This window comes from Streptosporangium sp. NPDC049078 (assembly GCF_040648855.1).
Classification (GTDB): Bacteria; Actinomycetota; Actinomycetes; order Streptosporangiales; family Streptosporangiaceae; genus Streptosporangium.
The window spans coordinates 57,672-107,024 of record NZ_JBEZEL010000027.1 but is presented as its reverse complement, the minus strand read 5'-3'; the positions used below and the strand labels follow the sequence as shown (position 1 = coordinate 107,024).

At 69.8% G+C, this 49,353-nt stretch carries 44 protein-coding genes; 6 read left to right on the top strand and 38 right to left on the bottom strand.

Annotated elements, in window-relative coordinates:
* Positions 1–618: 618 nt before the first annotated feature.
* The 10 genes from tyrS to argC form a co-directional block, all read right to left on the bottom strand.
* Positions 619–1,887: a tyrosine--tRNA ligase gene (gene tyrS, locus AB0B90_RS35990; protein WP_350949190.1), complete on the bottom strand. Its 1,269-nt coding sequence runs from the start codon at positions 1,885–1,887 to the stop codon at positions 619–621.
* A gap of 140 nt (positions 1,888–2,027) precedes the next feature.
* On the bottom strand, positions 2,028–2,660 hold the full coding sequence (locus tag AB0B90_RS35985) for a DNA-3-methyladenine glycosylase (protein ID WP_362926487.1): 633 nt from the start codon (positions 2,658–2,660) through the stop codon (positions 2,028–2,030).
* Positions 2,660–4,057 (bottom strand): argininosuccinate lyase, encoded by a 1,398-nt coding sequence (gene argH / locus AB0B90_RS35980; protein ID WP_350949196.1) that lies wholly within the window; start codon positions 4,055–4,057, stop codon positions 2,660–2,662. Before argH ends, AB0B90_RS35985 begins: the two co-directional genes overlap by 1 nt.
* A gap of 53 nt (positions 4,058–4,110) precedes the next feature.
* Complete coding sequence (locus AB0B90_RS35975) at positions 4,111–5,319, bottom strand: argininosuccinate synthase (RefSeq protein ID WP_350949188.1); 1,209 nt, start codon at positions 5,317–5,319, stop codon at positions 4,111–4,113.
* Between the two features lie 67 nt (positions 5,320–5,386).
* On the bottom strand, positions 5,387–5,893 hold the full coding sequence (locus tag AB0B90_RS35970; protein WP_350949187.1) for an arginine repressor: 507 nt from the start codon (positions 5,891–5,893) through the stop codon (positions 5,387–5,389).
* 5 nt (positions 5,894–5,898) lie between these two features.
* Positions 5,899–6,900, bottom strand: a complete 1,002-nt coding sequence (argF, locus tag AB0B90_RS35965; protein ID WP_362926486.1) for an ornithine carbamoyltransferase — start codon at positions 6,898–6,900, stop codon at positions 5,899–5,901.
* Positions 6,890–8,041 carry an acetylornithine transaminase gene (locus AB0B90_RS35960; RefSeq protein WP_362926488.1) on the bottom strand — a complete coding sequence of 384 codons (1,152 nt, stop codon included), beginning with the start codon at positions 8,039–8,041 and terminating at the stop codon, positions 6,890–6,892. The genes argF and AB0B90_RS35960 overlap by 11 nt, the downstream gene beginning before the upstream one ends.
* A gap of 56 nt (positions 8,042–8,097) precedes the next feature.
* Positions 8,098–9,060, bottom strand: coding sequence for an acetylglutamate kinase (gene argB / locus AB0B90_RS35955; RefSeq protein WP_350949185.1), 963 nt, complete (start codon positions 9,058–9,060; stop codon positions 8,098–8,100).
* Positions 9,057–10,211: a bifunctional glutamate N-acetyltransferase/amino-acid acetyltransferase ArgJ gene (argJ, locus tag AB0B90_RS35950; protein WP_350949184.1), complete on the bottom strand. Its 1,155-nt coding sequence runs from the start codon at positions 10,209–10,211 to the stop codon at positions 9,057–9,059. The genes argB and argJ overlap by 4 nt, the downstream gene beginning before the upstream one ends.
* Entirely contained in the window at positions 10,208–11,230 is a 1,023-nt protein-coding gene (argC, locus tag AB0B90_RS35945; protein WP_350949183.1) for an N-acetyl-gamma-glutamyl-phosphate reductase, read from the bottom strand. The genes argJ and argC overlap by 4 nt, the downstream gene beginning before the upstream one ends.
* Positions 11,231–11,503: 273 nt before the next feature.
* Between argC and AB0B90_RS35940 the strand changes: the two genes are divergently transcribed.
* From AB0B90_RS35940 to AB0B90_RS35930, 3 genes are all read left to right on the top strand, one after another.
* Entirely contained in the window at positions 11,504–13,165 is a 1,662-nt protein-coding gene (locus AB0B90_RS35940; protein ID WP_350949182.1) for a class I adenylate-forming enzyme family protein, read from the top strand.
* A gap of 231 nt (positions 13,166–13,396) precedes the next feature.
* On the top strand, positions 13,397–14,650 hold the full coding sequence (locus tag AB0B90_RS35935) for an MFS transporter (RefSeq protein WP_362926485.1): 1,254 nt from the start codon (positions 13,397–13,399) through the stop codon (positions 14,648–14,650).
* Complete coding sequence (locus AB0B90_RS35930; RefSeq protein WP_362926484.1) at positions 14,583–15,311, top strand: Uma2 family endonuclease; 729 nt, start codon at positions 14,583–14,585, stop codon at positions 15,309–15,311. Before AB0B90_RS35935 ends, AB0B90_RS35930 begins: the two co-directional genes overlap by 68 nt.
* 121 nt (positions 15,312–15,432) lie before the next feature.
* On the opposite strand, the gene AB0B90_RS35925 is transcribed toward AB0B90_RS35930, so the two are convergent.
* The 17 genes from AB0B90_RS35925 to AB0B90_RS35845 all read right to left on the bottom strand — a co-directional run bounded on the left by AB0B90_RS35925 (position 15,433) and on the right by AB0B90_RS35845 (position 32,400).
* Positions 15,433–15,678: a hypothetical protein gene (locus AB0B90_RS35925; protein WP_362926483.1), complete on the bottom strand. Its 246-nt coding sequence runs from the start codon at positions 15,676–15,678 to the stop codon at positions 15,433–15,435.
* A gap of 152 nt (positions 15,679–15,830) precedes the next feature.
* Positions 15,831–18,401 carry a phenylalanine--tRNA ligase subunit beta gene (locus AB0B90_RS35920; RefSeq protein ID WP_362926482.1) on the bottom strand — a complete coding sequence of 857 codons (2,571 nt, stop codon included), beginning with the start codon at positions 18,399–18,401 and terminating at the stop codon, positions 15,831–15,833.
* On the bottom strand, positions 18,401–19,450 hold the full coding sequence (pheS, locus tag AB0B90_RS35915) for a phenylalanine--tRNA ligase subunit alpha (protein WP_350949194.1): 1,050 nt from the start codon (positions 19,448–19,450) through the stop codon (positions 18,401–18,403). The genes AB0B90_RS35920 and pheS overlap by 1 nt, the downstream gene beginning before the upstream one ends.
* Before the next feature lie 121 nt (positions 19,451–19,571).
* Positions 19,572–20,654 carry an ATP-binding protein gene (locus tag AB0B90_RS35910; RefSeq protein ID WP_350949177.1) on the bottom strand — a complete coding sequence of 361 codons (1,083 nt, stop codon included), beginning with the start codon at positions 20,652–20,654 and terminating at the stop codon, positions 19,572–19,574.
* 79 nt (positions 20,655–20,733) lie between these two features.
* Positions 20,734–21,549, bottom strand: coding sequence for an RNA methyltransferase (locus AB0B90_RS35905; RefSeq protein WP_362926481.1), 816 nt, complete (start codon positions 21,547–21,549; stop codon positions 20,734–20,736).
* Positions 21,550–21,621: 72 nt separating this feature from the next.
* Positions 21,622–22,005 (bottom strand): 50S ribosomal protein L20, encoded by a 384-nt coding sequence (gene rplT, locus AB0B90_RS35900; protein WP_012892552.1) that lies wholly within the window; start codon positions 22,003–22,005, stop codon positions 21,622–21,624.
* Between the two features lie 24 nt (positions 22,006–22,029).
* Positions 22,030–22,224, bottom strand: coding sequence for a 50S ribosomal protein L35 (rpmI, locus tag AB0B90_RS35895; RefSeq protein ID WP_350949175.1), 195 nt, complete (start codon positions 22,222–22,224; stop codon positions 22,030–22,032).
* A gap of 130 nt (positions 22,225–22,354) precedes the next feature.
* The gene (gene infC, locus AB0B90_RS35890) at positions 22,355–23,008 is read right to left on the bottom strand and encodes a translation initiation factor IF-3 (protein WP_350949193.1); all 654 of its coding nucleotides are present in this window, start codon (positions 23,006–23,008) and stop codon (positions 22,355–22,357) included.
* Between the two features lie 334 nt (positions 23,009–23,342).
* Positions 23,343–24,167, bottom strand: a complete 825-nt coding sequence (locus AB0B90_RS35885; RefSeq protein ID WP_350949192.1) for a shikimate dehydrogenase — start codon at positions 24,165–24,167, stop codon at positions 23,343–23,345.
* On the bottom strand, positions 24,164–25,336 hold the full coding sequence (gene mltG / locus AB0B90_RS35880; RefSeq protein WP_350949174.1) for an endolytic transglycosylase MltG: 1,173 nt from the start codon (positions 25,334–25,336) through the stop codon (positions 24,164–24,166). Before mltG (AB0B90_RS35880) ends, AB0B90_RS35885 begins: the two co-directional genes overlap by 4 nt.
* 163 nt (positions 25,337–25,499) lie before the next feature.
* Complete coding sequence (mltG, locus tag AB0B90_RS35875; protein ID WP_362926480.1) at positions 25,500–26,537, bottom strand: endolytic transglycosylase MltG; 1,038 nt, start codon at positions 26,535–26,537, stop codon at positions 25,500–25,502.
* A complete protein-coding gene (gene ruvX / locus AB0B90_RS35870) occupies positions 26,534–27,034 on the bottom strand; it encodes a Holliday junction resolvase RuvX (RefSeq protein WP_350949172.1) in 501 nt (166 codons plus the stop codon). Before ruvX ends, mltG (AB0B90_RS35875) begins: the two co-directional genes overlap by 4 nt.
* A gap of 52 nt (positions 27,035–27,086) precedes the next feature.
* Entirely contained in the window at positions 27,087–29,756 is a 2,670-nt protein-coding gene (gene alaS, locus AB0B90_RS35865) for an alanine--tRNA ligase (protein ID WP_350949171.1), read from the bottom strand.
* A gap of 1 nt (position 29,757) precedes the next feature.
* Entirely contained in the window at positions 29,758–30,012 is a 255-nt protein-coding gene (locus AB0B90_RS35860) for a hypothetical protein (protein ID WP_350949170.1), read from the bottom strand.
* Complete coding sequence (locus tag AB0B90_RS35855) at positions 30,009–30,401, bottom strand: DUF948 domain-containing protein (protein ID WP_350949169.1); 393 nt, start codon at positions 30,399–30,401, stop codon at positions 30,009–30,011. Before AB0B90_RS35855 ends, AB0B90_RS35860 begins: the two co-directional genes overlap by 4 nt.
* Before the next feature lie 131 nt (positions 30,402–30,532).
* Entirely contained in the window at positions 30,533–31,843 is a 1,311-nt protein-coding gene (locus tag AB0B90_RS35850; protein WP_350949168.1) for a replication-associated recombination protein A, read from the bottom strand.
* 98 nt (positions 31,844–31,941) lie between these two features.
* Positions 31,942–32,400, bottom strand: a complete 459-nt coding sequence (locus AB0B90_RS35845; RefSeq protein ID WP_350949167.1) for a DUF2231 domain-containing protein — start codon at positions 32,398–32,400, stop codon at positions 31,942–31,944.
* Positions 32,401–32,600: 200 nt separating this feature from the next.
* Here AB0B90_RS35845 and AB0B90_RS35840 point away from each other — a divergent pair, with 200 nt between their 5' ends.
* Positions 32,601–33,497, top strand: a complete 897-nt coding sequence (locus AB0B90_RS35840; RefSeq protein WP_350949166.1) for a peptidylprolyl isomerase — start codon at positions 32,601–32,603, stop codon at positions 33,495–33,497.
* 449 nt (positions 33,498–33,946) lie between these two features.
* On the opposite strand, the gene aspS is transcribed toward AB0B90_RS35840, so the two are convergent.
* From aspS to AB0B90_RS35825, 3 genes are read right to left on the bottom strand one after another with little or no spacing between them, the layout of a single operon-like run.
* Positions 33,947–35,683, bottom strand: a complete 1,737-nt coding sequence (aspS, locus tag AB0B90_RS35835) for an aspartate--tRNA ligase (RefSeq protein WP_350949165.1) — start codon at positions 35,681–35,683, stop codon at positions 33,947–33,949.
* Positions 35,680–36,945: a histidine--tRNA ligase gene (gene hisS, locus AB0B90_RS35830; protein ID WP_362517785.1), complete on the bottom strand. Its 1,266-nt coding sequence runs from the start codon at positions 36,943–36,945 to the stop codon at positions 35,680–35,682. Before hisS ends, aspS begins: the two co-directional genes overlap by 4 nt.
* Positions 36,946–36,948: 3 nt before the next feature.
* Entirely contained in the window at positions 36,949–37,677 is a 729-nt protein-coding gene (locus AB0B90_RS35825) for an MBL fold metallo-hydrolase (RefSeq protein ID WP_350949163.1), read from the bottom strand.
* Positions 37,678–37,824: 147 nt separating this feature from the next.
* On the opposite strand from AB0B90_RS35825, the gene AB0B90_RS35820 reads away from it, so the two are divergent.
* Together AB0B90_RS35820 and AB0B90_RS35815 are read left to right on the top strand one after the other, a co-directional pair.
* Complete coding sequence (locus AB0B90_RS35820; RefSeq protein ID WP_350949162.1) at positions 37,825–38,682, top strand: peptidylprolyl isomerase; 858 nt, start codon at positions 37,825–37,827, stop codon at positions 38,680–38,682.
* Positions 38,683–38,747: 65 nt separating this feature from the next.
* A complete protein-coding gene (locus AB0B90_RS35815; protein ID WP_350949160.1) occupies positions 38,748–39,977 on the top strand; it encodes a DUF349 domain-containing protein in 1,230 nt (409 codons plus the stop codon).
* 368 nt (positions 39,978–40,345) lie between these two features.
* Here the strand turns inward: AB0B90_RS35815 and AB0B90_RS35810 are convergent, their stop codons facing one another.
* The 8 genes from AB0B90_RS35810 to ruvC all read right to left on the bottom strand — a co-directional run bounded on the left by AB0B90_RS35810 (position 40,346) and on the right by ruvC (position 49,310).
* Positions 40,346–42,541, bottom strand: coding sequence for a bifunctional (p)ppGpp synthetase/guanosine-3',5'-bis(diphosphate) 3'-pyrophosphohydrolase (locus AB0B90_RS35810; protein ID WP_350949159.1), 2,196 nt, complete (start codon positions 42,539–42,541; stop codon positions 40,346–40,348).
* 238 nt (positions 42,542–42,779) lie between these two features.
* Positions 42,780–43,298 carry an adenine phosphoribosyltransferase gene (locus AB0B90_RS35805; RefSeq protein ID WP_350949158.1) on the bottom strand — a complete coding sequence of 173 codons (519 nt, stop codon included), beginning with the start codon at positions 43,296–43,298 and terminating at the stop codon, positions 42,780–42,782.
* Between the two features lie 204 nt (positions 43,299–43,502).
* Entirely contained in the window at positions 43,503–44,561 is a 1,059-nt protein-coding gene (secF, locus tag AB0B90_RS35800) for a protein translocase subunit SecF (RefSeq protein ID WP_350949157.1), read from the bottom strand.
* On the bottom strand, positions 44,561–46,324 hold the full coding sequence (secD, locus tag AB0B90_RS35795; RefSeq protein WP_350949156.1) for a protein translocase subunit SecD: 1,764 nt from the start codon (positions 46,322–46,324) through the stop codon (positions 44,561–44,563). The genes secF and secD overlap by 1 nt, the downstream gene beginning before the upstream one ends.
* Positions 46,325–46,408: 84 nt before the next feature.
* On the bottom strand, positions 46,409–46,774 hold the full coding sequence (gene yajC, locus AB0B90_RS35790) for a preprotein translocase subunit YajC (RefSeq protein ID WP_350949155.1): 366 nt from the start codon (positions 46,772–46,774) through the stop codon (positions 46,409–46,411).
* 226 nt (positions 46,775–47,000) lie between these two features.
* Entirely contained in the window at positions 47,001–48,059 is a 1,059-nt protein-coding gene (gene ruvB, locus AB0B90_RS35785; protein ID WP_350949154.1) for a Holliday junction branch migration DNA helicase RuvB, read from the bottom strand.
* A 46-nt stretch (positions 48,060–48,105) separates the two neighbouring features.
* Positions 48,106–48,726 (bottom strand): Holliday junction branch migration protein RuvA, encoded by a 621-nt coding sequence (gene ruvA / locus AB0B90_RS35780; RefSeq protein ID WP_350949153.1) that lies wholly within the window; start codon positions 48,724–48,726, stop codon positions 48,106–48,108.
* Positions 48,723–49,310 (bottom strand): crossover junction endodeoxyribonuclease RuvC, encoded by a 588-nt coding sequence (gene ruvC, locus AB0B90_RS35775; RefSeq protein WP_362905710.1) that lies wholly within the window; start codon positions 49,308–49,310, stop codon positions 48,723–48,725. The genes ruvA and ruvC overlap by 4 nt, the downstream gene beginning before the upstream one ends.
* Positions 49,311–49,353: the final 43 nt, after the last annotated feature.

The window sequence follows — 49,353 nt, the reverse complement described above, 5'->3', positions numbered from 1 at the left end:
ACTGGCTTTTAACACACTGTTGAGTTCTCAAGAAACGGACGCGTACACCATCACCCTGACCCGACCAACCGGTCCGGCAGAACTCCGGGGCGTTCCATTTCGTATTTCAACCGTACAAGCCTATCAAGATTGTGTCAAATTGCTGACCGGCAGCCGTATTGTCACAAAACCTGTAAACTCGCTAGGATTCTCTCCGCCTCGCTCTCGAGGCAACCCACCGAACCAACCCTGCCATCCAGGACACAGCGAACTCAACCGGTTTTCCGGTGACCTACGCGGAGTCCGAACGCTCAGGTTCGTTCAGGTGGAGTGGCCCTGGGCCCGTCCGCCGATCGGCGTCCGGCTCGCTCCGGGGCATTGAAAAGATTATGCGCCCTTCGAAGCATCGTCAAATCAGCTGCTTCCAACAAAACCGCAGGTCAGCGCGGTTGCTTAGGAAAACCAGGAGCGTTCGCTACCGGAACGTTACTCAACAAGACGGCCGGTATCCCGGCCGGAGCCGGACGCCGACCGCTCGAGATCTTCCGCGTTGACCTGACCAAAGGCCAAAAACCAACAAAGACCGGGACAACGCGGAAGATCCACATCACACCAGTGCGCGGATGTGCGGAGGAAAAGTCAGGGCGCGAGGATCTCGACGCCGCCGACGGAACGCTTGCCACGGCGCAGCACCAGGAAGCGTCCGTGGAGCAGATCATCGGCGGACGGCACGTACGCCTCGTCGGTGACCTTGACGTTGTTGAGGTAGGCGCCCCCCTCCTTCACCGCTCGGCGCGCCTCCGACTTCGACTTGACCAGGCCACTCTCGGCGAGCAGGTCGACGAAGGACGCCCCCAGGGTGGGGACCTCCGCACGCGGCACCTCGGCGAGGGCCTCCCCCAGCGTGCGCGCCGGCAGCTCCTGCAGGGAGCCCTGGCCGAACAGGGCCGCCGAGGCGGCGATCACCGCGGCGCACTCGTCGGCACCGTGCAGCAGCGTGGTGAACTCCTCGGCGAGCGCCCGCTGCGCCTCGCGCCCGGCGGGCCGCTCGGCGGCGGCCTTCTCCAGCCCTTCGATCTCCTCACGGGACCGGAAGCTGTAGATCTTGAGGAATTTCACCACGTCACGGTCGTCCGCGTTCAGCCAGAACTGGTAGAACGCGTACGGGGAGGTCATCTCCGGGTTGAGCCAGACCGCGCCGCCTGCCGTCTTGCCGAACTTGGTCCCGTCGGCCTTGGTGATCAACGGCACGGTGAGGGCGTGCACGTGGCTGCCTGTCACCCGGCGGATGAGGTCGGTTCCCGCCGTGATGTTGCCCCACTGGTCGCTGCCACCGATCTGGAGCGTGCAGCCGTGGCGTCTGTTCAGCTCCAGGTAGTCGTTGGCCTGCAGGATCTGGTAGCTGAACTCGGTGTAGCTGAGCCCTTCTCCGCCCAGTCGGGCCGAGACCGACTCTCGGGCGAGCATCCGGTTGACCGGGAAGTGCTTGCCGACGTCGCGCAGGAAGTCGATCGCGGACATGCCCTCGGTCCAGTCGAGGTTGCTGACGAGGATCCCGGTCTTCTCGTCCGAGAAGTCAAGGAACTTCTCCACCTGGACGCGGATCCGCGCCACCCATTCGGCCACGACGTCGGAGGAGTTGAGCGAGCGCTCGGTGCTCCGTCCGCTGGGGTCGCCGATCAGGCCCGTCGCGCCGCCGACCAGGCCGATGGCCCGGTGGCCCGCCCGCTGGAGGCGGGTGAGGGTGAGCAGCGGGACCAGATTGCCGACGTGCAGGGAGGGTGCGGTCGGGTCGAAGCCGCAATAGACCGTGATCGGACCCTCGGCCATCGCCGCGCGCAGGGCGTCGATGTCGGTGGACTGCGCGATCAGGCCGCGCCAGGCGAGGTCATCCAGAATGTCGGTCACGATCCTTGCTTTCCAATGCTCGAAGGGACATTTAGCGCTCTCGTACACCCTGCCCGATCACGGCACCACCGCGCCACTCGAAACCCTTCTCGCGCCCAGGACAGCCGGGAGAAAGATCGGCAGGGGAGAGCATGCGCGGCCTACCGGCGGCGCGGGACATGCGGGCGGTGGGGTGAGACCGTGGGCTCACCGTCGATCCAGAAGCGCCACGGCGTCTCCTTTCCTGACGATACGCCGGTGCGTGGCCCCGACAGGATGGATGGCGCCTTGGCAGGTTCGCCCTCGATCACGGACAGTGATCCCGGGGCGCAGGCGTCGAGCCCGTTGTGCTCGCGGGTGAATCCGAGCGCCACCGCCAGTCGCGCCGGCCCCCTGGCGAGATCGACCTCCCTGACGGGCTTGGTGCTTCCCGCGCTCCGGCGGGCCAGGGCGGTCTCCACGCCGGAGATCACCTCTCCGGCCCGCAGCAGCACACCGGAGCCGATCATCTCGGGGAGGCACGTGAGGTTGGCGCAGAAGTGCATACCGTATGTGAAATAGACGTACAGGTGACCCGGTGGGCCGAACATCACCGCGTTACGTGGCGTCCGGCCCCGGTAGGTGTGCGACGCGGGATCCTCACCCGGCAGCCCGTAGGCCTCTACCTCGGTGAGACGCAACGCGACCTGTCCGTGTACGAGCACCCGTCCCAGCAGGTCGGGGGCGACCTCGTGGGCGGGCCGGTCGAAGAAGCCGCGGGCCAGCGGCGTGTCGGACCGGTCCTCGCCCCGCATCAGCTTCCGCTCGCCCAGGCGGCCTGAGCGTCGACGATCTCCCGCAGCGCGATGAGCTGGTCGCGGACCCGGTCGGGTGCCGTACCGCCGTGCGCCTTGCGGGCCGCCAGGGCGCCGGGCACCGAGAGGACCTCACGCGAGTCGGGCGTGAAGTGCGGCGAGACCTTGGCCAGCTCCTCGTCGGTGAGCTCGCCGAAGTCCTTGTCGTTGACCTGGCACCAGACGACCAGGTGCCCGACCGCCTCGTGAGCCTCGCGGAAGGCGACCCCCCTGCGGACCAGCAGCTCGGCCAGGTCGGTGGCGAGCGCGAACCCGTCGGGGGCCGAGGCCTCCAGCTTGGCGGTGTTGACGCGCATGGTCGCGACGAGTCCGGCCATCGCAGGAAGGACCAGCAGCAGGCTGTCGACGGAGTCGAACACCGGCTCCTTGTCCTCCTGCAGGTCGCGGTTGTAGGTCAGCGGCAGGCCCTTGAGGGTCGTCAGCAGCGCCATGAGGTTGCCGATGAGACGGCCGCTCTTGCCTCGGGCCAGCTCGGCCACGTCGGGGTTCTTCTTCTGCGGCATGATCGACGAGCCGGTGGAGTAGGCGTCGTCCATCTCGATCCAGCGGAACTCCTGCGAGGCCCACAGGACGATCTCCTCGCCCAGCCGCGACAGGTGCACGCCGATCATCGCCGCGTCGAACAGGAACTCGGCGGCGAAGTCGCGGTCGGCGACCGCGTCCATCGAGTTGGGCGCGGCGGAGTCGAAACCGAGCTCTCCGGCCACGGCCCGGGGGTCGAGCGGCAGGGAGGACCCGGCCAGCGCCCCCGCTCCCAGCGGGGAGACGGCTGCGCGCCTGTCCCAGTCGCGCAGGCGATCGATGTCGCGGGCGAAGGCGTGCACGTGCGCCAGGAGCTGGTGGCCGAAGGAGACCGGCTGCGCGTGCTGCAGGTGGGTCATACCGGGGGCCGCGGTCTCCGCGTGCTCCTCGGCCTGGCTCATCAGCGCGGTCTCCAGCTCCACCAGCCTGGACACGATGTGCCTGACGTGGTCGCGGAGGTAGAGCCGTAGGTCGGTGGCGACCTGGTCGTTGCGACTGCGACCGGCCCGGAGCTTGCCTCCGAGTGTGCCGAGGCGTTCCAGCAGGCCGCGCTCCAGTGCGGTGTGGACGTCCTCGTCGGCGACGGTCGGCCGGAACTCGCCCGCCTTGCAGGCGCGCTCCAGGTCGTCCAGGGCGCCGATCATGCGCGCCAGCTCGTCGTCGCTCAGCAGGTTCGCGCGGTGCAGCACCCTGGCGTGCGCGCGCGAGGCCATCAGGTCGTACGGCACCAACCGCCAGTCGAAGTGCACGCTCACCGAGAGCCTGGTCAGCGCGTCGGCCGGACCTCCTTCGAACCGGCCGCCCCAGAGCCGCATGGGCTTGCCACCATCAGTCACCGTTGTTCTCCCTCCCAGTTCAATCCGCGACCTTAGCCCAATCGGACCGGTCGGGCGTCACGGGCGGAGGCAATCTTGGAGGGCAGGCTCCACAGCTCGACGAATCCCCTGGCGAGGGACTGGTCGAAGGTGTCGCCGGTGTCGTAGGTGGCGAGGTTGAAGTCGTACAGCGATGCCTCGGAGCGGCGCCCGGTCACGGTGGCCCGGCCGCCGTGCAGGGTCATCCTGATCTCGCCGGTGACGTGCTCCTGTGCCTCGGCGATGAAGGTGTCGAGGGCCTTCTTGAGCGGGGAGAACCAGAGGCCGTCGTAGACGAGTTCGCCCCAGCGCTGGTCCACCGACCGCTTGAAGCGGGCGAGGTCGCGTTCGACGGTGACGTTCTCCAGCTCCATGTGGGCGGTGATCAGGGCGATGGCGCCCGGCGCCTCGTAGACCTCTCGGGACTTGATGCCGACGAGCCGGTCCTCGACCATGTCGAGGCGGCCGACGCCCTGGGCGCCCGCGCGGCGGTTGAGCTCCTCGATGATCCGGAACGGGGTGAGGTGACGCCCGTCCAGCGCCACGGGGACGCCCTTGACGAAGCTGATGATGACCTCGTCCGCGTCGCGCGGCTGTGCCGGGTCGGCGGTGTAGGCGTAGATGTCCTCGATCGGGCCGTTCCAGATGTCCTCGAGGAAGCCGGTCTCGATGGCCCTGCCCCAGATGTTCTGGTCGATGGAGTACGGGTTCTTGCTGGACGTCTCGATCGGCAGGTTCTTCTTCTCGGCGTAGGCGATCGCCTTGTCCCGGGTCCACGCGTAGTCGCGGGCGGGGGCGATGACCTTGAGCTCGGGGTACAGGGCGGCCAGGCCGGCCTCGAAGCGGACCTGGTCGTTACCCTTGCCGGTGCAGCCGTGCGAGACGTGCGTGCCGCCGAACTCCTTCGCCGCCGCGGCCAGGTGCTTGACGATCAGCGGCCGCGACAGGGCGGAGACCAGGGGGTAGCGGTCCATGTAGAGGGCGTTGGCCTGCAGGGCGGGCACGCAGAAGTCGGTGGCGAACTCCTCGCGGGCGTCCACGACGACGGACTCCACGGCGCCGCAGTCGATGGCGCGCTTGCGGATGACCTCCATGTCCTCGCCGCCCTGACCGACGTCCACGGCGACCGCGACGACCTCGGCACCGGTCTTCTCGGCGAGGAAGGGAATGGCGACGGAGGTGTCGAGTCCTCCGGAGAACGCGAGTACGACCCGGTCGGTCATGATGGATATCTCCAAGATCTTGTTGGCACAGGAGTCAGATGTTGCCAGGGATGACCGCCTGAGCAGGCTAAATACGTCGGTCGGCGTGCCGCAGCAATCCCTCGGCGACAGCTGCCCCGCCCATCGGGTCGCGGCTGATGACGAGAATCGTGTCGTCTCCCGCGACGGTGCCCAGGATGGACTCCCAGTCGGCGTGGTCGATGGCGGAGGCGAGGAACTGCGCGGCGCCCGGCGGCGTACGGACGATGACCAGGTTGGCGGAGGCCTCGGCGGAGACGAGGAGTTCCTCCGCGAACCTGCTGAGCCTGGCGGCGGGTGACTCTCCGGTGCCGAGCCTGGCGAGCCCTATCCGGCCGCCGCCCTCCCCTGGCAGGGCGTAGACCAGGGAGCCGTCCTCGGCGCGCAGCTTGAGCGCGCCGAGTTCGTCCAGGTCGCGGGAGAGGGTGGCCTGGGTGACCTCGACACCGCTCTCCAGCAGGAGTTTGGCCAGTTCGGGCTGGGATCTGACCGGTTGCCGCTGCAGGAGGTCGGCGATCCGTGCCTGGCGGGCGACCTTGGTCATCGGGATCGTCACGCGGATCACCCGCCTCCGCGCGTGTCATCCGCGGGGTCGGCGTTCCGGGACCCGTCGCGGCCCGCCATCGAGACCAGCCAGTACAGCAGGGCCTTCTGGGCGTGCAGCCGGTTTTCCGCCTGGTCCCACACCAGGCTCCGCGGGCCGTCGAGGACCTCGGCGGAGATCTCCAGGTCGCGGTAGGCGGGCAGGCAGTGCAGGACGACGGCGCCGGGGGCGGCCCGGCTCATCAGCGCGGCGTTGACCTGGTACGGCATGAGGTCGGCGATCCGCTGTTCCTTGCCGTCCTGGCCCATGGAGACCCAGGTGTCGGTGGCGATCACGTCCGCGCCCGCGGCGGCCTCGGCCGGGTCGGCGAGGACGGCGACGGATCCGCCGGTCTCGGCGGCGACCTCGTCGGCCCGCCGGAGGATCTCGGCGTCCGGCAGGTATCCGGCGGGGGTGGCGATCCGCACGTGCATGCCGGCGACGGCCCCGCCGAGCAGGTAGGAGTGGGCCATGTTGTTGGCCCCGTCTCCGAAGTAGGCCAGGGTGAGCCCCGCCGTCCTGCCGAAGTGCTCCCGCACGGTCTGCAGGTCGGCGAGGATCTGGCAGGGGTGGAACTCGTCGGTGAGTGCGTTGACCACCGGCACCGAGGACGCCGAGGCCATGGCCTCGATCCTCTCCTGGCCCGAGGTGCGCCACACGATCGCGCCCACCTGGCGTTCCAGGACTCGGGCGGTGTCCTCGATCGACTCGCCCCGGCCCATCTGGGAGGATCCGGCGTCGAGGATGAGGGGGAGCCCGCCGAGCTCGCCGATACCGACCGCGAAGGAGACGCGGGTGCGGGTGGAGTGCTTGTCGAAGAGGACGGCGACGGTCTGCGGGCCCTCGAAGGGGCGGTAGGCGTAGCGGTCCTTCTTCACGGCCTCGGCCAGGTCGAGCACCTGGGCCTGCTCTGCGGGCGAGAGGTCGTCGTCCCTCAGGAAGTGCCTGACGTGCGCCTGTCCGGCGAGGTTACTGGGCATCTGCGGCCTCGTCGAGGATGGCGGGAAGGGCGGCCACGAAGGTCGCGACCTGGGCGGATGTGATCACCAGCGGGGGCGCGAGCCTTACCGCGTCGGGCTGGAGGGCGTTGACCAGGAAGCCCGCGCGCTGCGCGGCGGCCTGGACCTGGGCGGAGCGGTTGTCACTCAGCACGACGGCCCGCCACAGCCCCCGGCCGCGGACACCGGCGAGCAGCGGGTGGTCGATCGCGGCGATGCCCTCCACGAGTTCGGCGCCGAGGGTGCGGACGTGCTCCAGCAGGCCGTCCCTGTCGATGGTGTCGAGGACGGCGAGCGCGGCGGCGGCGGAGACGGGGTTTCCGCCGAAGGTGGAGCCGTGGTCTCCCTGGGCGAGGACGGCGGCCGCCGCGCCGAAGCCGACGCAGGCGCCGATCGGCATGCCGCCGCCGAGGCCCTTGGCCAGGGTGAGCACGTCGGGCAGGATGCCCTCGTGCTGGTGGGCGAACCAGTGCCCGGTGCGGCCGATCGCCGACTGGATCTCGTCGGCGACGAGCAGCGCGCCGGTGGCGTCGCAGATCTCCCTCGCGGCCGTGAAGTAGCCCTCGGGCGGGGGCACGACGCCCGCTTCGCCCTGGGTGGGTTCGAGGAAGACCGCCGCGCACTCGCCGGTGACCGCGTTCTTGAGCGCGTCCGCGTCACCGTAGGGGACGAAGCGGACATCGATCGAGAACGGGCCGAACTGGTCGCGGATCGAGGGCTTGCCGGTCAGGGCGAGCGCGCCGAGAGTACGGCCGTGGAAGGCGTTCTCCGCGGCCACGAAGTAGGTGCGGCCGTTCGACTTGCCGTACTTGAGGGAGAGCTTCAGCGCGGCCTCGTTGGCCTCGGTACCGGAGTTGCTGAGGAACACCTTGGCCGGGGCTTTGAGCAGGCCGAGCAGACGCTCGGCGAGCAGCACCTCGGGCTCGTGCAGGAAGAGGTTGCTGGTGTGGGCGAGCGTGGCGACCTGGCGGGAGACGGCCTCCACCAGCGCGGGATGGGCGTGGCCGAGCGAGCTGACCGCGATGCCGCCGATCAGGTCGAGATACTCGCGGCCGTCGACGTCCCAGACCCTCGCGCCCTCGCCTCGGGCCAGCGCCAACGGGGGCACGCCGTAGTTGGCCATGAAGGCGGCCTCGAAGCGCCTGGCGAGCGCCTCTCCGGCGGGGCTTTCCTGCGTGCTCACTCGTCGTTCCCCTTCAGCTGGGCGGGGGCCTCGGGCCGCCGCCTGACCGGCTCCGGCGCGGCCGCCGCCTCGGCGGCGTCCGGCAGCACCATGGTTCCTATGCCCTCGTCGGTGAAGATCTCCAGCAGCACCGAGTGGGGCACCCTGCCGTCGAGCACATGGGCCCGTGGCACGCCGCCCTGGACGGCGGTCAGGCACGCCTCCATCTTGGGGATCATGCCGCTGGACAGACTCGGCAGGAGCTTCTCCAGCTCGGTGGCGGACAGCTGCTCGATGATCTCGTTCTCGTCGGTGCCGGGGCGCCAGTCGCGGTACAGGCCCTCGACGTCGGTCAGGACGATCAGCTTGGAGGCCTGGAGCGCCACGGCGAGCGCGGCGGCGGCGGTGTCGGCGTTGACGTTGTAGACGGTGCCGTCGTCGCTGCGCGCGACCGAGGAGATCACCGGGATCCGTCCGTCGTCCAGCAGCGCCCGCACGGCTCCGGCCTCGACCTTGACGATGTCGCCGACCTGGCCGATGTCGACGCCGACGCCGTCGACGACGGCGTGCTTGCGTACGGCGGTGAACAGGTGGGCGTCCTCGCCCGACATGCCGATCGCGAACGGCCCGTGCCGGTTGATCAGGCCGACCACGTCGCGGTTGACCTGGCCGACGAGGACCATCCTGACGACCTGCATGGCCTCGGGGGTGGTGACCCTGAGCCCCGCGGTGAAGGTGGACTCGATGCCGAGGAGGTCGAGCTGGGCGTTGATCTGCGGCCCTCCCCCGTGCACGATCACCGGCTTGAGCCCGGCGTAGCGCAGGAAGACGACGTCGGCGGCGAACTTCTCGCGAAGGTGCTCCTCGGTCATCGCGTTGCCGCCGTACTTGATGACGACGGTCGCGCCGTGGAAACTCGCGAGCCAGGGCAGGGCCTCGATCAGCGTGGTGGCCTTCGTCAGTGCCTCGGCGCGCCTCATGTGGAGTACGCCGAGTTCTCGTGGACGTACTCCGCGGTGAGGTCGGTGGTGTGGATCGTCGCCGAATGCGGTCCCGCCGACAGGTCGATGGTGATCGTCACCTCGCGCGGGGTGAGGTCGACCTTGGAGCGGTCGTCGCCCGCGGCGCCGCCCCTGCAGATCCAGATGCCGTTCATCGCCACGTTGAGCCTGTCGGGTTCGAACACGGCGTCGGTGGTGCCGACGGCCGACAGCACCCGGCCCCAGTTGGGGTCCTCGCCGTAGATGGCGCACTTGAAGAGGTTGGAGCGGGAAACGGCGCGGCCGACGGTGACCGCGTCGTCCTCGGAGGCGGCTCCGACGACCTCGATGGCGATCGCCTTGGAGGCGCCCTCGGCGTCCATCAGCAGCTGGCGGGCGAGGTCGGCGCAGACGGCGAGAAGCACCTGCTCGAACTCGGCAAGGTCGGGAACGACCCCGGAGGCGCCGCTGGCCAGGAGCAGCACGGTGTCGTTGGTGGACATGCAGCCGTCGGCGTCGAGGCGGTCGAAGGTGACCCGCGTCACCTTACGGAGCACCTCGTCGAGGTGCTCGGCGGGCAGGTCCGCGTCGGTGGTGATCACCGACAGCATGGTGGCGAGGCCGGGGGCGAGCATGCCCGCGCCCTTCGCCATGCCACCGACCATGTAGCCGCCCTCGCCTTTTCTGAAGGAGATCTTCGAGACGGTGTCGGTGGTGCGGATGGCGTCGGCGGCGGCCAGGCCACCGTCCCTGGCGAGCTGGGAGACCGCGAGGTCGACCCCGGCCAGCAGCGAGTCCATCGGCAGCCGCTCGCCGATCAGGCCGGTGGAACAGACCGCGATCTCCCCCGCCGAGTCTCCCAGTGCTTCGGCGACCTTCTCCGCGGTGGCGTGGGTGTCCTGGAAGCCGAGCGGCCCGGTGCAGGCGTTGGCGCCGCCGGAGTTGAGGACGACGGCGTGGACCCGGCCTCCGGCCAGCACCTGGGCGGACCACAGGACCGGCGCGGCCTTCACCCGGTTGCTGGTGAAGACCCCGGCCGCGGCGCGCGAGGGGCCGTCGTTGACGATCAGTGCCAGGTCGCGGTCGGCGCTGGACTTGATCCCGGCGTCGACACCCGACGCCCGGAAGCCGAGAGGTGCGGTCACGCTCATGGGGCGACTCCATTGAGAGGTAGGCCGAACTCTTCCGGCAGGCCGAGGGCGAGATTGGCGCTCTGGATCGCGCCTCCGGCCGTGCCCTTGGTGAGGTTGTCGATGGCGACGACGGCGACGACGCGGCCCGCGCGCTCGTCCAGGACGACCTGGAGAGCGGCGGTGTTGGCGCCGAGGGTCATCGAGGTCGCGGGCCACTGCCCCTCGGGGAGCAGCCGCAGGAACGGTTCGTCCTTGGTGGCGGTCTCGTACGCCTCGCGCAGGACCGCCGAGGTGAGGCCGGGCCTGGCGGGGGCGGTGCAGGTGGCGAGGATGCCGCGGCTCATCGGTGCCAGCACGGGGGTGAAGGAGACGGTGACCGGCTCACCCGCCAGGGGGGAGAGGTTCTGCTCCATCTCCGGGGTGTGCCGGTGGACGCCGCCGACACCGTACGCGCTGGCGGAGCCCATCACCTCGCTGCCCAGGAGGTTCGGCTTGGGCGCCCTGCCGGCCCCGCTGGTGCCGCTGGCGGCGACCACCACCACGTCGGGTCCGACGAGTCCGGCGGCGAAGGCGGGGAACATGGCCAGGGTGACGGCCGTCGGGTAGCACCCCGGCACGGCGATCCTCCGGGTGGCGCGCAGCTCCTCGCGTCGCCCCGGCAGCTCGGGCAGCCCGTAGGGCCAGGTGCCCGCGTGGACGCCACCGTAGAAGTGCTCCCAGGCGGCGGGGTCGGCGAGCCGGAAGTCGGCGCCGCAGTCGACCACGAGGGTGCCGTCGCCGAGCCGCTCGGCGACGGCGGCCGACTGCCCGTGCGGCAGGGCGAGGAAGACGAGGTCGTGGCCGCCGAGGGTCTCGGGAGTGGTCTCCAGCAGGATCCTGTCGGCCAGCGGGGCCAGGTGTGGCTGGTGGGCGCCGAGGGCGGTGCCCGCGCTTGAGGCCGCCGTCAACGCGCCGATCTCGATGCCGGGGTGGGACAGCAGCAGGCGCAGGAGCTCACCTCCGGCGTAACCGCTGGCACCCGCGATCGCCGCTCTCATCCGACCCCTCTCGGTTTCTGCATATTCATGCACTACTTCTCATGGACTTACTAGAAAGATTATGCATCTTGAAGGATTGCCATGCAAGCCCGGCGAGGGCGACGGGCTTCCAGGCTCAGAAATACCCCACCCAGGCTGAAAGATCAGAAAATCACGCTTCGCGACTTGTGAATACGGGCACGAGGCCATCGGTCATGTTTCGGCCCTGTTGCACGTACCTACCGGTCGGTATCGTGACGTTTCCGGCCCCTCGTCCTCCGGGAGTGCGAACGCATGACTGTCACCCATGACCAGCTCCAGGCCCGGCTCACCGCACCGGGGCAGCTTTTCGAGACGGAGGAGATCCTCAGCCACGGCGGGACCGTCAAAACCTGGAAGCACGCGCCCCGCGACTTCCGGGCACTTCTCGAGACGAGCAGGTTCCACGGCGACAAGGTCTTCCTGGCGTACGAGGACGAACGCATCACCTACGAGGAGCACTACCGGCTGGCCGCCACGCTCGCGCGACGCCTGGTGGACGACTACGGCGTGGTCAAGGGCGACCGGGTGGCCATCGCCATGCGCAACTACCCCGAATGGGTGATCGCCTTCTCGGCCGCGCTGGCCGCGGGGGCGATAGCCGTACCGCTCAACGCGTGGTGGACGCCGCAGGAGCTGGAGTACGGGCTTTCCGACTCGGGGGCCAAGGTGCTGATCGCCGACGGAGAACGGGCGGCCGGGCTCGCCGGGCCCGGCCCGGCGCTCATCGTGACCCGCGGCGAGACACCCGAGGGCGCCCGCTCCTTCGAGGACGTGCTGGGCGAGGTGGAGGCGGACGTGACGCCGCCACCGGTCGACCTCTCCCCCGAGGACCCGGCGACGATCTTCTACACCTCCGGCACCACCGGCCACCCCAAGGGCGCGCTCGGCAGCCACCGCAACCTCGGGCAGTCGCCGATGACCGTCGCCTACGGCATGTACCGGGGCGCGATCAGGGCGGGCAAGGATCCGGGTGAGACCTCGGGGCAGCGGCGGGTCACCCTGCTCACCGTGCCGCTCTTCCACGCCACCGGCTGCTTCGCGGTGCTGACCACCACCATGTTCAGCGGGGGTGGCCTGGTGCTGATGTACAAGTGGGACCCGGGCCGCGCGCTGGAGCTGATCGAGCGCGAGCGGATCACCGGTCTCACCGGCGTACCCACCAACGTGTGGCAGCTCCTGTCGCACCCCGACCTGGACAAGTACGACATCTCCAGCCTCAGCGGCCTCGGGTACGGCGGCGCCCCCGCACCGCCGAAACTGCTGGAGCGCATCACCGAGCAGCTGCCCAACCGCTCCTCCTCCAACGGGTACGGCATGACCGAGACCACCGCGCTCGCCATCAGCAACACCGGAGCCGACTACCTGGCCAAACCCGACAGCATCGGCCTGCCGATGGCCGTGGTCGAAGTGCGGATCGCCGACCCGGGCGGCCGCGAGGTGCCGGTCGGCGCGGTCGGCGAACTCTGCCTGCGCGGGCCGAACGTCATCCTGGGCTACTGGAACCGGCCCGAGGCCACCGCGGAGACCATCGTCGACGGGTGGCTGCACACCGGAGACCTCGCCAGGGTGGACGAGGAGGGGTTCGTGTTCATCGTGGACCGGGCCAAGGACATGGTCATCCGCGGCGGCGAGAACGTCTACTGCGCCGAGGTCGAGGCCGCACTGTTCGAACACCCGGCGGTCGAGGACGCCGCGGTGATAGGAATCCCTCACGAGGAACTGGGCGAGGAGGTCGGCGCGGTGCTCCGCCTGTCGTCCCCGGCGAGCGACGAGGAACTGCGGGCCTTCCTGCGCGAGCGGATCGCCCCCTTCAAGATCCCGGTCAGGTTCTGGGTGCGCGAGACGGAACTCCCCCGCAACCCCGGCGGCAAGATCCTCAAGACCCGCCTGCGCCAGGAGGTCCTCGACCTCTGACACACCGCTCCGTACCCGCAGGAGACCCGCAGGAGACCCCGGGGGGCCACATGCGGCCGGGCGTCCCGTCGTCATCGCCTTCCGCGCGCCGGAAACGGTTTTCCGACACCCCACCCCGACGGTGACCCGTTCGGAAAAATGGTTTGCCCTCGCGCAGGTCACCGTCGACACTGACTGCTCGTGCCGGAAAACGCCGATCGACCGATCAGATCCCTGCTTCGCCGTCTGGCGATGGATCTCAGCCCTCTGCGCGACTCGCGTGACTTCCGGCTGCTCTTCGGCTCCGGCGTCATCACGATGTTCGGCACCTTCCTGACACTGGTCGCGGTCCCGCTGCAGATGAAGGAGCTCACCGGCTCCTACCTGGCGGTCGGCCTGGTCAGCGTGGCCGAGTTCGTCCCGATGGTGGTGTGCGGGCTCTGGGGCGGAGCGATCGCCGACGCCCTCGACCGGCGCAAGATCATTCTCCTCACCGAGGTGGGCCTCTGCCTCACGGTCGCGATCCTGACCCTCAACGCGCTGCTGCCGAAACCACAGATCTGGGTGCTGTACGTGGTCGGCGCGCTCTCGGCCGGGCTGGGCAGCCTGCAGCGGCCCAGCCTGGAGGCGCTGCTGCCGCGCGTGGTCAGGCACGACCAGCTGACCGCGGCCGCCGCCCTCAGCGCATTCCGGTGGAACCTGGGCGCCATCGTCGCCCCGGGCCTCAGCGGCCTGATCGCGGCCTGGTTCGGCGTCGCCGCCGCGTACGGCATCAACGTCGTGACCTTCCTTGCCTCCCTGGTCCTGCTCTGGATGGTCCGGGCCCAGCCGCGCTCGGAGGACAGTCCCGAAGCCTCGATCGGTTCCCTGATCGAGGGGGTCCGCTACGCCGTGGGCCGCTCCGACCTGATGGGCACCTATCTGGTCGACATCGCCGCGATGATCTTCGCGTTCTCCACCGCGCTGTATCCGTTCCTCGCCGACGAGCTGGGCGCCCCCGAGGCTCTCGGACTCTTCTTCTCCGCCTCCGCCATCGGCTCGCTGATCGCCTCGGTCACCTCCGGATGGACCGCGCACGTGCACCGGCACGGCCTCGGCGTGATCGTCGCGGCGGCCGTATGGGGGGTGGCGGTGGCGCTGGCGGCGCTGATGCCCAACGTCTGGGGCATCTTCGCCTTCCTGGCCGTGGCCGGAGCCGCCGACATGATCAGCGGTGTCTTCCGCTCGACCATCTGGAACCAGACCATCCCCGACGAGTTCCGCGGCCGTCTGGCGGGGATCGAGCTGCTCTCCTACACCAGCGGCCCGATGCTCGGCAACGCCAGGGCGGGCCTGATGGCCCAGCTCGGCGGCACCCGCTTCTCCCTGGGCGCCGGCGGGCTGCTGTGCGTCGGCGCGGTGGCCGCGATGGCCGCACTGCTGCCGAGGTTCCGCACCTATGACGCCCGCACCGACGAACACGCGGTCAGGGAGCGCGCCCGCCGCGAGGAGGCCGCCCGCGTCTGAGACGGGCACCGGCGAACATCCTCACGGAACGCAATCCCATTGCTACTGTGAGACCATGACGGTCGACGTTCGGAGCCCTGAGATGACGGAGTCCTCACTGCCCGACTGGGCCTTCCCCCCGCCGGAGGGGTTCGTCGCAGAGGATCTCGATCGCATTCCGCAATTGCCCGCACACACAGAGTTAATTGATGGAAGCCTGGTCTTCGTGAGTCCTCAGGCTTCTTTTCACACGCGCACCATGTATCTCCTGGAGACGGGTCTTAACAGGACCATTCCAAAAGATCTTCGAGCGCGCCGGGAGATGAGCGTCGTCCTGGGCGAGCGGCAACGGCCCGAGCCCGACATCAGCGTCATCCATGCCTCCGCCGAGCACAGCTCGGAGCAGACCTTCTACCGGGCCGATGACGTCGTGCTGGTGGTGGAGGTCATCTCCCCCGACTCCAAGGAGCGCGACCGCGACCGCAAGCCGACGCTGTACGCAGAGGCGGGCATCGCGCACTTCTGGCTGGTCGAGAACCAGTCGGGAAAGCCCGCCGTCTACGTCTACGAGCTCGACCCGGTCGCCAAGTCCTACGTTCTCACCGGCATCCACCACGACCAGCTCAAGATCTCGGCGCCGTTCGACATCGACATCGACCTGACGGAGATCGACCGGCGCTAAGGTCCCGCCCCGCGCGCCCCGCACACCACCCGAGGCAGGCTTCAGCGCACCGGCCAGACGTCCCCCGGTGCTGGCCTCTCCAGGCGGGAGCCCACCGGGCGGGCCGCGTCCCACCAGCGCCTCACCCGCTCTCGAGCCAGCCCTCGTACCTCTCGGCCAGCGCCTCCAGCCGGGTAAACCCCTCCGGCGACAGCGCGCCGGAAGGGTCTTCGATAACCACCAGCCACTGAGCGTCCTCGGCGTCGTCCTCGCCCGCGAGGGTCTCCCTCACCACCTCGGGCACCCCGATCCCCGGGAACTCCACAGCCACGATCTCGGCGACCTCCTCGGCGTCGTCACGCTCGGCGAACACCAGCAGATGCCTCATCACCCCTCCTCCCGGACAAAGCTCTTCTCCGCTCCGGCAGGCGATCCGCCCCAATCGACCGGCATACGCCATCACCTCCCAGGAAACGGACATCCCAGCCCGGTACGGCGAAGAGGGGCCCGGGGCACGCCCCGAGCCCCCCGGTGAACCGGTCAGGCTCCGCGCTGTCGCGCCCCGGTGCGCTCCGCCGCCAGAGCCACGGCCGCGTCACGGGCCGCGGTGGTCTCCTCCACGGTGAGCGTCCGGTCGGACGCCCGGAAGCGCAGCGAGTAGGCGAGGGACTTTCCGCCCTCGCCGACCTGGGCGCCGGTGTAGACGTCGAACAGCCGGATCGACTCCAGCAGCGGGCCCGCGCCCTCGCGCAGCGCCGCCTCCACCGCGGCCACCGGGGTCGCCGCGTCGACGATGAGCGCGACGTCCTGGCTCGCGACGGGGTAGGCGGAGATCGCCGGAGCCTGCGGCGAACCGGCGGCGAGCGACTCCAGCCGGGTCAGCTCCAGCTCCATCGCGCAGGTGCGCGGCGGCAGGCCGTACGCCTCGACGACGCGCGGGTGCAGCTCACCGGCGTGACCGACGAGCACGTCACCGGCGTACAGCGCGGCGCAACGACCAGGGTGCCAGGGTTCGTGCCGGTCCGCGCGGACCTCAAGGGTGACGCCGGCCTCCGCAGCCACCACGCGGGCCGCCTCGACGGCGTCCGCCCAGCCGGCCGGGCGTCCCTTGCCCCACCAGCCGGACGGCTCGAACTCCCCGGCCAGCACGACCCCGACCCGAAGCGGCTGGGCGGGCAGCGCGGACTCGATCGAGGCGAGCTCCTCCGGGCTCGGCCTGCGGTCGACGCCCAGCACGGGAGCGACGGAGGGCACGTCGGACGAGGGCCGGTAGACCAGACCCGCCTCGAACAGCGCCACGTCGCCGAACCCCCGGCCCACGTTGCGTACCAGCGTCTTGAGCAGGCCGGGCAGCAGGGTCGTCCGCATCAGCGGCTCGTCCTCGCTGAGCGGGTTGGCCAGCCTTACGGCCACGCGGCGCGCGTCGTCGGCGGGCAGCTGCAGGTTGTCCAGATCGTGCTCCCCGGTGAAGGGGTAGGCGAGGATCTCGACGTATCCCGCGGCGGCCAGGGCGCGGCCCACCCTGCGGCGCAGGCGCTGGCTCTCACTGAGACCGGCGCCCGCGGGGGCGGCGGGCAGGATCGAGGGCAGGTTCTCGTAGCCCTCCAGCCTGATGACCTCCTCGGCGAGGTCGTTCGGGTCGGTCAGGTCGGGCCGCCACGAGGGTGGGGTGACCGCCAGCATGTCGTCACCGGTGACCGCGAGTTTCGCGGCGATTCCGGCGGAGGCCGGGTCGCCCGTGGCGGCGGTGCCGCCTGCCGTGCCACTCGTCACCGATCCGGTCGCGGTGGCGGAGCTCTCCACCGTGCAGCCGACCTGCTCCAGGCGGCGGATCACCGTCTCGCGGTCGTAGGCGGTGCCCGCGACCCTGCCCGGGTAGCCGCTCGGGACGGCGATGTGGACCGGTTCGACCTCCACCTCGGCGTGGGTGACGCCCGGCTGGATCGTACCGCCGCCGAGCTCGGCCAGCAGCTCGGCCGCACGCCAGGAGGCGTACAGCGGTAGCTCCCTGTCGACGCCCCGCTCGAAGCGCTTGGATGCCTCGCTCACCAGGTTGTGCCGGCGCGACATGCGCGCGGTGCCGCTGGCGGAGAAGTGGGCCGCCTCGATCACGATGTCGGTGGAGGTGTCGGAGATCTCGGTGTGCAGGCCGCCCATGGTGCCGGCCATCGAGATCGCGCCCGACCCGTCGGTGATCAGGATGTCGTCCGGGTGGAGCTTTCGGACCACGTGGTCCAGCGTCTCCAGCGTCTCGTCCGGCTCGGCCCTGCGCACCACGATCTCGCCGGTCAGCTTGGCCGCGTCGAAGGCGTGCAGCGGCTGGCCCATCTCCAGCATGACGTAGTTGGTGACGTCGACGGCGAGCGAGACCGGGCGCATACCGGCACGGGAGAGCCGGGCGCGCATCCACAGAGGACTCGGCGCCGACGGGTCGAACCCACGGATCTCGCGAAGCACGAAGCGGTCGCAGGCCGACGGGTCGGCGATCGAGGCCGGATAGGACGGGGCCGACGCGGCGGGCGGGGAGACGTCGGCGGGGTCGATGAACGCCGAGTCGAAGGCGGTGGCGGCCTCGCGGGCCACACCCCTGATCGAGAGGGCGTAGCCGATGTCCGGAGTGATCTCCAGCTCGAGCACGTCGTCACGCAGGCCGAGCAGCTCGACCACGTCCGCGCCGATCGGGGTGCCGGCGGGCAGCACGAGGATGCCGGGTGAGGAGTCGGCCATGCCGAGCTCCGCCTCCGAGCAGATCATGCCGTCGGACAGGCGCCCATAGGTCTTGCGCGAGGCGATCTCGAATCCGCCGGGCAGCACGGCGCCGGGCAGCGCGACCGGAACGCGGTCGCCGGCCTCGAAGTTGGTCGCGCCGCAGACGATCTCACGTGGCGCGGCCTCGCCCACCTCGACCTGACAGTGGCGGATGGGCTTCTTGAAACCCTCCAGCGTCTCGAAGGAGATCACCTCGCCCACGACGACGTTCTTGATGTCGTGACCGTAGGAGGTGACGGATTCGAGCTTGAGACCGGCGGCGGTGAGCTTCTCGGCGATCTCGTGCGCCGTGACGGCGGGGAGATCGACATACTCCCGCAGCCATGAAAGCGGGACCTTCATCAGATCTCCATTCCGAAGGGAAGCGTGAAGCGGACGTCTCCCTCGACCATGTCGCGCATGTCCTCGACGTTGTGACGGAACATCAGGGTGCGCTCGACGCCCATGCCGAAGGCGAAGCCGCTGTAGCGGGCGGGGTCGACGCCGCAGGCGACGAGCACCCGCGGGTTGACCATGCCGCAGCCGCCCCACTCGATCCAGCCCTCCGACTTGCAGGTGCGGCAGTACGGGTTGCCCGGCAGCGCGGAGGCGCCGCGGCAGACGAAGCACTTCAGGTCCATCTCGGCGGAAGGCTCGGTGAACGGGAAGTAGTTGGGCCGGAAGCGGGTGGTGATGCCCTCACCGAACATCACCTCGGCGAACCGGTCGAGGGTGCCCTTGAGGTGGGCCATGGTCAGGCCCTCGTCGATCGCCAGCCCCTCGACCTGATGGAAGACCGGGGTGTGGGTGGCGTCGAGCTCGTCGGTGCGGAACACCTTGCCCGGCGAGATCACGTAGACCGGGAGCTCCCGGGTAAGCAGCGCGCGGATCTGGACGGGAGAGGTCTGGGTGCGCAGCACCTTGCCGGAGTCGACGGACTCCACGAAGAAGGTGTCGTGCTCCGAGCGCGCCGGGTGGTCGGGAGAGATGTTCAGCGCGTCGAAGTTGAACCACTCCCCCTCCAGCTCGGGCCCCTCCGCCACCTCGTAGCCCATCGCGACGAAGGCGTCGGCGATGCGCTCCTGAAGGGTGGTGAGCGGATGCCTGGCGCCGCGGGGGGCGCGGGTGGAGGGCAGCGTGACGTCGACGGTCTCCTCGACGAGGACCCGCTCGTCGCGCTCGGCCTCCAGCTGTGCCTGCCGCTCGGCGAGGGCGTCGGCGACCGCCCGGCGGGCGCCGCCGATGCGCTTGCCCGCCTCGGAACGGGCCGCCGGAGGCAGTGCGCCGATCTCACGGTTGGCCAGGGCGATCGGCGAGCGGTCACCGGCGTGCGCGAGGCGCACCTGCTTGAGTTCTTCGAGGTCGCGCGCCGCCTTGATGGCGTCGAGCGCTTCGGCCTGCATGCGCGCCATCTCGTCGGCGTGCAGCGGGGTCACCTCGACCGGGTCGTAGTTTGACAAGAGAGAGCTCCGAATCCAGGGCTTGAGCGGCCATGAGTCTAGTCGGGTAAGCCCACCGGGCCGACATTCGCGATCAGGCGAAGTCGGGGGTGCCGGTGGGCACCATAAATCGAAACTCGGCGCCGCCCTCGGGCCCGCGCTGCACGGAGATGGTGCCGCCGTGAGCCTCGATCAGCCCCTTGACGATGAACAGGCCGAGCCCGGTGCCGCCCCGGCGGCGGGCGTTGCCCCGCCAGAACTGCCGGAAGACGCGCGTGACCAGCTCGGGCGGGATGCCCTCCCCCTGGTCGCGGACGGACACGCTCACTCCCCATTCACTCGGCTCGACGACTATTGTCACCGTACCGCGCCCGTGCCGCACCGCGTTTTCCATCAGGTTGGCGAGCACCTGATCGATCTTGTCCTGGTCGAGCCAGGTCTCGGGCAGCTCACCGCGCACCTGGAGCACGAAGCGGTCCTCCGGCTCGCCCGCGGCCACCCGGCCCGCGATGATCCTGGAGATCCTGGCCGGGACGTCGACCACCTGGCGGTGGATCTCCAGCCGCCCCGACTCGATGCGCGACACGTCGAGCAACTCGGTGATCAGCCGGGTCACCCGGTCGGCGTCGGCGTTGACGGTCTCCAGCATGACGAGCTTCTGATCGTCGGTGAAGCGGGTCCACTTGGCCAGCAGGGTCGCGGTGAACCCCTTGACGCTGGTCAGCGGGGAGCGGAGCTCGTGGGCGACGGTGGAGACCAGGTCGGCGCGGCTGCGCTCCAGGCGGGCGCGGGCCCCGGCGTCGCGCAACGTGATGACCACCCGGACGACCGCGCCACCCCGCCTGGGCTCGCGCACCAGCCGGGCGGCCACCAGCAGCTCCTGGCCGCCGGAGGTGCGCAGCGGCAGCTCGGGCTGGCGGGCCCGGCTGGACAGGCCGCCGTAGGGGTCGAACCACTTCCACCAGTCGCGCCCGTCGTGGTCGTGGAAGGAGAACACGTCGCGCAGGTGCCGCCCCGCGGCCCGCTCGCGGGTGACGCCGGTCAGGCGGGCCGCGGACCGGTTGACGGTGAGCACGCGGCCGTCACCGTCGGTCACCACGAGGCCGTCGGGAAGCTCGTCGACGTCGATCACAGAAGCGGCCTCGGTGCTCCGCTCACCGGTGTGTTCGCCGTGCACGACCCCGCCTCCTCGACGCTACATCGCCGACAATAGCGGGTTTCTCACGCCGTACGGCAGCCTCGCCGGGCGGGCGGCGTCACCCGGGTCCGGGGCCGGTGCGCTGAGAACGGGCAGATGCGTACAGACAGACCGCGGCGGCGGTCGCGAGGTTCAGGCTCTCCGCCCGCCCGTAGATGGGAACCCGGACGACCTCGTCCGCCAGCTTCAGGATCTCCTCGGGGAGCCCCCACGCCTCGTTACCGAAGATCCAGGCCGTCGGACCTGACAGGTCCACGTCGTCCAGGGTCTGCCTGCCCGCGCCGTCGGCGGCGAGCACCCGCAGCCCGGCCTCCTTCAGGTGCTCCACCGCCCGCGTCACCGGGACGCCCGTGGTGACGGGGAGGTGGAACAGGCTGCCGGCGCTCGCCCGCACGCACTTGCCGTTGTAGGGGTCGACCGAGGCGTCGGTGAAAAGGACGGAGTCGGCGCCCGCGGCGTCGGCCGTACGCAGCACGGTGCCCGCGTTGCCGGGATCACGGACGTGGGCCAGCACCGCCACCAGGGTGGAGCCGGAGACGACGGAGGTGTCCAGAGGCACGTGCACGAAGCGGCACACGGCCAGCAACCCCTGGGGGGTGACGGTCTGGGCCAGTTCGGCCATCACCTCGCCACTGGCCCGATGGACGGGCACCCCCGCGGCGGTGGCGGCGGCGACGACGTCGGCGTGGCGCGACTCGGCCTCGGCCGTGGCGAACAGCTCCACCACGACCCCGTCCAGCGCCAGCGCCTCGCGGACCGCCTGCGGCCCCTCTGCCAGGAAGGAACGGTCGCGGTCCCTGAAGGCCCGCTTCGTCAGCCTCCGCGCGGCCTTGACCCGCGGTGACTTGATGTTGGTCAGCTCAGACCCGGCCATGCCCGTCCCCCAAGAATGCGAATGCGGCCCGCAGCGATGACGCTGCGGGCCGCACGGTCGTCAGTGCCTCGCTCAGCCGGCGACCGGCGCGTTCACGTCGGCGGGGAGCGCCTTCTTGGCGGCCTCCACCAGCGTCGCGAACGTGGCGGCGTCGTTGACCGCGAGGTCAGCGAGGATCTTGCGGTCGACCTCGATGGAGGCGAGCCGCAGGCCCTGGATGAGCCTGTTGTAGGTGATGCCGTTCTGGCGGGCAGCGGCGTTGATGCGCTGGATCCAGAGACGGCGGAAGGTGCCCTTGCGGTCCTTGCGGTCGCGGTAGGCGTACGTCATCGAGTGGAGCATCTGCTCCTTGGCCTTGCGGTACAGCCTGGATCGCTGACCCCGGTAGCCCTTCGCCCGCTCGAGAACGACCTTGCGCTTCTTCTTGGCGTTGATCGCCCGCTTCACGCGTGCCATGTGTATCTATCTCCCCGGGGGCGGTTACTTAGCGAGCAGCTTCTTGATCTTCTTGGAGTCGGCCTCGGAGAGCACGACCTCGGGCTTGAGACGACGCGTCAAGGTGGACGGCTTGTGCTCGTTGTAGTGCGCACGGTTGGCGCGGCGGCGCACAAGCTTGCCGGAACCCGTGAGCCTGAACCGCTTCTTCGCACCGCTGTGCGTCTTCATCTTCGGCATCTCAGCCGTCTCTCCCTCGATCGTGCCGATGTCCCGGGCCGGTAACCCAAGTCAAGGGCGTGCCTGACTACGAGACCGGACCCGGTCTCGGACTGATCTCGCGACTACCTGACGATCCAGGCTATGCGAGTTACTCCTGCGGAGCCGCCACCGCTCCGTTGACGGACACCTCGTCGTTGACGCGCGTCCCGTCCGCGGCCGATGACGCGTCCCCCGAAGGGTTCTCGTCATGTCGCGCCTTGGCGGCGGCCTTCTCGGCCTTGGCCTCGGCCTTCTTCTTGTGCGGCCCGATCACCATGATCATGTTTCGACCGTCCTGCTTGGGCTGGGACTCGACGAAGCCGAGCTCCGTCACGTCCTCCGCCAGCCGCTGCAGGAGCCGGAAGCCCAGCTCGGGCCGGGACTGCTCCCGCCCGCGGAACATGATGGTGACCTTGACCTTGTCGCCGGCCTTGAGGAACCGCACCACGTGACCCTTCTTGGTCTCGTAGTCGTGCGGATCGATCTTCGGCCGAAGCTTGATCTCCTTGATGATGGTGTACGCCTGGTTACGGCGCGCCTCACGTGCCTTCATCGCGGACTCGTACTTGAACTTGCCGTAGTCCATGAGCTTGCACACTGGCGGGCGAGCCGTTGCCGCGACCTCGACCAGGTCGAGGTCGGATTCTTGAGCCAGCTTCAAGGCGTCGCCAATGGAGACGATGCCCACCTGCTCGCCGTTCGGGCCGACGAGGCGGACCTCGGGCACGCGAATGCGGTCATTGATGCGGGGCTCGGCGCTGATGGGGCCTCCTAGGTTGCGATCCGCGGCCGTCCGGGAGGAGGCCGCAACATGCTCGATCGTGCCGGGAGGTCGTAGAACGCACACCCTGTCGAGGGCGTTCGAACGCAAGATGCCCCGCACGTCACGCATGCGGGGCCACATGAACTCGAAGGCTTCACGCCGTAAGCTCTGCCGGAGGTTTAACCCCGGTTGTGATCCTGACCTGTCAACCTTGCGGCCGACGAGGTGGGAGGATGACCTCCGCTTGCGCGTCCAGCAGGCACGCCGGACCGATCGAGTCGTTACTCTACCACAACAGCTCGCTCACACAGAATCATCCCGGCCCCGCGAGCGATCACTCCGCCGGGGCGGCACGCCTGACGATCTCGGCCTTACCCGCCTCGCGCATCGCCTCCACCGGCACGTCCGCGCGGCCGGTCATCATCTCGACCTGCCGGACCGCCTGGTGCAGGAGCATCGGGAAACCACCGACGACGATCCCGCCCCGCTCGGCCACGGCCGCGGCCAGGCGGGTGGGCCAGGGCGCGTAGACCACGTCGAAGAGAGCGGGAACGCCCGCCAACGTCCCGGCGAAGTCGTCGGCCACCCCGGAGGGCAGGGTCGAGACGACCAGGTCGACCTCGGTCGCGGTGTCGAGCTTGTCGAGGGTCCGCACCGACAGGTCCATGCCCAGCCGCTCGGCCACCCGGGTGGTATCCCCCGCCCTGGCGGGGTCGCGGACCACGAGGATCGCCTCGTCCAGGCCCAGTTCGCGCAGGGCGGCGAGCGCGGATGCCGCCGTCGCCCCGCCGCCCAGGACGGTCGCCGCACGTGGCGGGGCCACGCCCGCCTCGGCGAGCGCCTGGACGATGCCGTACACGTCGGTGTTGTCCCCGTGCCGGACACCGTCGCGCAGGATCACGGTGTTGGCTCCGCCCACCTGGAGCGCGAGCTCGGAGACGGTGTCGAGCAGCGGCAGCACGGCCCGCTTGAGCGGCATCGTGAGCGAGAGCCCCGCCCAGTCGCCCTCCAGGCCGGCGAGGAGGGCGGGGAGGGCTGCCTCGTCGCACTCGATCGCCTCGTAGCGCCAGTCGTGCAACCCCATGCCCTCGTAGGCGGCGCGGTGCAGGTGAGGGGAGAGCGAGTGGACGATCGGCGACCCCAGGACCGCCGCCCTCAGCACCCGTTCACCTTGTTCCTCTCGTACTCGGCCTTGAGCACGAAGAAGTCGGACTCCGCCGAGGCGAACTTGGTGACGCGCTTCGCCGGGCAGGTGGTCACGAACCAGACCCAGTCGCCCTTGGTGGGGTTGAGCGCGGCCTGGATCGCCTCGTCTCCCGGGTTGGCGATCGGGCCGGGGGGCAGCCCCAGGTGCTTGTAGGTGTTGTAGGGCGATTCGCTCTCAAGATCCTTGTGGGAGGCCTCGATGTTGTACTTGTTCAGCGCGTACATCACCGTGCTGTCCATCTCCAGCTTGCGGGGCGGGTTGCCGTCGAGCCGGTTGTAGATGACGCGGGCGACCTTGCCCATGTCCTCCTTGGTGCCCGACTCGGCCTGGACGATGCTGGCGATCGTCATGATCTCGTGCGGGGTGTGCCCGAGAGCCTTCGCCTTGCCCCGCAGGTCGTCCTTGTCGGCGGTCTGGTTGAAGCGGTCGACCATCTTGGTCAGGATCTCCGAGGCCGTCATCTTGGGCGTGATCTCGTAGGTGGCCGGGAAGGCGTATCCCTCCAGCTTGCCCCTGGAGTAGGAGGGCAGGCCGAGCTCGCGGGTGTTTCTCGCGGCCTGCTGGAACTCCCGCAGCGGCTTGCCCGTCTGCTTGGCGAGCTGCTCAAGGGTGTCGCTCACGCGCAGTCCCTCCTTGAGGGTCACCCTCTCCCTCAGCCGCTTGTCCGGGTCGAGGAGCTTGACGGCCTCGGCGGCCGCCATCTGCTTGCGCATGGTGTATTCGCCCGGTTGCAGGGAGGAGGTCTTGCCCGCGGCGGCGACGGCGTTGACGAATGCCTTCACGCTCTTCACCACCCCCTGCTCCTCCAGGGTCTGGGCGATGTCGGAGGCGCTGTCGCCGTCCTTGATCTCCACGACGACCTCACCGGTGCCCTGACCGGCATAGTCGTCGGGGGTCATCACGTCGCGGACCCAGGTGTAGCCGTAGAAGCCGGCGGCGCCGACTCCGCCGATCAGGACGATGATCGCGAGCATGGGGGCGAGGAAGCCGCCCCGGTTGCGACGACGCTTCCTGCGGCGGCCCCGGCGGCCCGAGTCGCGGCCGGAGGACGCGTTGGAACCTCGGCGCGACCGACCTTCGTCGTCGGAGCCGACCAGGAAGTCCATATCGAGATCGTTCATAGAGGCGCTGGCCAATCTCCCGCTAGAGACGGCCTGGCGTCAAGCGGGTGTGCCGAACCGAAGGAGAGCACCCGGGAGGACGTCCCGGTGCTTCGGGAGCCGTCGTCCGATCCGCGAGTGCGGGTCGCCGCCTGGGGCGGAACGGGGGGTATTCCGCCGGGCATCAACGCTTCCCGAGGTGTTTGTTCAGCTCTTCCCGGTATCTCACAAACTCACTCTCTGTGTCAGTGAATTTCGTGATTCTATGCTCCGGATCGGTAGTGACAAACCAGAACCAATCACCTTGATCTGGCTGGAGTGCCGCGATCAATGCCTGCTCCCCGGGGTTCGCGATGGGTCCTGGTGGCAGGCCCGGTTTGAGGTAGGTGTTGCAGGGAGACCTTACCTCGGTATCCCGTTGCGAGACCTCCAGGGTTCTGCGTCCCTGCGCGTACAGCACCGTGGTGTCCATCTGGAGTGGCGTCCGGGCCCTGATCCTGTTGTAGATCACTCTAGCGATCTTCGGGTAGTCCGGATCCCGCCCGCCCTCCGCCTGGACGATGCTCGCCATTGTGACGGCTTCCAAGGGAGACAACCCTTTCTTCTTCGCCCGTTTCCTCAGTTTCAGCTGAGCGGCCATCTGTTTGTAACGTTCCACCATCGCGGTGAGCACACCCGAGGCCGTCGTGGTGGGCTCGATCTCGTAGGTGGCGGGAAACAGGAAGCCCTCGGCGCTTTCCGCGTATCGGGGCAGGCCGAGCGCCCGTTCGTCGGCCGCGGCCCTGGCCAGATCGGCCCGGCGCATGCCGGTCTGGTCGGCGAGCCGGTCGAGCAGCTCCGGCAGGCGCAGCCCTTCGGAAACGGTGACCGTACGAACGATCCGCGACTCCGGTGCCACCAGCATGCCGAGCGCCGACAGCGCGTCCATGCCCCTGCGGAGCCTGAAGCGCCCCGGGGGCAGGCCGGCCGTCCTGCCCTGCTCCTCCGCCACCGCGACGAATCCCCTGGCACTCGCCACCACCCCGGCGTCGGCGAGCACCAGCCCGATCTGGGCGGCACTCGCCCCCCGGGGGATCTCGACGACGACCGCCCCCGAGCCGGGGCCCTCGAAGTCGGCGGGCACGAGACAGGAGCGGATCACGACGAAGCCGGCCGTCCCCGTGGCGACGGCGAGCACGGATGTGCCGGCCACCAGCAACCACATCGGCCGCAGGCGGTTCACCGAACGGACCCGCCGCCCGGCCTTTCGACGTCCCCTCCGCCCGGGGTGGATCCGGCGGGAACACCCGGGGGCCTGCCGGTGGCACGCTCGGCGTCCAAGGCGGCCTGGAGCAGCACGATGGCGGCCGCCTGGTCCACCACGCCACGCTGGTTCTTCGCCTTCACACCGCTGGCCCGCAGCCCCTGCTGGGCGGTGACGGTGGTCAGCCGCTCGTCGAACAACCGCACCGGTATCGGATCCAGCCGCAGCGAGATCCGGTTCGCGAAGTCGCGGGCGGCCTCCGCCGCCTGCCCCTCGCGCCCGGAGAGCGAGGTCGGCAGGCCGACCACCACCTCGACGACCTCGTACTCGGCCGCGATCTCCGCGAGCCGGTCGAGGTCGCCCTTACCGCGCCGGACGGTCTCCACCGGTGTGGCCAGCAACCCCGAGGGGTCGCTGCGTGCCACACCGATGCGGACCGATCCGACGTCGACGCCCAGCCGAATGCCGTTTCTCATCGTTTCCGTCCCCACCCCGGTGCCGGACACGGCGCGGGGGCGTCGTTCGTCGTCAGGTGAGCGTCTGCGCGATCGCCTGCTCGACGGCGGCGAGCGCCTCGCCGATCGCCTCGGGGCGCACACCGCCTCCCTGCGCGACGTCGTCCTTGCCGCCACCGCCACCTCCCAGCGCCTTCGCGGCGACGCCGACCAGACGGCCCGCCTTCAGGCCACGGCCGCGTCCCCCCTCGTTCACCGCGGCCACCACGACCGGCCGGTCACCGGGGACACCGGCCACGACGACCACCGCGGCGCGATCGCCGGGGAACCGGCCGCGCACGTCAAGCGCGAGCTTACGCAGGTCGTCGGGGGAGGTGCCATCAGGCGCGCGGTGTGTCACGACGGACACTCCGTGCAGATCGCGGGCGTTCTCCGCCATCTCCCCCGCACCGGCGAGCACCTGGGCAGAACGCAGTGCGCCCAGCTCCTTCTCGGCGGAACGCAACCGGGTGACGATGCCCTCGATGCGCTCGGGCAGCTCCTCCCTGCGGGCCTTGAGCTGCTCCGACAGCTGGGCGACGAGCACGCTCTCCCTGGCCAGGAAGCGGAAGGCGTCGAGACCGACCAGGGCCTCCACCCGGCGCACGCCCGCGCCGATCGAGGCCTCGCCCAGCACCTTGACCAGGCCCAGCTGCCCGGAGCTGGCGACGTGGGTGCCGCCGCAGAGCTCGCGGGAGTATTCGCCGACCTCGACGATGCGGACGGTGTCGCCGTACTTCTCCCCGAACAGGGCGAGGGCGCCCATCGCGCGGGCCTCCGCCTGGGAGGTGTGGAAGGCGTTGACCCGCAGGTCGTTGATGAGAACGGCGTTGACCTCGTCCTCGACGTCGCGCAGCACGCTGGGCGGCACCGCGCCCGCGGCGGTGAAGTCGAAGCGGAAGCGGCCGGGGGAGTTCTCCGAGCCGGCCTGTGCCGCGGTCTCGCCCAGCGCGTTGCGGAAGCCGCGGTGCACCAGGTGGGTGGCGGTGTGGCTGCGGGAGATGGCCCGGCGCCGCTCGACGTCGATCTCCGCCTGGGCCTGGTCGCCCACCCGGACCTCTCCGGAGCGGACCTTGCCCCGGTGCACGACGACGCCGGAGACCGGGGACTGCACGTCCACGATCTCCACCTCGGCCCCACCGGTGCGGATGACACCCTGGTCGGACAGCTGGCCGCCGCCCTCGGCGTAGAAGGGGGTGCGGTTCAGCACGACCTCGACCGCCGTGCCCGTGCCCGCCGCGGGCACGGAGACGCCGTCGACGAGGAGGCCGACGACCTCGGCCTCGGCCGTCACGTGGTCGTAGCCCAGGAACTCGACCTTGCCGGTCTTCTCCAGGAGCGTGCCGAAGATCGAGATGTCGGCGTTGCCGGTCTTCTTGGAGGCGGCGTCGGCCTTGGCGCGGTCGCGCTGCTCCTTCATCAGGCGGCGGAAGCCCTCCTCGTCGACCTGCAGCCCCTGCTCGGAGGCCATCTCCAGGGTGAGGTCGATCGGGAAGCCGTAGGTGTCGTGGAGCTGGAAGGCCTGGTCGGCCGCGAGCGTGGCCTTCCCCTTGCGCTTGGTCTCCTCGGCCGCCACGTCGAAGATCGCGGTGCCGGTGCGGAGCGTGCCCAGGAAGGACGCCTCCTCGGCGTCGATGACGCCGTGGATCTGCGGGGCGTCGGCCCTGAGCTCGGCGTACTGCTCGCCCATCACGTCGACGGTCACCGCGGTGAGCTCGTGCATGTAGCGCTCCTCGCCCGCGCCGAGCAGGCGCAGGTTGCGGATGGCGCGGCGCAGGATGCGGCGCAGCACGTAGCCCCTGCCCTCGTTGGAGGGCAGCACCCCGTCGGCGACGAGCATCACGCCGGTCCTGACGTGGTCGGCGACCACCCGCAGCGACACGTCGGCGCGCTCGTCGCGGCCGTAGCGCGTCTTGGTGAGGTCGGCGGCCCTGTCGAGGATCTTGTACGTGGTGTCGATCTCGTAGATGTTGTCGACGCCCTGCAGGATCGCCGCCATGCGCTCCAGGCCCATGCCCGTGTCGACGCTCTTGGCGGGCAGCTCACCGGCGATGTCGAAGTCGATCTTGCTTCGGACCGCGCTGAGCTGGTACTGCATGAAGACGTTGTTCCACACCTCCAGATAGCGGTTCTCGTCGGCGACCGGACCGCCCTCGCGCCCGTACTCGGGACCGCGGTCGTAGTAGATCTCGCTGCACGGGCCGCCGGGTCCTGGCACGCCCATGTGCCAGTAGTTGTCGGCGAGGTCGCGGCGCTGGATGCGCTCCTGCGGCACCCCCACCTTGCGCCAGATCTCGGCGGCCTCGTCGTCGTCGAGGTAGACGGTGGCCCAGAGGCGGTCCTCGGGGAAGCCGAACCCGCCCTCGGACTCGGGCCTGGTCAGCAACTCCCAGGCGAACGGGATCGCCTGCTCCTTGAAGTAGTCGCCGAAGGAGAAGTTGCCGAGCATCTGGAAGAAACTGGCGTGCCTGGTCGTCTTGCCGACCTCGTCGATGTCGAGGGTCCGCACGACCTTCTGCGCGCTGGCGGCCCGCTTGTAGGGCGGCTTCTGCTGGCCCAGGAAGTAGGGCTTGAAGGGCACCATGCCCGCGTTGACCAGAAGCAGTGTCGGGTCCTCGGCGATGAGGCTGGCCGAGGGCACGACGGTGTGCCCACGCTCCTCGAAGAAGCGCAGGAAGCGGCGGGCGATCTCTGCCGACTCCATGTCAGCGGCCATCCTTTACGTTGGAGTGATAGGAGTTTTCCACGCTGTCGAGCCCGAACCTGGAACGCAACTCGATTTCCCGCTCGGCCGCGCCTCGCAGGGCCTCCCCCGCGAGGTCACGTGCCTGCCCCAGGGCGCCGGTGGCGTTGTGCACGGCCCGCCGGGCCAGGTGGTTCGGGTGCAGTGCCTGAAGCTTACGCATGGCCCACACCGCGCCGAACGCGCCCAGCCCCATGTAGAACAACCTGCGGATCATCGCGGGCGCCTCTCCAGCGCCGGCGCGGCGAGCCTGGCGCGTCTGCGGGCGCCCAGGGCCCTGCGGACCCCGTGACCGAGAGCCGCGACCTTGATCATCGGTCCGGTGACCAGGTTCTGGGTGACGTCGCTGACCTTGGCCACGTGCCCGCTGACCTGCTTGACGTCCTTGGTGATGGCCTCGATGGCGACCAGCTGGCGGTTGGTCTCGCCGACCGCGGCCGAGACGTCCTCCAGCAGCGGCACGACGCGGTCGCCCAGCTGGGAGACCATCTTGGTCGTCTCGGTGAGCAGCCGGGCCAGCCTGACCATGACGACGGCCATGAAGGACACCAGGATCGCCCAGGCCATCGCGGCGATCAGCCCCGCGACCTCTCCTGCGGTAAGCATGTGCGGCCCCGCTCCCCTCACTGGTTCATAGGTGACCCCGGCCATGGTCGGGCGGATTGGCGAAACCCTATCGTGCCCGACATCGCTCATCCCCGCTCACCGCGCGCTCCGGAGGTGATCCTCGCGGGAGGCTACTCCCCACGGAGGAAGGCGCGAATCCTGGACCAGCGGTCGGCGAGGCCCGCCTCGGCACCGTGACGGGTGGGCTGGTAGTAGCGCCGGTCCCTGAGCTCCTCGGGGGCGTACTCCTGGCGTACCAGTCCGTGCTCGAACTCGTGGGGGTATCTGTAGCCCCTGCCGTGGCCGAGCTGCTTGGCCCCCGCGTAATGGGAGTCGCGCAGATGGTTGGGTACGTGGCCGATGTCGCCGCGCCGTACGTCCTCGGAGGCCGCGCCGATGGCGTTGATCACCGCGTTGGACTTGGGGGCCAGCGCGCAGTGGATGACGGCCTGGGCCAGGTTGAGGCGTCCCTCGGGCAGGCCGACGAACTCCACCGCCTGAGCGGCGGCCACCGCGATCTGCAGGCAGGTGGGGTCGGCCATGCCGACGTCCTCCGAGGCGAAGACGACGATCCTGCGGGCGATGAACCGGGGGTCCTCCCCCGCCTCGATCATCCGGGCGAGGTAGTGCAGCGCGGCGTCGGCGTCGGAGCCCCGCATGCTCTTGATGAAACCGCTGATCACGTCGTAGTGCTGGTCGCCCTGGCGGTCGTAGCGCACGGCCGCCTTGTCCACCGCCCGCTCCACCACCTCGACGGTGATCTCGCCGTCGGCGATCAGCGCGGCGGCCTCCAGGTAGGTGAGCGACCTGCGGGCGTCGCCGCCGGCGAGCCGCACCAGGTGCTCGGCGGCCTCGGGTGCGAGGCTCGCCCTCGCGTCCAGGCCGCGCGGGTCGGTGACCGCGCGCTCCAGCACCACCCGGATGTCGTCCTCCGACAGTGACTCCAGGGTGAGCAGCAGCGAGCGCGACAGCAGGGGCGAGATGACGGAGAAGAAGGGGTTCTCGGTGGTGGCGCCGATGAAGGTGACCCAGCGGTTCTCCACGGCGGGCAGCAGGGCGTCCTGCTGCGCCTTGTTGAAGCGGTGCACCTCGTCGACGAACAGGACGGTCTGGCGGCCGGACATGCCCAGTTCGCGCCGGGCCTGCTCGATGGCCGCGCGGACCTCCTTGACACCGGCCGAGACCGCGGAGACCTCCACGAAGCGGCGCTTGGTGACACCCGCCACCACGTAGGCGAGGGTGGTCTTGCCGGTCCCCGGAGGGCCCCAGAGGAACAGCGACATGGGCGCCTCGGCCTCGACGAGGCGGCGCAGCGGCGTGCCGGGACCCAGCAGGTGCCGCTGGCCGATCACCTCGTCCAGGCTCCGGGGGCGCATTCGCACCGCCAGGGGCTCCTGGCCGCGATGGGCCTCCTCCGCCGCCGAGTCGAACAGGCTGTCCACGTCTGAGACAGTACCGCCGCCCGGCGGGGCCTCGGCCCGCGCGGACGGCGGTGCGCCGGACTCCCCCGGCGTCACGCGACATCACGGCCCCGGCCGGCTCAGCTCCAGACCGCGACGGCCCCGCTGTGCCCGCTCCGTACCACGTAGTAGATCGTCACGACGGCCAGGACAACGGTGAGCGCCGAGAGCGCCAATTCGGCCGTGCGTCCGAACCTGTCGCGGCGCGTGACGTGGACGAGGGCGGCCGAGGCCACCCCGAGGGCGAGGGAGACGAGCAGCAGCGGGACGCTGAGGTTCGCGTGTTCGGTGATGAGCTCGGCGAGCCGTCCCCCCGCGGAGGCGAAGCGGCCCTCCTCCAGCGCCTCCCCGCTCTCCCGCGCCACGAAGACGCTCACCGGCACGACCGGGGCGAGTCCGACCACTGCCCAGGTGAGCACGGGTCGCGTGCGGGGCGCCAGGGCGTACACGGTGGCGAGCACCGCGAGGAGCGGCGTCAGGACCACTGCCGCGTGAACGACCAGGGGATGAAGAGGCAGGCCGAGGATCTCGTCGAACATGGGGGCGCTCCGCTGGTGCGTGGTTCATCATCTGCAAGTACGGATCCCACCATGAGCGGGTTATGGCGAGCGTGAAGAGGTCTCCCCTTTCTCTCCGTCCCCCTCTGATGAATTCCGCCACTTACGTCCAGCACATCTTGGGGCCGGTACTCTTTTCGCCAGCCCGTAACCATGGATCAGCAATCTTGGAGGACATAGCGGTGAGCGCCGAGGACCGCCAGAGCCGGCTGGCTCGGGAACACAAAGAGCGGCAGGCGAAGCGTGCTGCGCAGGCGACCACGTCGTCGAAGCGCAACGCCGTCATCGGAGCGGTCGCCGCGGTGGTCGTCGTCGCGGGGGGATTGTTCGCCGGGGTGACCCTTCTGGGGGGCGACGGTGACGACCCGAAGGTCAACAACGCCGCCGCCACCGGTTCGCCGTCTCCTTCGGAGACACCCGCCGCGACGCCCGAGCCGACCCCCACGGCCGCTCCGGCCAACACGAGGTGTACCTACCGCAAGGACACCAGCGGCAGTCCGATGAAGAACGTGGGCATGCCACCGGCCAGGCCGAACCTGAAGCTGAAGACCATGACGATCGCCACCAACCACGGCAATGTCGTGATCGACCTGGCGACCCAGCAGGCCCCCTGCACGGTCAACTCCTTCGCCTTCCTGGCCAAGAAGCGCTTCTTCGACAACACCAAGTGCCACCGTCTGGCCACCCCGGAGAACTCCGGCGTGAGCCTGCTGCAGTGCGGCGACCCGCAGGCCAAGGCCGACGGGAAGAACCCCACCGACGGCCAGGGCAGCTCGGGATACGTCTACGACAGCGAGAACCTCGACGGCGAGGTCTCCTACGCCAAGGGCACGGTCGCGGTGGCCCAGGCGATGGACGCGATCAACGAGAACGGCAGCCAGTTCTGGATCTCGCTGGGGGACGACACCGAGCAGGTGGAGAAGGCCTACACGCCCTTCGGCGTGGTCTCCCAGGGCATGGAGATCCTCGACGAGATCGCCAAGGGCGGGTGGATCACCAACCCCGACGACATCACCGGTGACGGCGGTTCCAACGCCCCCAAGATCCCGGTGATCATCAAGAGCGTACGGCTCTCCTGACCGGACTCGCGGCGCCTCGCCGCCACAGGACGCCCCGGCGGTCGGACGACCGCCGGGGCGTCCTCGTGTCCCGGCGGTCGTAGCCCCGGCCCCGCCGTCTCCGCTCGCGAGCACGGGCGGCACGCGGCCCACACAGGCCTCAGCGCGACCGTACGCGGGCCGCGCCTCTCCCTCACCCTCTGGGGCGGAAAAACGCCATCGGCCGCCCAGGGTGCCTGTGAGGGACGCACAGGACGGTCTCCTCGACGATCGCCGATCCGGGAATCGAGGAGAGGAGATCCCCTCTCACATCACCTCTTTCGCCGGGGACCGACACCCCGGACCCGCCCAGCTGTGCGCGCCGCGACAGCGCACGACAGCCGACAGCGCCACGGCAGCGCATGCCGCCGTCATGCCGGCGCATGACAAAGGCCCCCGGAACACCGTCCGAGGGCCTCGTCACATCCGGATCAGGCGCCGGCCTTGGGCCTGCCGTCGACGCCCGCCTCCTTGCGCTGCTCCACCGTGATCGGGGTGGGCGCGCCGGTCAGCGGGTCGAACCCGGAGGCCGTCTTCGGGAAGGCGATGACGTCGCGGATGGAGTCGGTGCCCGCCAGAAGCATGCAGATCCGGTCCCAGCCGTAGGCGATGCCGCCGTGCGGCGGCGGGCCGTACTTGAACGCCTCCAGCAGGAAGCCGAACTTGCTCTCCGCGTCCTCCTTGGAGATGCCCAGCACGTCGAAGACGCGCTGCTGCATCTCGGCCCGGTGGATACGGATCGAGCCGCCGCCGATCTCCATCCCGTTGCAGACCATGTCGTAGGCGTAGGCCAGGGCCTCGCCGGGGTGGTCCTGGAAGGTGTCGGCCCACTCGGGCTTGGGACCGGTGAAGGGGTGGTGGACCGCGGTCCAGCCGCCCTCGCCGTCCTCCTCGAACATGGGGGCGTCGACGATCCACAGGAAGTTCCAGGCCGACTCGTCGATCAGGCCGCAGCGACGGCCGATCTCCAGGCGGGCCGCGCCGAGCAGGTCGCGGGAGGCGGAGGCCGCGCCGGCCGCGAAGAAGATCGCGTCACCGTGCTTCGCGCCGACCTTCGCGGCCAGGCCGGACGCCTCGGTCTCCGACAGGTTCTTGGCGACCGGCCCGCCGAGCGCGCCGTCCTCGCCCACCAGCACGTAGGCCAGGCCCCTGGCTCCGCGCGACTTGGCCCACTCCTGCCAGGCGTCCAGCTCCTTGCGGGTCTGCGAGGCACCGCCGGGCATGACCACGGCGCCCACGTACGGCGCCTGGAACACGCGGAAGGTGGTGTCCGCGAAGAAGTCCGTCATCTCGACGAGCTCCTGGCCGAAGCGCAGGTCCGGCTTGTCGGAGCCGTAGCGCGCCATCGCCTCCCGGTAGGTCATCCGGGGCAGGGGGGTCGGCAGGTCGTAGCCGACCGTCTCCTTCCAGATGCGGCCGATGAGCCGCTCGCCCAGGGCGATCACGTCGTCCTGGTCCACGAAGGACATCTCGACGTCGATCTGGGTGAACTCCGGCTGCCGGTCGGCGCGCAGGTCCTCGTCGCGGTAGCACTTGGCGAGCTGGTAGTAGCGCTCGAGCCCGGCGACCTGCAGAAGCTGCTTGAACAGCTGGGGCGACTGGGGCAGGGCGTACCAGCTGCCCGGCTGGAGCCGGACCGGGACCAGGAAGTCGCGGGCACCCTCCGGGGTCGAGCGGGTCAGCGTCGGGGTCTCGACGTAGGTGAACCCCTGCTCGTTCATCACCTCGTGGGCGAGGTAGGTGGCCCGGGAGCGGACGCGCATGGCGTGCGCGACCTGCTGGCGGCGGATGTCGAGGTAGCGGTACTTCAGCCGCGCCTCCTCCGAGATGCCCGTGGTGCCCTCGATGGGGAACGGCAGCGGCGCGGACTCGCTGAGCACCTCGACCTCGGAGGCGACGACCTCGATCGCGCCGGTCGGCAGCTCGGGGTTCTCGTTGCCCTCGGGGCGGACCCGCACCTCTCCGACGACCTTGACGCAGTATTCGGCGCGCAGCCCGTGGGCGTCGTCCTCCTCGCGGAAGACCACCTGGGCCGAACCCGAGGCGTCACGCAGGTCGATGAAGACCACGCCGCCGTGGTCGCGGCGTCGCGCCACCCACCCGGCGAGCGTCACCCGCTGCCCGGCGTGCTCCTCGCGCAGTGACCCCGCTTCGTGCGTGCGGATCATTTGTCCAGTCTCTCCTTCAACATCGTGACGATCTCGGCGAGCGGTACGGCGGTCTGGTCTCCGCTGGCCAGGTCCTTGACCTGCGCGGTCCCCTCGGCGATGTCCCGATCGCCGAGGATCACCGCGTAGCCGGCCCCCGACCGGTCGGCGCCCTTCATCGCGCCCTTGACGCCCTTGCCGCCGAACGACATGTCGGCGGCCAGGCCCGCCCGGCGCAGCTCGGTGACGAGCAGGAACATCCGGCGGCGCGCCTCCTCACCCAGCGGCACACCGTACACCCGCACGCGTGCCTCGGCGCTCTCGTCCCCGAACAGGCCCTCGGCCTCCATCGCCATCACCGTGCGGTCGACACCCAGCGCCCAGCCGACGCTGGGCAGCGCGGGTCCGCCGAGCATCTCGCTCAGCCCGTCGTAGCGGCCCCCGCCCCCGACCGCGGACTGCGAGCCGAGCCCGTCGTGGACGAACTCGAACGTGGTGCGCGTGTAGTAGTCGAGGCCGCGGACCAGCCGGGGGTCGTCGGTGTAGGCAACGCCCGAGGCGGTCAGCAGCGAGCGGACCTCCTCGTGGTACGCCTTGCACGCCTCGCACAGGTGGTCGACGACCAGCGGTGCCCCGGCCAGCCGGGCCTGCACCTCGGGGCGCTTGTCGTCGAGCACGCGCAACGGATTGATCTCGATCCGCTGCCGGGTGGGCTCGTCGAGGTCGAGGCCGCGCAGGAAGTCCTGGAGCGCGGCCCGGTACACGGGACGGCACTCCTTGTCGCCCAGCGTGTTGATCAGCAGCCGGACCCCGGTGAGTCCCAGGGCGGCGTAGCCGTCGACGGCCAGCAGGATCAGCTCGGCGTCGAGCGCCGGATCCTCCGAGCCCAGCGCCTCGGCGCCGACCTGCCAGAAGTGACGGTAGCGGCCCTTCTGCGCCCGCTCGTAGCGGAACTGGCTGCCCGAGTACCAGAGCTTCACCGGAAGCTGCCCGTTGTGCAGGCCGTGCTGGAGGACCGCCCGCACCACCGACGCGGTGCCCTCGGGGCGCAGCGTGATGGAGCGCCCGCCCTTGTCCTCGAAGGTGTACATCTCCTTGGAGACGATGTCGGTCGACTCGCCGACACCGCGGACGAACAGCGCGGTGTCCTCGAAGACCGGGGTCTCGATGTAGCCGTAACCCGCCCGGCGGGCGGGCTCGGTGAGCGCCTCGCGCACGGCGAGCGCCCGCTCCGAGCGCGGCGGAAGCCAGTCGAAGGTGCCCTTGGGCGCCTGCAAAGTCATTGTCTAAAGTCCCCTGCCGGGGCCGCGGTCGTGCCCGGCGGACGCGGAGTCCGCGCCCGCGGCCGACCTCGCCTCCGCGAGATACGGGTTGGTGGCACGCTCGTGACCGATCGTGGTCTGTGGTCCGTGGCCGGGCAGGACCACCGTGTCCTCCGGCAGCGGCAGGCACTTGGCCGCCAGGCTGCGCAGGATGGTGGGGTAGTCGCCGCCCGGGAGATCTGTGCGGCCGATGGAGCCGGCGAACAGCAGGTCGCCCGAGAACAGCACGTCCGGGATCTCCTCGGTGCTGGGCAGCCTGAACGTCACCGACCCCCTGGTATGGCCGGGAGTGTGGTCGACGGTGAGCTCCAGGCCGGCGAGCCGCAGCACCTCGCCGTCGGCGAGCTCGCGCACGTCGTCGGGCTCGGTGAAGGTGAGCCCCCCGAACAACTGCTGCTTCGTCGAGAGCGACAGCCCCTTGCCGGGGTCGGAGAGCAGCTCGCGGTCCTCCGGGTGGATCCACGCGGGAACGTCACGCGCGCCGCAGACCGGGGCGACCGACCACATGTGGTCGATGTGCCCGTGGGTGACCAGCACCGCGACCGGCTTGAGCCTGTGCTCGCGCAGCAGGTCGTCGAGGGCGCCGACGGCGTTCTGACCGGGATCGACGACCACGCACTCCTCGCCCGCGGCGGGAGCGACGACGTAACAGTTGGTCTGGAAGGACCCTGCGGGAAAGCCGGCGATGAGCATCTGCCTCAGCTGATCTCGTCAAGAATGCGGATGGGAATGTAACCGAAGGGTACCGGTGCGGGTCGGCGGGCTGCGAACCATTACCCATTGGCCGATACGATTCGCCCACCTCATTAAGTACTACTCGGCACTCGGGAGGGCGAAGCGGTGAGCGGCAAGGAGCGCCAGAAGCAGTTGGCGCGCGAGCACTACGAGCGGCAGACGCAGCGACGCGTCGAACGCGAGGCCAGGGCCAAGCGCAACGCGATCATCGGCAGCACCGTGGCCGGTGTGGTCGTGGTGGCGGGCGTGATCGCCGCGACGACCCTGTTCGGGGGCTCCGACACGACGGCCGCGACCACCGACCCGGCCCCGTCGGACAACGCCTCACCGGCCGCGTCGGAGGCCGCGGGAGCGCAGCCGAAGGCCTTCGACCCGGCCAGCGGCACATGCGGTTACGTCGCGGACGCCGGCGGCGGTCCGGCCAAGGACGTGGGCCTGCCCCCGGAGAAGGTCGACCTGACGCCCAAGACGATGACCCTCAAGACCAACCAGGGCGACATCGTCATCGAGGTGTCGGCGGAAAAGACGCCGTGCACGGTCAACTCCTTCGCCTTCCTCGCGAAGAAGAAGTATTTCGAAGGTTCCAAGTGCCACCGGCTGGGTTCCGACCAGTTCCCGATGCTGCAGTGCGGCGACCCGCTGGCCAAGGCCGACGGCAAGGGCCAGACCGACGGCCAGGGTGGTCCCGGCTACCGTTTCGTGAACGAGAACCTGGAGGGCGCGAAGTACACGCGCGGCGTCGTGGCCATGGCCAACAGCGGTCCCGACACCAACGGCAGCCAGTTCTTCATCGTGTTCGGTGACGCCCCGCTGAGCCCGGACTACACACCGTTCGGTACGGTCACCAAGGGTCTGGAGATTCTGGACAAGGTGAACAAGGCGGGTGTCATCACCCCGGGCCCCGACGGTACGGGGGCGCCGAAGGAAACCGTGGAAATCAAAGACGTGACAATGTCCAGCTAGAGCTGACGTAATACATACAAGGGGCGGTAAGTCCCGAAAGGCTGATGAAAGTGCGGGAGGACACGGTGAGCACCGACCCGTGGGGCCGGGTAGACGACGACGGCACCGTCTACGTACGTACGGCTGAGGGAGAGCGGGCCGTCGGGTCCTGGAAGGCCGGCGAACCGGAAGAGGCGCTTGCCTACTTCCATCGCAAGTTCGACGAGCTGGCCGGGCAGGTCACCCTGCTGGAACAGCGGGTTCGTGGCACCGACCTGCCACCCGCCCAGGCCGAGGCGACGATCGTCAAGCTCCGAGAGGCGATCACCGACGCGCACGCGGTCGGCGACCTCGACGCGCTGCTGAACCGCCTCGGCGTCCTCACGGAGCTGGTCGCCCAGCGCCGTGAGGAGGTGAAGGCGGCTCGCGACGTGGCCAGGGCGGAGGCCAAGGGCGTCAAGGAACGGATCGTCGCCGAGGCCGAGCGCATCGCCGAGGACACGACCCACTGGAAGACCGGTGGTGAGCGGCTGCGCCAGCTGATCGAGGAGTGGAAGGCCGCCGAACGCATCGACCGGGTGACCGAGGCGGCGTTGTGGAAGCGCCTGTCGGCGGCCCGTACGGCCTTCGCCAAGCGGCGCAAGGCCTACTTCGCGGGGCTGGACGAGCAGCGCGAGGGCGTGCGTTCCACCAAGGAGCGCATCGTGGCCGAGGCCGAGACACTGGCCTCGTCCACCGACTGGGGCGCCACCGCGTCGGCCTACCGGGAGCTGATGCAGGAGTGGAAGAGCGCGGGCAGGGCCTCCCGCGAGGTCGAGGACGAGCTCTGGGGCCGCTTCAAGGGTGCCCAGGACCAGTTCTTCCAGGCGCGTTCGGCCGTCTTCGCCGAGCGCGACGCCTCGCTGGCGGCCAACGCCGAGATCAAGGAGCAGCTCCTGGTCGAGGCGGAGAAGATCCTTCCGGTCACCGACGCCCGCGCCGCCCGGGGCGCTCTGCGCAACCTCCTGGAGCGCTGGGAGGCCGCGGGCCCGGTTCCGCGCGAGCAGCGTGACCGTCTGGAGGGTGGCCTGCGCAAGATCGACGAGGCGGTCCGCAAGGCCGAGGAGACGGAGTGGAAGCGCTCCAACCCCGAGGCCAGGGCTCGTGCCCAGAACACGGTCGACCAGCTGCGCAAGTCGATCGCGCAGCTGGAGAGCCGTCTGGTCAAGGCGAGGGACGCGGGTAAGGACAAGGACGTCAAGGACGCCGAGGAGGCCCTGACCGCCCGCCGTTCCTGGCTGACGGAGGCGGAGCGCACGCTCGCCGAGTTCTCCTGACGCCCGGCGCCCTCACCGGCTGACGCGTCCCGCGGGGCCGCGAGGAGCCTCCCACCGGGGAGGCTCCTCGCGGCCCCGTCGCCTGTGGTGGGCGGGGGCACGCCGGGTCGGCCGTGGGACGGGCGAGACGGTTTCGAGGGAACGGAGTCGTCGAGCCTGCGGCCACACTCCACGAGGCGGCCCGAGAGGGCCGCAAGGGACAGGGTGGGACTTGTGCCCGGTTCTCGGATTCCGTGCCCTGTGAGGCCTCCTGGGGCGCCGCAGGCGGCCGGTTCGGGTCGCCTCCCATGAGGCGGCGTGGCGGGAGGAGTCGCCGCCACACCTCATGGGGCGATCCGGGAGGAGACAGGGAACGGAGCGGGAGAACCTCAGGAACTCGCGCCGCTGACCCGGTAGACGTCGTAGACGCCCTGGATGTTGCGGACGGCCTTCAGGACGTGGCCCAGGTGCTTGGGGTCGCCCATCTCGAAGGTGAACTTGCTGATCGCCACCCTGTCCCTGGAGGTCGTCACCGACGCCGACAGGATGTTGACGTGCTGGTCGGAGAGGGTGCGGGTCACGTCGGAGAGCAGGCGGGGCCGGTCGAGCGCCTCGACCTGCAGCGCGACCAGGAACACCGAGTCGTCGGCGGCGGACCAGGCGACCTCGACCAGGCGGTCGGGCTCGGACTGCAGCTGGTCCATGTTGGGACAGTTGGTGCGGTGCACCGACACGCCGTGCCCGCGGGTGACGAAGCCGACGATCTCGTCACCGGGTACGGGCGTGCAACATCGTGAGAGGCGCACCCAGACGTCGGAGTCGCCCGCGACGACCACGCCCGCGCCGCCGCTGCCGCGGGGGCGCCCGCGCAGCTTGGTCGGTACGGAGGTCTCGGCGATGTCGTCCTCGGCGCCCTCCACGCCCCCGACGGACGTCACGAGCTTCTGCACGACCGTCTGCGCGGCCACGTGGCCCTCACCGACGGCCGCGTAGAGCGCGGAGACGTCCGGGTAGCGCAGGTCCCTGGCGAGGGCCAGGAGGGACTCTCCGGACATCAGGCGCTGCAACGGCAGGCCCTGCTTGCGCATCGCGCGGCCGATCGCCTCCTTGCCCGCCTCGATCGCGGTCTCGCGGCGTTCCTTGGAGAACCACTGCCGGATCTTGTTGCGGGCCCGACCGGACTTGACGAACTTCAGCCAGTCGCGCGAGGGACCCGCGTCCGGCGACTTGGAGGTGAAGATCTCCACGGTGTCGCCGTTGCCCAGGCGTGACTCCAGGGGCACCAGGCGCCCGTTGACCCTCGCCCCGATGCAGCGGTGGCCGACCTCGGTGTGCACGGCGTAGGCGAAGTCGACGGGCGTCGCGTTCTCCGGCAGGGCGATGACCTGGCCCCTGGGGGTGAAGACGTAGACCTCCGAGACCGACAGGTCGAACCTGAGCGACTCCAGGAACTCCCCCGGGTCGGCGGTCTCCTTCTGCCAGTCGAGAAGCTGGCGCAGCCATGCCATGTCGCTGGCGGGCTTCAGCTTCGTCCCGGGAGGCCCCGAGATGGTCATGTCCTCCTTGTACTTCCAGTGCGCCGCCACGCCGTACTCGGCCCTGTGGTGCATGCCGTGGGTGCGGATCTGCAACTCCACCGGCTTGCCCTCGGGGCCGATGACCGTGGTGTGCAACGACTGGTACATGTTGAACTTGGGCATCGCGATGTAGTCCTTGAACCGGCCGGGGACCGGGTTCCATCGCGCGTGGATCGTGCCGAGCGCCGCGTAGCAGTCGCGGACCGAGTCGACCAGCACCCGGATGCCCACCAGGTCGTAGATGTCGTCGAAGGCGACGTCCCTGGCGATCATCTTCTGGTAGACGGAGTAGTAGTGCTTGGGACGTCCCTTGACGGCCGCGCGGATCTTGGCGTCGCGCAGGTCACCGGAGACCTTCTCGATGACCTCCTGCAGGAACAGGTCCCTGCGCGGGGCCCGCTCCGACACCATCCGGGCGATCTCGTCGTACCGCTTGGGGTAGAGCATGGCGAACGCGAGGTCCTCCAGCTCCCACTTGATGGTGTTCATGCCCAGCCGGTGGGCGAGCGGCGCGAAGATCTCCAGAGTCTCCCGCGACTTCTGGTGCCGCTTGTGCTCGGGCAGGTAACGCATGGTGCGCATGTTGTGCAGCCGGTCGGCGAGCTTGATCACCAGCACCCGGATGTCGCGCGACATCGCCACGACCATCTTGCGCACGGTCTCGGCCTCGGCCGCGGCGCCGAACTTGACCTTGTCGAGCTTGGTGACGCCGTCGACCAGCAGCGCGATGTTGTCGCCGAAGTCCGAACGCAGCTCGTCCAGGCTGTAGGCGGTGTCCTCGACGGTGTCGTGCAGCAGCGCCGCGCACAGCGTCTCGTCGTCGGTGCCGAGCTCGGCCAGGATCGTGGCCACCGCCAGCGGGTGGGTGATGTACGGATCACCGCTCTTACGCTTCTGGTCGCGGTGGTGGTAGGCCGCCACGTCGTAGGAGCGCTCGATGAGCCGCAGGTCCGCCTTCGGGTGGGTCGCGCGGACCGTACGGAACAGCGGCTCCAGAACCGGATTCATACCGCCACCCCATTGCCCCCCAAGACGTGCGAGCCTTCGCCTTACCGCCGGCTTCTCCTCAGCGGCTCCGGACACGGCGGAACCGGCATCGCCTGCTGGGACGGCCGTCTCGGGACCGCCACCGCCGGCGGTCACATCGGGGACGACCACATCGCGGGGCACTCAGACTCCTTACGTTCGAGTCCAGATCCCTACAGTGTATCCAGACCGGGTTGTGTGCTTTCGTCCGCGGGGGCGATCAGACGACGACGAGGGAGTGCAGCTCCACGTCGGTCAGACGCTCGCGGCCTTTGAGGAAGGCCAGCTCCATGAGCACGGCGATGGCGACGACGTCGGCGCCCGCCCTGCGGACCAGCTCCACCGTCGCGCACGCCGTACCTCCCGTGGCGAGCACGTCGTCGACGATGAGAACGCGCTCCTGGGGGGCGAAGGCGTCCCGGTGGACCTCGATGACGGCGGAGCCGTACTCCAGATCGTAGGACGCCTCAAGCGTCTCGGAGGGCAGTTTGCCTTTCTTCCGTACCGGGACGAAGCCCGCGCCCGCCCGGACGGCGACCGGGGCCGCCAGGATGAACCCCCGCGCCTCGATACCGACGATCTTGTCCACCTCGTACAGCCCGGCCAGTTCCTCGATCACCGCGGTGAACGCCACCGGGTCGCCGAGCAGGGGGGTGATGTCCTTGAACAGCACCCCGGGCTGCGGGTAGTCGGGCACGTCGCGGATGCGGTCGAGGATCAGGCTGCTCAGTTCGGTCATGGGTGGCGCTCCTGTGGAGGTGTCGGGGCGGAGGACACCGGGACGGCCCGGCGGTGTCCGGAGGGTGTCGCATCGGAAGGACTCTGCGGGCGGGTGTCGCAAGGTCAGGGAAGAGCCGGGGGTCCGGAAGGGGCTGGAAGGTGGAGGGTAAGGAAAACGCCTCCGCTCCCTGCGAGGGGAGCGGAGGCGCGGACGTGCCCGTACTTACTTCTTCTTCCGCTTGCCGGCGGCGGAGTCGGCTCCGCCGGCGACCGTGGCGGCGCCGTTGGAGGCCCCGGCGGCGACCGGCTGACGCACCGTCTTGATCCCGGAACTCCCCCCGTGGGAGGCGATCCTGCGGGCGATCGCCTGGTAGCGCGGCTCGCGCTCCTTGAGCGTGACCAGCAGCGGTGTCGCGACGCACAGCGAGGAGTAGGTGCCGACGAGCATGCCGACGAACAGGGCCAGCGACAGGTCCTTCAACGTTCCGGCACCGAACAGCGTGGTGCCGATGAAGAGGATCGCCGCGACCGGCAGGATCGCCACCAGGGTGGTGTTCAGCGACCGGATCAGCGTGTGGTTCAGCGCGTTGTTTGCGGCCTCGGTGTAGGTCAGCTTGGAGGTCGTGCCGAGCTTGGCGGTGACTTCCTTGATCATGTCGAAGACGACGACGGCGTCGTACAGCGAGTATCCGAGGATCGTGAGGAAGCCCAGCAGGGTCGCCGGGGTGACCTCGAAGTTGGACCAGGCGTAGACACCGGCGGTGATCACCAGGTCGTGCAGCAGCGCCACGACGGCGGCCAGCGCCATCTTCCACTCGAAGGCCATCGTCAGGTACAGGATGATCGCCAACATGAAGACGATCAGTCCGATGATGGCCTTGTTGGCCACCTGACCACCCCACGAGGCGCCGATGACCTGCAGGTTGACCTGGTCCGCCGGCATCTTGAACTCGGTGGCCACCGCCTTCTGCACCGCGGTGACCTGGTCGGCCGGGAGGCTCTCGGTGGTGACCCGCCAGCCGTTCTGGGTCGTCTGCGCGATGATCTGGTGCGCACCGGCCTCGGTGAACGTGGCGCGCACCTGCTCGATGTTGGCGGTCGGGGCCTTGAAGGAGAAGACGGACCCGCCCTTGAACTCCACGCCCAGGTTGAGGCCGTTGACGATCAGACCGGCGATGGAGACCACCAGCAGGATTGCGGAAAGGGCGTACCAGAGCTTCTGACGGCCGACGAAGTCGACGTCGATTTCGCCCCGGTACAGCCGGCGCGCGATGCCGGACATCAGGCCTCCTGCGGAACGGTCTTGGGTGCGACGGTGGTCTCGCTCATACGCTCGGCGTCGAGCCCGGAGAGCCTGTGCCCCTTGGCGAAGAACTTCAGCTTGGCCAGCATCGCGACGAACGGCTTGGTGAACATGAACACCACCGCGATGTCGATGAGCGTGGTCAGGCCCATGGCGAAGGCGAAGCCGGCCACGCCTCCGACCGCCAGGAAGTAGAGCACCACGGCGGCGATGAACATGACGGCGTCGGCGATGAGGATCGTCCGCCGGGCGCGGACCCAGGCGACCTCGATGGCCGTGCGCAGCGAGCGCCGGCCCTCCTTCATCTCGTCGCGGATGCGTTCGAAGTAGACGATGAACGAGTCCGCGGTGATACCGATCGAGACGATCAGTCCGATGACGTGCGGCAGCGAGAGGCGGAAGCCCGCGAACGCGCCGAGCAGCACGACGGACTGGTAGGTCAGGATCGTGGCGACCAGGAGGCTCAGCACCGACACGACGCCCAGACCCCGGTAGTAGAGCATCGAGTAGATCACGACCAGCAGGAGGCCGATCGCGCCCGCGATGAGGCCGCCGCGCAGCTGGTCGGCGCCCAGCGTGGAGGAGACCTCCTCGATGGAGCTCTTCTCGAACTTCAGCGGCAGCGCGCCGTACTTGAGCTGGTTGGCCAGTTCGTCGGCCGTCACCTGGTTGAAGCTGCCGGAGATCTGCGCCCGGCCGCCGGTGATGGGCTCCTGGATGACGGGCGCGGAGATGATCACACCGTCGAGGACCATGGCGACCTGGTTGCGGGGAGCCTGCGAGTTGAAGGCGGTGGTGGTGACCTTCGACCACTGGTCGGGGCCCTGGCCCTTGAAGGAGAGCTGGACGAGCCACTCACCGGTGGTCTGGTCGACGCCGGAGGACGCGGTGTCGATCGAGGTGCCGGTGACGGCCGCCTTCTCCAGCACGAACTTGGTGCCGCCGTCCTGGCTGCAGCCCACGTACTGCTTGTCCGGCGCGTCCTGTGCCCCGCGGCCCGCGTCCTTGGCGCAGTCGAGCGCCTGGAACTGCTTGAGCGCCTCCGGGTCGATCCCGGTGGGGTCGACGCCCGCCATCGGGTCGTCGGCCGCCGTCGGCGGGGTCGTCGGCACGGCGCTGGTCTCGGGCGCGGCACTCGCGTCCGGCTTGGCGGGCTTGTCACCGCTCGGCTCGGCGGAGGGCGCGGCGGTGGCGCCGGGGCTCGGGTTGGTGAGTGCCGACGACAGGGCACGACCGGCCGGAGAGGCGTCCGTGTCGGGCGCGGCGGTCGCGTCGGGCTTCGGAGTCACCGACTCGGCGGGCTTGGGCTCCTTGGACCCCTTGCGCCCGGATTCGGTGCTCGCAGGGGACGGTGTCGGCGTCGGCGCCTCGGTGGAGAGCTGCCCCGGGGGCGGAGGTGACCCGGCCCCGATCGCCAGCACTTGGCGGAACCTCAGCTCCGCGGTGGTGCCGACCAGCTTGACGACTTCCTCCTGGCCTGCTCCGGGAACGGAGATGACGATGTTGTCACCGGATTTGGCGACCTCGGCGTCGGAGATGCCGCTGCCGTTCACCCGCTCACGGATGATGTTCACGGCGAGGTCGAGGCTCTCCTGCGAGGGAGCGCCCCCGTTCGGCGTGATGGGCTGGAGCGTCACGGTCGTGCCGCCGGCGAGGTCGAGGCCATACTCCGGCGTGTACGCCTTGTTGAGGAGCATCGCCCCGCCCATGGCGAGAATGATCGCCAGAAGCACCAGGAGCATGCGCCCCGGTCTGCTCTGGCCGCTGGTCGGTCGGGCCACTGGTCGTCAGTTCTTTCGGTTATAGGGGGTTGGAGGTGAGGCTACTCACGGCTTCTTGCTCGTCGTGTCGTGGTCTGCACCCTGCTGTTCCGCCGTCTCCGCGAAATCGCGGTCGACAGCCTTGACATTCTCCTCCTCCGCGTCGTCGACGGGAACCAGGACACGGCCGATCGCCGCCTTGACCCAGCGGGTCTCCACACCGGGGGCGATCTCCAGGATCACGTCCTCGTTGTCGATGGCCACCACGGTCCCGAAGAGGCCCGTCGTGGTCATGACACCGGTGCCCGGCGTGAGACTGTTCTGCATCTTGAGCTGCTCCTGCTGCCGCTTGCGCTGCGGCCGGATAAGCAGGAAGTAGAACACCACGACCATGAGAGCGATCATGATCAGGCTCGAATAGTTGCCGCCCACAGGGCCGCTCCTTTTCTTGAAGATTGACCGGCGAAAACCGGACGCCACATACGACCACGCCGCTCAGCACGTCAGCCTACACAGCCAGCCAAGGCTCGGAGTTTAGGCGAGCTGTTAAGAGCGGGGCAACGAAGTCACGATTCGGCTCGCAGGGAAGTTCCCATTTCGATACAGTTGTCATCGTTCTGTGATCAATCCCGTACGACTTCCCTACCGACTCCCAACGCTAGATTTGCCCGGCATCATCCTCAAGATCGATGAGAAACGAGGCACCGAAGGCGTCGGGCGGGGGGACCAGACCCAGGTGGGTCCAGGCCGCAGCGGTCGCGACCCGGCCGCGGGGGGTGCGGGCGAGGAGTCCCTGCCGCACCAGGAACGGCTCGGCGACCACCTCGACCGTCTCGGGCTCCTCCCCCACGGCCACCGCCAGCGTCGACAGCCCCACCGGCCCGCCGCCGAACTTGCGCAGCAGCGCTCCGAGCACCGCCCGGTCGAGCCGGTCGAGCCCTTCGGCGTCGACCTCGTAGAGGTTGAGCGCGGCGGAGGCGACATCCCGGGTGACCACCCCCTCGGCGCGCACCTCGGCGAAGTCGCGGACCCGGCGCAGCAGCCGGTTGGCGATGCGGGGGGTGCCCCGGGAACGGCCGGCGATCTCGCGGGCGGCGTCGCCGGGGAGCGCGACGCCCAGCAGACGCGAGGAGCGGTGCAGCACCTCCTCCAGCTCGGCGACCCCGTAGAAGTCCATGTGCGCGACGAAACCGAAGCGGTCGCGCAGCGGCGCGGGGAGCATCCCGGCCCGGGTGGTGGCCCCGACCAGGGTGAACGGGGCGATCTCCAGTGGGATCGCGGTCGCCCCCGGCCCCTTGCCCACCACGATGTCGACGCGGAAGTCCTCCATCGCGAGGTAGAGCATCTCCTCGGCGGGCCTCGCCATGCGATGGATCTCGTCGATGAACAGGACCTCGCCCTCCGAGAGCGTCGACAGGATCGCCGCGAGGTCACCGGCCCGCTCCAGCGCGGGCCCGGAGGTGATCCGGATGGGCACGGAGAGCTCGGTCGCGATGATCATGGAGAGGGTCGTCTTGCCCAGTCCGGGACCGCCGCTCATCAGCACGTGATCCGGCGGCCTGTTGCGTCGCAGCGCGCTCTGCAACACCAGTGACAGCTGCTCGCGCACCCGCGCCTGACCGATGAACTCCTCCAGCCGCTTGGGCCGCAGTGCCGCCTCGATATATCTCTCGTCGCCCTCGGCGTCCGGCGACACCAGATCACGATCGGAACTCACGCCGCCCCTCCCTCGTCCCGCCCTACGGCGGACTCACCCGCACCCCTCATCGCACGCTCAGCGCGCGGAGGGCCGCCTTGAGCAGGGGCGCCACCTGGGGGGTGCGGCCCTCGGCCATCTCGGCGTCGGCCTGGGGCTCGACGGCGGCGACCGCCTCGTCGGCGTCTCGCACCGAGTAGCCAAGACCGACCAGCCCCGAGTGGACCTGACCCCGCCAGGCGGGCGCGACGGCTCTGCCGTCGAGCGCGGCGCTGACGGCCTCCTCGGGAGTGCCGAGCTTGTTCTTGAGGTCGACGATGATCCGCTGGGCACCCTTCGGCCCCACCCCGGGGACCCTGGTCAGCGCCTTGACGTCGGCGGAGGCCACGGCCACCCGGAGCGCGTTGGGAGTGTGCACGGCCAGCATCGCGAGGGCGACCTTGGGGCCGACCCCGCTCGCCGTCTGCAGCATCTCGAAGGTGCCGCGCTCGTCCTCGGTGGCGAAGCCGAACAGCGTGAGCGACTCCTCGCGGACCACCAGCGAGGTGGCCAGCCTGGCCTCCTCCCCCGTCCTGAGCGTCGCCAGGGTGCCCGGCGTGCAGTGCACGAGAACTCCCACCCCGCCGACCTCGACGACCGCACCGTCGGGCGCGATCGCGGTCACCTGTCCTCGCACCGAGGCGATCACTTCGCGGTTCCTCTCGGGTGTCCGGCCCTGCCACGACTCCGGAAGTAGGCGGCGGGGGTCGTGCCGGAGGCGCTCGCGGCCTTCGCGGCGGCCTCGGCCAGCCTGCTCTGTGCCCCGCCCCGCCACACGTGGCAGATCGCGAGGGCGAGCGCGTCGGCGGCGTCGGCGGGCTTGGGCATCGCGTCCAGCCTCAGCAGGCGGGTCACCATCGTGCCGACCTGCTGCTTGTCCGCCGTGCCGCTGCCGGTGATCGCGGCCTTGACCTCGGACGGCGTGTGCAGCGCGACCGGCAGGCCCCTGCGGGAGGCGCACAGGATCGCCACGGCGGAGGCCTGGGCGGTGCCCATCACGGTCCTGAGGTTGTGCTGGGCGAAGACCCGCTCCACGGCCACCGCGTCGGGCCGGACCTCGTCGAGCCACTGCTCGATGCCCGCCTCGATCGCCACCAACCGGGCGCCGATCTCGTCGTCGGCGGGGGTGCGGACGACCCCCACTTTGATCAGGCTCAGCGGTGCGCCGGGCCGCCCCTCGACGGCGCCGAGCCCGCATCGGGTGAGCCCCGGATCAACCCCCATCACCCGCAACTCGGGCAATCGCACCGACACGCCTCCGCTCGCCGAACATCTG

Bases quoted from the DNA above. Each gene is read 5' to 3' on its own strand.
- argH (WP_350949196.1), bottom strand. From the start codon at position 4,057: ATGCGGCTCTGGGGCGGCCGGTTCGAAGGAGGTCCGGCCGACGCGCTG.
- argB (WP_350949185.1), bottom strand. From the start codon at position 9,060: ATGAGGCGCGCCGAGGCACTGACGAAGGCCACCACGCTGATCGAGGCC.
- AB0B90_RS35845 (WP_350949167.1), bottom strand. From the start codon at position 32,400: ATGTTCGACGAGATCCTCGGCCTGCCTCTTCATCCCCTGGTCGTTCAC.
- AB0B90_RS35925 (WP_362926483.1), bottom strand. From the start codon at position 15,678: ATGAGGCATCTGCTGGTGTTCGCCGAGCGTGACGACGCCGAGGAGGTC.
- ruvX (WP_350949172.1), bottom strand. From the start codon at position 27,034: ATGAGAAACGGCATTCGGCTGGGCGTCGACGTCGGATCGGTCCGCATC.
- AB0B90_RS35935 (WP_362926485.1), top strand. From the start codon at position 13,397: ATGGATCTCAGCCCTCTGCGCGACTCGCGTGACTTCCGGCTGCTCTTC.
- AB0B90_RS35805 (WP_350949158.1), bottom strand. From the start codon at position 43,298: ATGACCGAACTGAGCAGCCTGATCCTCGACCGCATCCGCGACGTGCCC.
- rpmI (WP_350949175.1), bottom strand. From the start codon at position 22,224: ATGCCGAAGATGAAGACGCACAGCGGTGCGAAGAAGCGGTTCAGGCTC.
- argC (WP_350949183.1), bottom strand. From the start codon at position 11,230: ATGAGAGCGGCGATCGCGGGTGCCAGCGGTTACGCCGGAGGTGAGCTC.
- AB0B90_RS35810 (WP_350949159.1), bottom strand. From the start codon at position 42,541: ATGAATCCGGTTCTGGAGCCGCTGTTCCGTACGGTCCGCGCGACCCAC.
- argJ (WP_350949184.1), bottom strand. From the start codon at position 10,211: ATGAGCGTGACCGCACCTCTCGGCTTCCGGGCGTCGGGTGTCGACGCC.
- AB0B90_RS35905 (WP_362926481.1), bottom strand. From the start codon at position 21,549: ATGGCCGGGTCTGAGCTGACCAACATCAAGTCACCGCGGGTCAAGGCC.
- aspS (WP_350949165.1), bottom strand. From the start codon at position 35,683: ATGATCCGCACGCACGAAGCGGGGTCACTGCGCGAGGAGCACGCCGGG.
- AB0B90_RS35975 (WP_350949188.1), bottom strand. From the start codon at position 5,319: ATGACCGACCGGGTCGTACTCGCGTTCTCCGGAGGACTCGACACCTCC.
- AB0B90_RS35930 (WP_362926484.1), top strand. From the start codon at position 14,583: ATGACGCCCGCACCGACGAACACGCGGTCAGGGAGCGCGCCCGCCGCG.
- AB0B90_RS35860 (WP_350949170.1), bottom strand. From the start codon at position 30,012: ATGATCCGCAGGTTGTTCTACATGGGGCTGGGCGCGTTCGGCGCGGTG.
- mltG (WP_350949174.1), bottom strand. From the start codon at position 25,336: ATGAACGATCTCGATATGGACTTCCTGGTCGGCTCCGACGACGAAGGT.
- AB0B90_RS35940 (WP_350949182.1), top strand. From the start codon at position 11,504: ATGACTGTCACCCATGACCAGCTCCAGGCCCGGCTCACCGCACCGGGG.
- rplT (WP_012892552.1), bottom strand. From the start codon at position 22,005: ATGGCACGCGTGAAGCGGGCGATCAACGCCAAGAAGAAGCGCAAGGTC.
- pheS (WP_350949194.1), bottom strand. From the start codon at position 19,450: ATGGCGCGCATGCAGGCCGAAGCGCTCGACGCCATCAAGGCGGCGCGC.
- AB0B90_RS35825 (WP_350949163.1), bottom strand. From the start codon at position 37,677: ATGCTCATCGCCGGCTTTCCCGCAGGGTCCTTCCAGACCAACTGTTAC.
- hisS (WP_362517785.1), bottom strand. From the start codon at position 36,945: ATGACTTTGCAGGCGCCCAAGGGCACCTTCGACTGGCTTCCGCCGCGC.
- secD (WP_350949156.1), bottom strand. From the start codon at position 46,324: ATGCTCCTGGTGCTTCTGGCGATCATTCTCGCCATGGGCGGGGCGATG.
- secF (WP_350949157.1), bottom strand. From the start codon at position 44,561: ATGTCCGGCATCGCGCGCCGGCTGTACCGGGGCGAAATCGACGTCGAC.
- AB0B90_RS35920 (WP_362926482.1), bottom strand. From the start codon at position 18,401: ATGAAGGTCCCGCTTTCATGGCTGCGGGAGTATGTCGATCTCCCCGCC.
- argF (WP_362926486.1), bottom strand. From the start codon at position 6,900: ATGCCCAGTAACCTCGCCGGACAGGCGCACGTCAGGCACTTCCTGAGG.
- AB0B90_RS35985 (WP_362926487.1), bottom strand. From the start codon at position 2,660: ATGCGGGGCGAGGACCGGTCCGACACGCCGCTGGCCCGCGGCTTCTTC.
- alaS (WP_350949171.1), bottom strand. From the start codon at position 29,756: ATGGAGTCGGCAGAGATCGCCCGCCGCTTCCTGCGCTTCTTCGAGGAG.
- AB0B90_RS35960 (WP_362926488.1), bottom strand. From the start codon at position 8,041: ATGGCCAACTACGGCGTGCCCCCGTTGGCGCTGGCCCGAGGCGAGGGC.
- AB0B90_RS35855 (WP_350949169.1), bottom strand. From the start codon at position 30,401: ATGCTTACCGCAGGAGAGGTCGCGGGGCTGATCGCCGCGATGGCCTGG.